54 protein-coding genes and 1 other RNA gene (2 of these 55 only partly in view) are annotated in these 55,087 nt (G+C 68.4%); 24 read left to right on the top strand and 31 right to left on the bottom strand.

Annotation, left to right across the window (positions count from 1 at the left end; all coding sequences use genetic code 11):
• Positions 1-619, bottom strand: the 5' portion of a protein-coding gene (locus tag BMZ25_RS03570; protein ID WP_092688554.1) for an alpha/beta hydrolase. 161 nt of this gene lie to the left of the window's left edge; 619 of the gene's 780 nt are visible here — the first part of the coding sequence; the start codon lies at positions 617-619; the stop codon falls past the left edge of the window.
• Between the two features lie 89 nt (positions 620-708).
• Between BMZ25_RS03570 and BMZ25_RS03565 the strand changes: the two genes are divergently transcribed.
• Both BMZ25_RS03565 and BMZ25_RS03560 read left to right on the top strand, forming a co-directional pair.
• Positions 709-2,187, top strand: coding sequence for an NAD-dependent succinate-semialdehyde dehydrogenase (locus BMZ25_RS03565; protein WP_092688552.1), 1,479 nt, complete (start codon positions 709-711; stop codon positions 2,185-2,187).
• 237 nt (positions 2,188-2,424) lie between these two features.
• A complete protein-coding gene (locus tag BMZ25_RS03560) occupies positions 2,425-4,182 on the top strand; it encodes a PRC-barrel domain-containing protein (protein WP_177190370.1) in 1,758 nt (585 codons plus the stop codon).
• 80 nt (positions 4,183-4,262) lie between these two features.
• Here BMZ25_RS03560 and BMZ25_RS03555 read toward each other — a convergent pair whose 3' ends face one another.
• From BMZ25_RS03555 to BMZ25_RS03530, 6 genes are all read right to left on the bottom strand, one after another.
• On the bottom strand, positions 4,263-4,499 hold the full coding sequence (locus BMZ25_RS03555) for an Lrp/AsnC ligand binding domain-containing protein (protein WP_092688547.1): 237 nt from the start codon (positions 4,497-4,499) through the stop codon (positions 4,263-4,265).
• 119 nt (positions 4,500-4,618) lie between these two features.
• Positions 4,619-5,083, bottom strand: a complete 465-nt coding sequence (locus tag BMZ25_RS03550; protein WP_092688544.1) for an Hsp20 family protein — start codon at positions 5,081-5,083, stop codon at positions 4,619-4,621.
• Between the two features lie 175 nt (positions 5,084-5,258).
• A complete protein-coding gene (locus tag BMZ25_RS03545) occupies positions 5,259-6,083 on the bottom strand; it encodes a trypsin-like serine peptidase (protein WP_235859766.1) in 825 nt (274 codons plus the stop codon).
• A gap of 70 nt (positions 6,084-6,153) precedes the next feature.
• Positions 6,154-7,551 (bottom strand): glycolate oxidase subunit GlcF, encoded by a 1,398-nt coding sequence (glcF, locus tag BMZ25_RS03540; RefSeq protein WP_092688541.1) that lies wholly within the window; start codon positions 7,549-7,551, stop codon positions 6,154-6,156.
• A 9-nt stretch (positions 7,552-7,560) separates the two neighbouring features.
• Entirely contained in the window at positions 7,561-8,679 is a 1,119-nt protein-coding gene (locus BMZ25_RS03535) for an FAD-binding protein (RefSeq protein WP_092689458.1), read from the bottom strand.
• Positions 8,680-8,752: 73 nt separating this feature from the next.
• Positions 8,753-10,192 (bottom strand): FAD-linked oxidase C-terminal domain-containing protein, encoded by a 1,440-nt coding sequence (locus BMZ25_RS03530; protein WP_092688538.1) that lies wholly within the window; start codon positions 10,190-10,192, stop codon positions 8,753-8,755.
• Positions 10,193-10,281: 89 nt separating this feature from the next.
• Between BMZ25_RS03530 and BMZ25_RS03525 the strand changes: the two genes are divergently transcribed.
• Positions 10,282-10,986 carry a DUF599 domain-containing protein gene (locus tag BMZ25_RS03525; RefSeq protein ID WP_177190369.1) on the top strand — a complete coding sequence of 235 codons (705 nt, stop codon included), beginning with the start codon at positions 10,282-10,284 and terminating at the stop codon, positions 10,984-10,986.
• Positions 10,987-11,028: 42 nt separating this feature from the next.
• Here the strand turns inward: BMZ25_RS03525 and hemC are convergent, their stop codons facing one another.
• Positions 11,029-11,973 (bottom strand): hydroxymethylbilane synthase, encoded by a 945-nt coding sequence (gene hemC / locus BMZ25_RS03520; protein WP_092688535.1) that lies wholly within the window; start codon positions 11,971-11,973, stop codon positions 11,029-11,031.
• 94 nt (positions 11,974-12,067) lie between these two features.
• Between hemC and hemE the strand changes: the two genes are divergently transcribed.
• Entirely contained in the window at positions 12,068-13,093 is a 1,026-nt protein-coding gene (hemE, locus tag BMZ25_RS03515; protein WP_092688532.1) for a uroporphyrinogen decarboxylase, read from the top strand.
• Between the two features lie 29 nt (positions 13,094-13,122).
• Positions 13,123-13,548 carry a PPC domain-containing DNA-binding protein gene (locus tag BMZ25_RS03510; RefSeq protein WP_092688529.1) on the top strand — a complete coding sequence of 142 codons (426 nt, stop codon included), beginning with the start codon at positions 13,123-13,125 and terminating at the stop codon, positions 13,546-13,548.
• Positions 13,549-13,564: 16 nt separating this feature from the next.
• Here BMZ25_RS03510 and hemF read toward each other — a convergent pair whose 3' ends face one another.
• The 4 genes from hemF to clpS all read right to left on the bottom strand — a co-directional run bounded on the left by hemF (position 13,565) and on the right by clpS (position 16,710).
• Positions 13,565-14,458 carry an oxygen-dependent coproporphyrinogen oxidase gene (gene hemF, locus BMZ25_RS03505; RefSeq protein ID WP_092688526.1) on the bottom strand — a complete coding sequence of 298 codons (894 nt, stop codon included), beginning with the start codon at positions 14,456-14,458 and terminating at the stop codon, positions 13,565-13,567.
• A 91-nt stretch (positions 14,459-14,549) separates the two neighbouring features.
• Positions 14,550-15,356, bottom strand: coding sequence for an SDR family NAD(P)-dependent oxidoreductase (locus tag BMZ25_RS03500; protein WP_092688523.1), 807 nt, complete (start codon positions 15,354-15,356; stop codon positions 14,550-14,552).
• A 25-nt stretch (positions 15,357-15,381) separates the two neighbouring features.
• Positions 15,382-16,365 (bottom strand): class I SAM-dependent methyltransferase, encoded by a 984-nt coding sequence (locus tag BMZ25_RS03495; RefSeq protein ID WP_092688520.1) that lies wholly within the window; start codon positions 16,363-16,365, stop codon positions 15,382-15,384.
• A 24-nt stretch (positions 16,366-16,389) separates the two neighbouring features.
• Positions 16,390-16,710 carry an ATP-dependent Clp protease adapter ClpS gene (clpS, locus tag BMZ25_RS03490; protein ID WP_092688517.1) on the bottom strand — a complete coding sequence of 107 codons (321 nt, stop codon included), beginning with the start codon at positions 16,708-16,710 and terminating at the stop codon, positions 16,390-16,392.
• Positions 16,711-16,850: 140 nt separating this feature from the next.
• Here clpS and BMZ25_RS03485 point away from each other — a divergent pair, with 140 nt between their 5' ends.
• Together BMZ25_RS03485 and BMZ25_RS03480 are read left to right on the top strand one after the other, a co-directional pair.
• On the top strand, positions 16,851-17,549 hold the full coding sequence (locus BMZ25_RS03485) for an HAD family hydrolase (protein WP_092688514.1): 699 nt from the start codon (positions 16,851-16,853) through the stop codon (positions 17,547-17,549).
• Positions 17,550-17,809: 260 nt separating this feature from the next.
• Positions 17,810-19,192, top strand: coding sequence for a D-alanyl-D-alanine carboxypeptidase family protein (locus BMZ25_RS03480; RefSeq protein WP_092689450.1), 1,383 nt, complete (start codon positions 17,810-17,812; stop codon positions 19,190-19,192).
• Positions 19,193-19,294: 102 nt separating this feature from the next.
• Here BMZ25_RS03480 and BMZ25_RS03475 read toward each other — a convergent pair whose 3' ends face one another.
• From BMZ25_RS03475 to BMZ25_RS03455, 5 genes are all read right to left on the bottom strand, one after another.
• Positions 19,295-20,902, bottom strand: a complete 1,608-nt coding sequence (locus tag BMZ25_RS03475; protein ID WP_092688511.1) for an ABC transporter ATP-binding protein — start codon at positions 20,900-20,902, stop codon at positions 19,295-19,297.
• Between the two features lie 22 nt (positions 20,903-20,924).
• On the bottom strand, positions 20,925-22,112 hold the full coding sequence (locus BMZ25_RS03470; RefSeq protein WP_092688508.1) for an ABC transporter permease: 1,188 nt from the start codon (positions 22,110-22,112) through the stop codon (positions 20,925-20,927).
• Positions 22,113-22,115: 3 nt separating this feature from the next.
• Positions 22,116-23,195 (bottom strand): microcin C ABC transporter permease YejB, encoded by a 1,080-nt coding sequence (locus BMZ25_RS03465; protein ID WP_092688505.1) that lies wholly within the window; start codon positions 23,193-23,195, stop codon positions 22,116-22,118.
• 6 nt (positions 23,196-23,201) lie between these two features.
• Positions 23,202-25,097: an extracellular solute-binding protein gene (locus BMZ25_RS03460; protein ID WP_092688502.1), complete on the bottom strand. Its 1,896-nt coding sequence runs from the start codon at positions 25,095-25,097 to the stop codon at positions 23,202-23,204.
• A gap of 175 nt (positions 25,098-25,272) precedes the next feature.
• The gene (locus BMZ25_RS03455; protein WP_092688499.1) at positions 25,273-25,788 is read right to left on the bottom strand and encodes a c-type cytochrome; all 516 of its coding nucleotides are present in this window, start codon (positions 25,786-25,788) and stop codon (positions 25,273-25,275) included.
• 139 nt (positions 25,789-25,927) lie between these two features.
• Between BMZ25_RS03455 and BMZ25_RS03450 the strand changes: the two genes are divergently transcribed.
• Complete coding sequence (locus BMZ25_RS03450; RefSeq protein WP_092688496.1) at positions 25,928-26,761, top strand: prephenate dehydratase; 834 nt, start codon at positions 25,928-25,930, stop codon at positions 26,759-26,761.
• 7 nt (positions 26,762-26,768) lie between these two features.
• Here BMZ25_RS03450 and BMZ25_RS03445 read toward each other — a convergent pair whose 3' ends face one another.
• Entirely contained in the window at positions 26,769-27,239 is a 471-nt protein-coding gene (locus BMZ25_RS03445; protein ID WP_092688493.1) for an SRPBCC family protein, read from the bottom strand.
• 34 nt (positions 27,240-27,273) lie between these two features.
• Positions 27,274-28,227: an NAD(+) diphosphatase gene (gene nudC, locus BMZ25_RS03440; RefSeq protein ID WP_092688490.1), complete on the bottom strand. Its 954-nt coding sequence runs from the start codon at positions 28,225-28,227 to the stop codon at positions 27,274-27,276.
• Between the two features lie 161 nt (positions 28,228-28,388).
• On the opposite strand from nudC, the gene BMZ25_RS03435 reads away from it, so the two are divergent.
• From BMZ25_RS03435 to BMZ25_RS03420, 4 genes are all read left to right on the top strand, one after another.
• Entirely contained in the window at positions 28,389-30,368 is a 1,980-nt protein-coding gene (locus tag BMZ25_RS03435) for a bifunctional 2',3'-cyclic-nucleotide 2'-phosphodiesterase/3'-nucleotidase (protein WP_092688487.1), read from the top strand.
• A gap of 253 nt (positions 30,369-30,621) precedes the next feature.
• Positions 30,622-31,629, top strand: coding sequence for an ABC transporter substrate-binding protein (locus tag BMZ25_RS03430; protein WP_235859765.1), 1,008 nt, complete (start codon positions 30,622-30,624; stop codon positions 31,627-31,629).
• Between the two features lie 62 nt (positions 31,630-31,691).
• Complete coding sequence (locus BMZ25_RS03425) at positions 31,692-32,531, top strand: ABC transporter ATP-binding protein (protein ID WP_092688484.1); 840 nt, start codon at positions 31,692-31,694, stop codon at positions 32,529-32,531.
• 10 nt (positions 32,532-32,541) lie between these two features.
• Positions 32,542-33,378 carry an ABC transporter permease gene (locus tag BMZ25_RS03420; protein ID WP_092688481.1) on the top strand — a complete coding sequence of 279 codons (837 nt, stop codon included), beginning with the start codon at positions 32,542-32,544 and terminating at the stop codon, positions 33,376-33,378.
• Here BMZ25_RS03420 and BMZ25_RS03415 read toward each other — a convergent pair.
• Entirely contained in the window at positions 33,375-33,920 is a 546-nt protein-coding gene (locus tag BMZ25_RS03415; RefSeq protein WP_092688478.1) for an NADPH-dependent FMN reductase, read from the bottom strand. The genes BMZ25_RS03420 and BMZ25_RS03415 overlap by 4 nt on opposite strands.
• 143 nt (positions 33,921-34,063) lie before the next feature.
• On the opposite strand from BMZ25_RS03415, the gene ffs reads away from it, so the two are divergent.
• Positions 34,064-34,160, top strand: an RNA gene (gene ffs, locus BMZ25_RS03410) — signal recognition particle sRNA small type.
• Positions 34,161-34,257: 97 nt separating this feature from the next.
• Positions 34,258-36,006, top strand: coding sequence for a DNA polymerase III subunit gamma/tau (locus tag BMZ25_RS03405; protein WP_092688475.1), 1,749 nt, complete (start codon positions 34,258-34,260; stop codon positions 36,004-36,006).
• A 2-nt stretch (positions 36,007-36,008) separates the two neighbouring features.
• Here BMZ25_RS03405 and BMZ25_RS03400 read toward each other — a convergent pair whose 3' ends face one another.
• Entirely contained in the window at positions 36,009-36,365 is a 357-nt protein-coding gene (locus BMZ25_RS03400; RefSeq protein ID WP_143071490.1) for a hypothetical protein, read from the bottom strand.
• Between the two features lie 206 nt (positions 36,366-36,571).
• Here BMZ25_RS03400 and BMZ25_RS03395 point away from each other — a divergent pair, with 206 nt between their 5' ends.
• Together BMZ25_RS03395 and recR are read left to right on the top strand one after the other, a co-directional pair.
• Complete coding sequence (locus tag BMZ25_RS03395) at positions 36,572-36,916, top strand: YbaB/EbfC family nucleoid-associated protein (RefSeq protein ID WP_092688469.1); 345 nt, start codon at positions 36,572-36,574, stop codon at positions 36,914-36,916.
• A 4-nt stretch (positions 36,917-36,920) separates the two neighbouring features.
• On the top strand, positions 36,921-37,514 hold the full coding sequence (gene recR / locus BMZ25_RS03390; protein ID WP_092688466.1) for a recombination mediator RecR: 594 nt from the start codon (positions 36,921-36,923) through the stop codon (positions 37,512-37,514).
• 36 nt (positions 37,515-37,550) lie between these two features.
• On the opposite strand, the gene polA is transcribed toward recR, so the two are convergent.
• The 3 genes from polA to BMZ25_RS03375 all read right to left on the bottom strand — a co-directional run bounded on the left by polA (position 37,551) and on the right by BMZ25_RS03375 (position 41,913).
• Positions 37,551-40,355, bottom strand: a complete 2,805-nt coding sequence (gene polA / locus BMZ25_RS03385; RefSeq protein ID WP_092688463.1) for a DNA polymerase I — start codon at positions 40,353-40,355, stop codon at positions 37,551-37,553.
• A gap of 80 nt (positions 40,356-40,435) precedes the next feature.
• The gene (locus tag BMZ25_RS03380) at positions 40,436-41,023 is read right to left on the bottom strand and encodes a hypothetical protein (RefSeq protein ID WP_092688460.1); all 588 of its coding nucleotides are present in this window, start codon (positions 41,021-41,023) and stop codon (positions 40,436-40,438) included.
• Entirely contained in the window at positions 41,020-41,913 is an 894-nt protein-coding gene (locus BMZ25_RS03375) for an AraC family transcriptional regulator (protein ID WP_092689444.1), read from the bottom strand. Before BMZ25_RS03375 ends, BMZ25_RS03380 begins: the two co-directional genes overlap by 4 nt.
• Positions 41,914-42,080: 167 nt before the next feature.
• Between BMZ25_RS03375 and BMZ25_RS03370 the strand changes: the two genes are divergently transcribed.
• Positions 42,081-43,100, top strand: a complete 1,020-nt coding sequence (locus BMZ25_RS03370; protein ID WP_092688457.1) for an aldo/keto reductase — start codon at positions 42,081-42,083, stop codon at positions 43,098-43,100.
• A 30-nt stretch (positions 43,101-43,130) separates the two neighbouring features.
• On the opposite strand, the gene BMZ25_RS03365 is transcribed toward BMZ25_RS03370, so the two are convergent.
• On the bottom strand, positions 43,131-43,361 hold the full coding sequence (locus BMZ25_RS03365; RefSeq protein WP_092688454.1) for a zinc-finger domain-containing protein: 231 nt from the start codon (positions 43,359-43,361) through the stop codon (positions 43,131-43,133).
• A 109-nt stretch (positions 43,362-43,470) separates the two neighbouring features.
• Between BMZ25_RS03365 and BMZ25_RS03360 the strand changes: the two genes are divergently transcribed.
• Complete coding sequence (locus BMZ25_RS03360) at positions 43,471-44,415, top strand: ABC transporter ATP-binding protein (protein ID WP_092688451.1); 945 nt, start codon at positions 43,471-43,473, stop codon at positions 44,413-44,415.
• Positions 44,416-44,571: 156 nt separating this feature from the next.
• Here BMZ25_RS03360 and BMZ25_RS03355 read toward each other — a convergent pair whose 3' ends face one another.
• Together BMZ25_RS03355 and BMZ25_RS03350 are read right to left on the bottom strand one after the other, a co-directional pair.
• Entirely contained in the window at positions 44,572-44,952 is a 381-nt protein-coding gene (locus BMZ25_RS03355; RefSeq protein WP_092688448.1) for an HIT domain-containing protein, read from the bottom strand.
• Between the two features lie 16 nt (positions 44,953-44,968).
• Positions 44,969-46,546 (bottom strand): DUF5928 domain-containing protein, encoded by a 1,578-nt coding sequence (locus tag BMZ25_RS03350; RefSeq protein ID WP_092688445.1) that lies wholly within the window; start codon positions 46,544-46,546, stop codon positions 44,969-44,971.
• A gap of 142 nt (positions 46,547-46,688) precedes the next feature.
• Between BMZ25_RS03350 and BMZ25_RS03345 the strand changes: the two genes are divergently transcribed.
• A complete protein-coding gene (locus BMZ25_RS03345; RefSeq protein WP_092689441.1) occupies positions 46,689-47,507 on the top strand; it encodes a sulfotransferase family protein in 819 nt (272 codons plus the stop codon).
• A gap of 263 nt (positions 47,508-47,770) precedes the next feature.
• Entirely contained in the window at positions 47,771-48,694 is a 924-nt protein-coding gene (locus BMZ25_RS03340; protein ID WP_092688443.1) for an HNH endonuclease, read from the top strand.
• 400 nt (positions 48,695-49,094) lie between these two features.
• Here BMZ25_RS03340 and BMZ25_RS03335 read toward each other — a convergent pair whose 3' ends face one another.
• Complete coding sequence (locus tag BMZ25_RS03335; RefSeq protein ID WP_092688441.1) at positions 49,095-49,988, bottom strand: DMT family transporter; 894 nt, start codon at positions 49,986-49,988, stop codon at positions 49,095-49,097.
• A gap of 204 nt (positions 49,989-50,192) precedes the next feature.
• Here BMZ25_RS03335 and BMZ25_RS03330 point away from each other — a divergent pair, with 204 nt between their 5' ends.
• Positions 50,193-50,606, top strand: a complete 414-nt coding sequence (locus BMZ25_RS03330; protein ID WP_092688438.1) for a DUF7282 domain-containing protein — start codon at positions 50,193-50,195, stop codon at positions 50,604-50,606.
• A gap of 422 nt (positions 50,607-51,028) precedes the next feature.
• On the opposite strand, the gene nth is transcribed toward BMZ25_RS03330, so the two are convergent.
• A complete protein-coding gene (gene nth, locus BMZ25_RS03325; protein WP_092688435.1) occupies positions 51,029-51,673 on the bottom strand; it encodes an endonuclease III in 645 nt (214 codons plus the stop codon).
• A 120-nt stretch (positions 51,674-51,793) separates the two neighbouring features.
• On the opposite strand from nth, the gene BMZ25_RS03320 reads away from it, so the two are divergent.
• The 3 genes from BMZ25_RS03320 to BMZ25_RS03310 all read left to right on the top strand — a co-directional run bounded on the left by BMZ25_RS03320 (position 51,794) and on the right by BMZ25_RS03310 (position 54,300).
• Positions 51,794-52,648, top strand: a complete 855-nt coding sequence (locus tag BMZ25_RS03320; protein WP_092688432.1) for a methylated-DNA--[protein]-cysteine S-methyltransferase — start codon at positions 51,794-51,796, stop codon at positions 52,646-52,648.
• Between the two features lie 111 nt (positions 52,649-52,759).
• The gene (locus BMZ25_RS03315; RefSeq protein ID WP_092688429.1) at positions 52,760-53,416 is read left to right on the top strand and encodes a YiaD family glycine zipper/OmpA-like lipoprotein; all 657 of its coding nucleotides are present in this window, start codon (positions 52,760-52,762) and stop codon (positions 53,414-53,416) included.
• A 119-nt stretch (positions 53,417-53,535) separates the two neighbouring features.
• Positions 53,536-54,300, top strand: coding sequence for a FadR/GntR family transcriptional regulator (locus BMZ25_RS03310; RefSeq protein ID WP_092688427.1), 765 nt, complete (start codon positions 53,536-53,538; stop codon positions 54,298-54,300).
• Positions 54,301-54,367: 67 nt separating this feature from the next.
• Here the strand turns inward: BMZ25_RS03310 and BMZ25_RS03305 are convergent, their stop codons facing one another.
• Both BMZ25_RS03305 and BMZ25_RS03300 read right to left on the bottom strand, forming a co-directional pair.
• Positions 54,368-54,931, bottom strand: a complete 564-nt coding sequence (locus tag BMZ25_RS03305; protein WP_092688424.1) for a F0F1 ATP synthase subunit B — start codon at positions 54,929-54,931, stop codon at positions 54,368-54,370.
• A protein-coding gene (locus BMZ25_RS03300; protein ID WP_092688421.1) for a F0F1 ATP synthase subunit B' crosses the window boundary here: on the bottom strand, positions 54,928-55,087 show its final stretch. The gene runs 461 nt beyond the window's last position; the window shows 160 of its 621 coding nt (coding positions 462-621); its start codon lies off the right edge, out of view — the gene reads right to left on this strand; it ends in the stop codon at positions 54,928-54,930. The genes BMZ25_RS03305 and BMZ25_RS03300 overlap by 4 nt, the downstream gene beginning before the upstream one ends.

The following is a 55,087-nucleotide window of genomic DNA, read 5'->3' as shown; positions in this document are numbered from 1 at the left end:
AGACCGTCACCCGCGCCGCGCCCTCGCGCGGCAGCAGCGCGGGGCTCTCCGCCTCGGCCGTTTCGGTATCGAGCCGGAAGTCGGCGTTCATCTCGGTGTCGATCAGCGGGCGGAGATCGGCCACGGGCGAGATCGGCACGCAGGCCTCCACCCTTTCGAGCACCGGCGGCGGCAGGACGCCGGGGCACAGCATCCGCGCCACCAGGTGCCCACCGGCCGAGTGACCCGCCAAACGCAGCGGCCCGGGGCGCTCGTCGGCCAGGTGGGTCAGGAAGGCGGCGATCTCGGACGTGATCTCGGGGATGCGGGCCGCCGGCGCCAGCGTGTAGGACGGCATCGCCACGGCCCAGCCCCGCGCCAGAGGGCCCGCGGCGAGGTGCGACCAGACCGACTTGTCGAGCGTGCGCCAGTAGCCGCCATGCACGAAGACCGCCGTGCCGTGCGCCTCCCCCTCGGGCAGGAACAGGTCATAGCGCTGGCGGCGGGCGCTGCCGTAACGCCGGTGCACCTCGCCCGCCGTCGCCGCCCGCAGAGAGGCGGCGGCCTCCTGCCAACGGCGCGGATACGCCTCTGCCCCGTCGATATGGGCGGCGTTGGCATAGGCGTCGTCATTGGACATGCGGCGGAACCTTTCCTCTGCGGCCACGCGTTTCCGGTGCGATACATTTCCCGGCACGCGGCGTGCCGTGCAACCCCGGAGACCCAACCATGCTCGATTCCGCAACGAACCTCGCCGACCTGCTGAAGGACCCCGACCTTCTGGTCACCAAGGCGTATCTCGGGGGCGACTGGACCGATGCCGAGGGCGGCAAGACCTTCGAGGTCACGAACCCCGCCCGCGGCGACGTGATCGCGAAGGTCGCCGATCTGGACCGGGCGCAATGCGCCAAGGCGATCGACCTGGCCCATGCCGCACAGAAGGACTGGGCCAAAAAGACCGCCAAGGAGCGCAGCCAGATCCTGCGCAAGTGGTTCGACCTGATGATCGAGCACGCCGACGACCTCGCCACCATCCTCACCGCGGAAGAGGGCAAGCCCCATGCCGAGGCCAAGGGCGAGATCATGTACGGCGCCTCGTTCGTCGAGTGGTTCGCCGAAGAGGCCAAGCGCGTCTACGGCGACACGATCCCCGGCAATGCCGAGAACAAGCGCATCTCGGTCATCCGTCAGCCCGTGGGCGTCGCCGCCGCGATCACGCCGTGGAACTTTCCCAACGCGATGATCACGCGCAAGGCGGGCCCGGCGCTGGCTGCCGGCTGTTCGTTCGTGGTGCGCCCGCCCTCGCAGACGCCGCTTTCGGCGCTCGCGCTCGGCGTGCTGGCCGACCGGGCCGGGCTGCCCAAGGGCATCCTGTCGATCGTGCCGTCGTCGTCGTCCTCCGAGATCGGCAAGGAGTTCTGCGAGAATGAGAAGGTCCGCAAGCTGACCTTCACCGGCTCGACCGAGGTGGGCCGCATCCTTCTGAGCCAGGCCGCCGACCAGGTGAAGAAATGCTCGATGGAGCTGGGCGGCAACGCGCCCTTCATCGTGTTCGACGACGCCGACCTCGACGCGGCGGTCGAGGGCGCCATCGCCTGCAAGTTCCGCAACAACGGCCAGACCTGCGTCTGCGCGAACCGCATTTACGTCCAGTCCGGCATCTACGACGCCTTCGCCGAGAAGCTGGCGCAAAAGCTGCAGGACAAGACCGTGGGCGACGGCCTGGAAGAAGGCACCGATTACGGGCCGCTGATCGACCGGGACGCGGTCGAGAAGGTCAAGGCGCATATCGCCGACGCGCAGGAGAAGGGCGGCAAGGTGATCGCCGGCGGCAAAGAGCACGCGCTCGGCGGCACGTTCTTCCAGCCGACGGTCATCACCGGGGCGACACAGGACATGGCCTTTGCCACCGAAGAGACGTTCGGCCCCCTCGCCCCGCTGTTCCGCTTCGAGACCGAGGAAGAGGCGATCGAAAAGGCGAACGACACGATCTTCGGCCTCGCCTCGTATTTCTTCTCGCGCGACATCAGCCGCGTGACCCGCGTACAGGAGGCGCTGGAATACGGCATCGTCGGTGTGAACACCGGCCTGATCTCGACCGAAGTCGCGCCGTTCGGCGGGGTGAAGCAATCCGGCCTCGGACGCGAGGGCTCGAAATACGGAATCGATGAATTCACCGAGATGAAATACATCAACACCGCGATCTGAGACACGGCACAATGTGAAAAGACATTGGAAATCGGAATGAATTGGCGCGGATTCGGCAAGGATCCGCGCCAATTTTTTGCGCGGTTCGTGAATGCCATAAATCCCTTTATTTCATAACTTTACGATCACGGGCACCGGACACTTTCCACCCGGTTCCAATAATCCCGCAAAAAAATGCGCGGAACATCGCCTGTCACGACGGGTTCGCGACACTGTGATCGTATTGAGGAGATAACGATGAAACTGAGCGTTACGCACCTTCTGGTGACCACCGCGCTGACATTCCCGGCGACGGTCGGTCTTGCCCAGGCGCAACAATCCGACGAGCCCTGCCAGGAGCTCGCCAGCATGATCGAGGACGGCGCCCCCGAAGGCGCGTCGCTCAGCGAGGACGAACTGCAGAATATCGTCGACGAGGGCGATACCGAAGCCTGCTCGACGCAGCTGTCCGAGATCGAGAACACCCAGTCCGACAACGACACCGCCTCCGACCAGAGCTCGGACAGCGATACCGCGGAGGCCGAGGCTGACGCCGAGGCCACCGTGGCCGAGCGCGAGCAGACCACCGTCGAACTCGATGCCGAGCGCGTGGTCGAAGGTGTCGTCACGCTCAGCCGCAATGCCCCGCAAGTCGATGTCGAGGAAGGCCAGACCGAGGTCATGGTCAACCGCGCCAATCCCGAGGTGACGGTGCAGCAGCGCCAGCCCGAGATCACCGTGCGCCAGCCGCAGTCGAACGTCACCGTCGAGATGGCCCAGCCCACCGTGACGATCGAGCAGCCCGCGCCCGAGATCATCGTCACCATGCCCGACCCGGACGTCAGCGTCGCCAACGCCGAGCCCGAGATCGAGGTGCGCCAGGCCGAACCGACCGTGTCGGTCAGCCAGTCGCCGCCGGCGGTGAACCTCGACCTTCAGGTCGTCGAAGCCGACCAGGCGTCCGGCGATGGCGTGCAGGTGCAGGACGAGCAGTCCGGCACGACCTATGGCCAGGGCGAAGAGCAGGACGCGCAAGAGGTCGGCGACGCCGAGGTCTCGGTCACGCAAAGCGAGCCGCAGGTGACGTACCAGACCGCGTCGAACGAGTCGGGCGACAGCCAGTCGGACGGCTCGGACAGCGAAGGCCAGTCGGGTGAGGGCGACAGCGGCTCCAGCGCCGCGAACGTCACCGTCGAAAGCGATGGCCAGCCGACCGTGAACTACGAAGCGTCCGAGCCGCAGATCGACTTCTCGATGCAGGGCGAGCCGCAGGTCAACTTCGAGCAGACCGGCGAGCCGACCGTGACGATGCAGACCGCCTCGAACGAGAGCGGCGAGTCGGGCGATCAGCAGATGTCGAGCGACCAGGAGTCGCAGTCGGACGACAGCAGCGACCAGCAGATGTCGGACGATCAGGCCTCGCAGTCGGGCGACGGCAGCGACCAGCAGATGTCGGACGACCAGGCCTCGCAGTCGGGCGACAACAGTGATCAGCAGATGTCGGACGACCAGGCCTCGCAGTCGGGCGACAACAGTGATCAGCAGATGTCGGACGACCAGGCCTCGCAGTCGGGCGACAGCAGCGACCAGCAGATGTCGGATGATCAGGCCTCGCAGTCGGGCGACAGCAGCGACCAGCAGCAGTCGGATGATCAGGCCTCGCAGTCGGGCGACGGCGGCAACGAGCAGGCCAGCAACAGCGAAAGCGACGTCCAGCGCGACGGCTTCCAGCCGGTCGAGCCGGACCAGGTCGAAGTCGACGCGCTGACCTCCAGCTCGCTCTTCAACCAGAACGACGAGCGCATCGGCGACATCAGCGACGCGGTCCTCGGCGACGGCGAAGCCGTGCAGCAGATCATCGTCGGCGTCGGCGGTTTCCTGGGCCTGGGCGAGCGCAACGTCGCCCTGCCAATGGAAGAGCTGACCATCCTGCGCGCCGAGGACGGCGACGAGCTGCGCGTCTACACCGACCGCACCCGCGACGAGCTCGAGAACATGGAAGAATACGAGGGCTAAGCCTCTCGTTCAAAAACGGCGCCTCCGTGCGGGGCGCCACGGAAAAGGCCGGCCCGCGCCGGCCTTTTTTCGTGCGGCCCTCAGAAGGCCCGGAACGTCAGCGTCGTCAGCGTCCGCTCGATGTTGGGCACCGTCAGCAGGTTGTCGTTGATGTATTTCCCGACATCCGCCTCTTCGGGAATGTAGAGCTTCAGCAGAAGGTCGTATTCGCCGCTCGTGGAATACAGCTCCGAGTGGATTTCCCGCAGCACGATCTCGTCGGCGACCTTGTAGGCCGTGCCGGGCGTGCACCTGATCTGAACGAATACGCAATGCATCTGGCCGCTCCCCTGTCGTGCGACGCCATATCACCAGAGCGCGCCGGGACAGGCCAGCACGAAAAAGGGGCGTGCGAGATGCACGCCCCCGATGCGGGTCACGTCGAAACGCCCAAGGCTTACGCCTCGTGCTGTTCCACCGCCTTGTGATCGACGGTGTCGGTCGAGCCGATCTCGATCTTGCGCGGCTTTAGCGCCTCGGGCACCTCGCGCACGAGGTCGATCAGGAGCATGCCGTTCACATGGGTGGCGCCGGTGACGCGCACGTGGTCGGCAAGGGCAAAGCGGCGCTCGAAGGCGCGGGTCGCGATGCCGCGGTGCAGGTAGCGGCGTTCGCTGTCGTCGGTGGCCTTCTTGGCCGACACGACCAGCGCGTTCTGCCGCGCCTCGATCGACAGTTCCTCGTCGGTGAACCCGGCGACGGCCAGCTCGATCCGCCACGAATCGGTGCCGGTCTTCTCGATGTTGTAGGGGGGGTAGGTCTGGGAGCCGACATTGTCGGTCATCACCCGGTCCATCAGGTCGGCCATCTGGTCAAAGCCGACGGTCGCGCGATAAAGCGGGGCAAGGTCGAACGTACGCATGGATAATCCTCCGTTGAGCGATACCATTATGTGCGGCCCTCCCGTGGGACGGGCCGGTCGTCAGAGCCGGACCCGGTATGGCGTCCGACCCCCGGTATCTGGAAATCGCGCAGGGGGCTTTCAAGACCTCTGCGGCGCATCTTCAGCGTTTTTTAGCAGCGTGATCAGGCCCCTGTCAGGGACGCACGAACTTGGCCGAGCTGTCGGCCTTGGCGGCGTCCTTCGACATCCGGCGCACGGTCGGCTGGATCCGCCGGAACACGCCGTCGCCCTGCGCCATCAGCGCCTTGAGCTCTTCCAGCGCCGGATGCAGCGCGCTGCCCAGCGACACCTTCCGCTCGCCCATCCGCGCCTTGGCCGACACCACGGACACGATCCGCGCCCGCTCGCCCTCGATCACGAAGACCGGCGCTCCCGACGACCCGAAATCGACCGAGCACGACAGCACCAGCACGGCGTCCCGCTCGCCCAGGACGTGACACACCTCCTGCAGCGCCGGCCGGTCGGCCCGGTCCTGCGCATAGCTGACGACGCCCACCTCGGCCCCGTCGCCCGGCCGCATCTCGGTCTCGAACGGCGCAACCCGGCCCAGCCGGATCGGACGGTCGAGCTCCAGCAGCGCAAGGTCGCTCGCCACGCCGTCCAGCACCGAGTCCTCCGAGGCAGGGCGGTAGCCGGGATGCACCACGCTCCGCCGCACCCCGCGATACGCCTCGGCCCGCCCGTCGCGCCAGCCCGCGCGGAACTGGATCATGCCGTCGTCCACGCGGTCGCCGCTGCCTGCCGCGAACAGGCAATGCGCCGCCGTCAGAACCAGCTCCTCCGACACCAGCGCCCCGGTGCAGAAGGCCCCCGGCCCCAGCTCCAGCCGGCCCACGCCCGCCCAGCCGCGGCTGTCGTCGGCCGTGGTCAGCGCCCGCAGCGACGCGTCCTCCTGCGCCGCCGCAGCCCCGGTCAGACACAGCGCGAGCGCCAGCCCGCGCAGAGTTGATGCGATCACGTCAAAGCCCTCGCCTGCCCTCTCGTCGCCCCGCTCTAGGGGCCCGCCGCGGCAGGATTGTGGCTGCCGCCTACTGAAGGTGCGGCACCGCGCCGCCGGTGTCCATCGCCGGGGGCCGCGGCCCGCCCGTCGCCCAGTCGATCAGTTCGACAGTGTGGACAACGGGCACCTCCGCCCCCCCGGCCAGCTGCATCATGCAGCCGATGTTCCCCGCGGCAATCACGTCCGGCGCCTTCGCCTTCAGCGTCTTCAGCTTGCGGTCCTTCAGCTTGGCCGAGATCACGGGCTGCATCAGGTTGTAGGTCCCCGCCGAGCCGCAGCACAGGTGGCTGTCCGCCGGCTCCACCACCTCGAATCCCGCGCGCTTCAGGAGGTCCTTGGGATGGCTCTTGATCTGCTGGCCGTGCTGCAGCGAGCACGCGGCGTGGTAGGCCACCCGCATCGGCCCGTCGCCCTGCGGCGCCACCGGCGCGTACACCCCATGGCCGGCCGGCGCGTCGGTGCCCTCGATCCCCTCCTTCGCCGGCTGTCCCGTCGCGGCGTCGGCGCCCGGCATGAGATCGGCCAGCACCTCGCTCACGTCCTGCGCCAGCGCGCTGACCCGCGCGGCGTCGTCGGCCAGCGGATCGTTGCGGAACATGTGGCCGTAATCCTTGACCGTGGTGCCGCAGCCGCTGGTGTTGATGACGATCGCGTCCAGCGGATCGTGCCGGTCCTCGGCCAGCCAGGCGCGGATGTTTTGCTCCGCCGCCGCGTGGCTCTCCGAGGTGCGGCCCATGTGGTGCACCAGGGCGCCGCAGCAGCCCATCCCCTCGGCCACGACCACCTCGCAGCCCAGCCGCGTCAGCAGCCGGATCGTGGCGTCGTTGATGTCGGTGTTCAGCGCCCGCTGGGCGCAGCCGGTCATCAGCGCCACCCGCTTGCGACGCGCCCCCTCGGCGGGAAACACCTGCGGGTCGTCGTTGCGGCTCACCGGCGGCAGCCGCCGCGGCGCCATCTCCAGCATCGCCCGCAGCCGCGCATCCGGCATCAGCCGGGCGAACGGCCGGCCCAGCTTCGCGGCAGTCAGCGCCGCGCGAAAGCGGCCCGGATAGGGCAGGATGCGCGACAGGGTCCAGCGCAGCACCCGCTCGAAGCGCGGCCGGGTATAGGTCCGCTCGATATGGGCGCGGGCATGGTCGACGAGGTGCATGTAATGCACGCCCGAGGGACAGGTGGTCATGCAGGCCAGGCACGACAGGCAGCGGTCGATGTGCTTGACCGTCTTCTCGTCGGCCGGCCGGTCATTCTCCAGCATGTCCTTGATCAGGTAGATCCGCCCCCGCGGCGAATCGAGCTCGTCGCCCAGGACATGGTAGGTCGGGCAGGTCGCGGTGCAGAACCCGCAATGCACGCAGGCGCGCAGCACCTCGTTCGACCGCGCGGTGTCGGGATCGGCCAGCTGCTCTTCGGTAAAGTTCGTCTGCATCGGCTCCTCTCAGCCCATCAGGCCGGGGTTGAGGATGCCGCGCGGATCGAACCGCGCGCGCAACCCGTGGGAAATCGCGGCCAGCGGCGGCGCCTCGGGGGCGAAGGTGCCCAGTGCCGCATGGGTTTCGGGCGCCGCCCGCACCAGCGTGGCATGCCCCGCCACGCCCGCCAGCGCGGCGCGCAGGTCGAGGCCGGGATCCGTCGCCGCCCAGATCAGACCGCCGCCCCAGTCGAACAGCAGCCGCGCCGCCTCCAGCCGCCGGGCGGCCTCCGGCGCGTCGGACGGGCGCACGGACACGCGCCACACGTCCTCCTCCGCGGCCGCCAGGCCGCTGACGTCCCGGATCTCCCGCCACAGCGCATCGCCGGCCGCGCCGTCGTCCTCCACCTCGACCGCGCCGTACGGCGCCATCAGCTCCGACAGCGCCGCCCGCCGATGGGCGATCTGGCTCTCGAACCCTTCCAGCCGCAGCAGTGTCTCCGCCGCGGCGCCCTGCCCGCGATGCGCCGCGCCCGTCACCTCGTAGGGCGAGCCCAGCGCCGCCGACATCGCCTGCACCGCGCGGCCGGCGTCCAGCCCGCGCAACCGCAGGGTCACCTGCGCCGCCGGGCGCGGCAGCACCTTGACGGCGACCTCGCTCAGGACGCCCAGCGTCCCCCGCGCCCCCGCCATCAGCTTCACCAGGTCATAGCCGGTGACGTTCTTCATCACCCGCCCGCCATTCTTTACCACTGCGCCGGTGCCGTCGACGAACCGCACCCCGATCAGCGAATCGCGGCACGCCCCGGCCTGGATGCGCCGCGGCCCGCTGGCATTGGCCGCGGCCATGCCGCCCATGGTCGGCGCGCCGCCGGTCCCCATCAGCGCCCGGTGATCCATCGGCTCGAAGGGCAGCCGCTGCCCCTCCGCGGCCAGCGCCGCCTCGACCTCCGCCACCGGCGTGCCGGCCCGCGCCACCAGGGTCAGCGCCCCCGGCTCGTACAGCGTGATCCCCGACAGCCCCGCCGTCGACAGCACCTCGCCCGTGGTCACGCCCACGGGGCGCGTCCCGCCGCCCTCGATCCGCAGCGGCCCGGCCGCGCCGCGCACCATCTCGGCCAGCTCGTCCTCGTTTTCGGGTCTCAGCATGCGCCCTGCTTCTTCTGTCCTTGAAATATCCCGGGGGAGTCGCCGCAGGCGACGGGGGCAGCGCCCCCGCTCACGCCGCCATCCCGCGCCGTCCCCGCGACGACTCGAGCGGGAACACCTTGGCGGGGTTCAGCAGCCACGCGGGGTCGAACACGTCCTTCACCCGCATCTGCGCCTCCAGGTCCTCCGCGGTGAACTGGTGGCTCATCAGGTCGCGCTTCTCGACGCCGACGCCGTGCTCGCCGGTCAGGCAGCCGCCCACCTCGACGCAGAGCCGCAGGATGTCCGCGCCCAGCGCCTCCGCCGTCTCCAGCTGGCCCGGGGTGTTGGCGTCGAACAGGATCAGCGGATGCATGTTGCCGTCGCCGGCATGGAACACGTTCGCCACCCTTAGCCCGTAGGACTCTGCCAGCGCGCCGATCCGGTTCAGCACCGTCGGCAGCTCGCTGACGGGGATCGTCCCGTCGAGGCAGATATAGTCGCCCAGCTGTCCCATGGCGCCGAAGGCGGACTTGCGCCCCAGCCAGATCCGCCCCGCCTCGTCGGCATCGGCGGCCTCGCGCAGCTCGACCGGGTCGTGGCGCCGGGCGATCTGGCTGATCAGGCCGATCTGCTCGTCGATCTCGCCGTCCGAGCCCTCGACCTCGACGATCAGCAGCGCCTCGCAATCGGGATAGCCCGCGCCCGAGAAGTCGTCCGTCGCGCGGATGCAGGGGCGGTCCATGAACTCGATCGCCACGGGCAGCACGCCCGCCTTGATGATGTCGCTGACGCAGGCGCCCGCCACCTCGGACGACGCGAAGCCCATCAGCACCGGCCGCGCGCCCTCTGGCTTGCGCAGGATGCGCAGCGTCGCCTCGGTCACCACGCCCAGCTGCCCTTCCGAGCCGCAGATCACGCCCAGCAGGTCGTATCCCGCCGCATCCAGGTGCGCGCCGCCGATCTCGACGACCGTGCCGTCCATCTGCACCATTGTGACGCCCAGAAGGTTGTTGGTGGTGACGCCGTATTTCAGGCAATGCGCCCCGCCCGAATTCATCGCGATGTTGCCGGCGATGGCGCAGGCCAGCTGCGACGACGGGTCGGGCGCGTAGAAGAAGTCGTCCTCCTCGACGGCGCCGGTGACGCTCAGGTTGGTGCGCCCGGTCTGCACCCGGATGTAGCGGTCGGGATAGTTCGTCTCGATCACCTCGTTCAGACGCGCCACGCCCAGGATCACGCTGTCCGCCGTCGGCAACGCGCCCCCCGCCAGCGACGTGCCCGACCCGCGCGGCACAACCGGCACCCGCTCCTCGTGGCAGATTCGCAGCGCCGCGGCGACCTCCTCGGTCGATCCCGGCAGGATCGCGGCCAGGGGCGGGCAGGCATAGGCCGTCAGCGCGTCGCATTCATAGGCCTTCAACTCGTGATCCTCGTGGATCACCGCGTCTTCCGGCAGCACGGCGGACAGCCGCTCCACCACCCGCGCCTTGCGCGAGAGGATGTCGGCGTTTGGCTCTGGCATCTGCATCGCGGCGCCTCCCTCGGCTCGATTGGTAAAAAGATATAACCAATTTCCCCCACTGGCAACCGTAGCGGACGCGACCTAGGATGCGGGCCATGACGGCGATGGACCTGCCCGCCTTTCTGACCATGCTCGACCTGGCGGCTCTGGCGCTGCTGGGCGGCGCGTGGCTGGCGATCGGCTGGTGGATCGAACATCCCGATTCCGCACGCCCCTCGGTCACGGTGCTGATGGCCGATTACCGCCGCGCCTGGATGCACGAGCTCGTCACCCGCCAGCCGCGGATCTTCGACGCCACGATCCTGTCGTCGCTGCGCCAGGGCACCTCGTTCTTCGCCTCGACCTGCGTGATCTGCATCGGCGGCGTGCTGGCGCTGATGGGCAACGCCGAGCGGCTTTCGGGCGTCGCCGAGGGGCTGCATGCCGGCGACCGGCCCGACCTGCTCTACCAGCTGCGCCTGGCGCCGGTGGTGCTGTTCCTGGCCAACGGCTTTCTCAAGTTCGTCTGGGCCAACAGGCTGTTCGGCTATTGCGCGGTGCTGATGGCGTCGGTGCCGAACGACATCTCGGACAAGCGGGTCTATCCCCGCGCCGCCCAGGCGGCCGAGATCAACATCCGCGCCGCCCGCGCCTTCAACCGGGGGCTGCGGTCGATGTACTTCTCTCTGGGCGCGCTGGCCTGGCTGCTGGGACCGGTGCCGCTGATGGTGGCGGCGGCGCTGGTGGTCCTGCTGCTGTGGTGGCGCGACTTCGCCTCGGGCGCGCGCACGGTCCTGCTGGACCCGCCGGAAGGGCACTGACTCCCGCCCCGGACCGGGACACGACGCCGCACCCCGGCTCCGTCAGGTCCAGTCGAAAAAGCCCTCGCCCGCACGCGCCAGCAGCCCCTGCGCCAGCACGCGGCCGATCTCGGGGCCGTCCTCGACCGGCCCCTCCATCGCGTCCGACAGCGCCTCGGTCCCGTCGGTGCGCAGGATTTCCCCGCGCAGGCGAATCGTCCCGCCGTCCAGCTCCGACAGCCCCGCGATCGGCGTCTCGCACGAGCCGTCCAGCGCGGCGAGGAACGCGCGCTCGGCCGCCAGCCGCGTGCCCGTCTCGGCATCGTGGATCGCGGCCAGCATCTCGGCCAGGTCCGAATCGTCGCTGCGCCGCTCGACCCCGATGGCGCCCTGCGCCACGGCGGGCAGCATCTCGGTGTCGGGCACGGCGGTGCGCGGCACGTCGGGCATGTCCAGCCGGTTCAGCCCGGCCATTGCCAGGAACGTCGCCTCGGCCACGCCGTCGGCCAGCTTCTTCAGCCGGGTCTGCACGTTGCCCCGGAACTCCACCACCTGCAGGTCGGGCCGCCGGTTCAGCAGCTGCGCCTTGCGCCGCAGGCTCGACGTGCCCACGACCGCGCCCTCGCCAAGCGCCGGGATGCCCGAGACCCCGAGCGAGATGAAGGCGTCGCGCGGATCCTCGCGCGGCAGGTAGGTGTCCAGCACCAGCCCCTCGGGCTGCTCGGTCGGCATGTCCTTCATCGAGTGGACGGCCATGTCGATCTCGCCCTGCCGCAGGGCTTCCTCGATCTCGCGCGTGAACAGGCCCTTGCCGCCGATCTCGCGCAGCGGGCGGTCGATCACGCGGTCGCCGGTGGTCTTGATGACGACGATCGTGAATGCCTCGAACGGCAGGTCCCAGGCGGTCGCCAGGCGGTCGCGGGTCTCGTTCGCCTGCGCCAGCGCCAGGGGCGAGCCGCGGGTGCCGATGTTGAGGGGCGCGTCGGGGGTGGGGGTACGGGGTGCCATGTCCCCCGATTATCTCCGCCCGCCGCGGCTGACAACCGCGCTTGACATTCACCCCGACGGCCCCGACCACCGTCCAAACGTCAAGGGAGCGGACATGACCAAGACATTGCTGCGCGCGCTCGCGGGCGAAACGCTGGAGACGCCGCCGGTCTGGATGATGCGGCAGGCGGGCCGCTACCTGCCCGAGTACAAGCAGGTGCGCGAGAAGGCGGGCGATTTCCTGACGCTCTGCTACACGCCCGAGCTCGCGGCCGAGGTCACGCTTCAGCCGATCCGGCGCTACGGTTTCGACGGGGCGATCCTGTTCGCCGACATCCTGCTGGTGCCCGACGCGCTCGGCGCCGACCTGTGGTTCGTCAAGGGCGAGGGACCGCGTCTCTCGACCGTGCAGGGCGAAAAGGACTTCGAGGCGCTGAAACCGGCCGCCGACGTGCACGAGCGTCTCTCGCCGGTCTACGAGACGATCCGCATCCTGCGCGGCGAACTGCCCGCCGACACCACGCTCATCGGCTTCGCCGGGGCGCCGTGGACGGTGGCCACCTACATGATCGCCGGGCGCGGCACGCCCGACCAGGGGCCGGCCCACACGCTCAAGAACTGCGATCGGCAGGTCTTCGACCGGCTGATGCAGCGGATCACCGACGCCACGATCGAATACCTCTCGGCCCAGGCCGACGCCGGCGCCGAGGCGGTCAAGCTGTTCGACAGCTGGGCCGGCTCGCTCGAAGGACCTGATTTCGAGCAATACGCCGTGCAGCCCGCCCGCCGCATCATCTCGGCGCTCAAGGAGCGCCACCCCGGCCTGCCCGTCATCGCCTTCCCGCGTGAGGCGCGGGCGGCCTACGAGGGCTTTCACGCCGCCACCGGTGCGGATTGCGTCGCGCTGGATCAGTCGGTCTCTGCCGAGTGGGCGGCCGAGGTGGTGCAGCCCGCGGGCTGCGTGCAGGGCAACCTCGACCCCTCGCTCCTGGTGACCGGGGGGCCGCCGCTGATCTCCGAGACCAAGCGCATCCGCGACGCCTTCTCCGGCGGGCCACACATCTTCAATCTTGGCCACGGCATCACGCCCGACGCCGATCCCGACAACGTCACGAAAATGCTCGAAGAGCTTCGCGGCTGACCGGCACGGGGAACGCAGGGGGTCTGTCCATGCACCGCACCCACTGGCCCGCCACGCACACCCGCCACGTCGCCCTGCGGCTGACGCCGGGGGCCGACCTGCGCGGCGCCCTCGACGACGCGTTCCGCCGGTCCGGCGCAAGCGCCGGGTTCATCGTGGCGCAGGTCGGCAGCCTGACCCATGCCCGCCTGCGCCCCGCCGGGCGCGACGACGCCGTCGAGTTTCCCGGTCCGCTGGAAATCGTGTCGCTGTCGGGCACGCTCTCGCCGGACGGGCCGCATCTGCACCTCGCCGTGTCCGATGCCGGCTGTGCGGTGTATGGCGGTCACTTGCTGACGGGCTGCCCCGTCCGCACCACCGCCGAGCTGATTCTCGGCGTCACCGACGCCGCGCGCTTCTCGCGCGAGAGGGATGTCGAAACCGGCTATGCCGAACTGGTGATCCGCCCGGCCTGAGGGCCGCCGCCCGGCCTCAGATCCACTTCGCCAGCGGCGGCAGGCTCATCAGCACCGCGTCCGGATCGTGCCCCGTCTCCAGCCCGAATTTCGTGCCCCGGTCATAGACCAGGTTGTATTCGGCATAGAGCCCGCGATGGACAAGCTGCGCGTCGCGGTCGGCGTCGGTCCACCCGGTCCCGCGCCGGGCCTCGACCAGCGGTAGGAAGGCCGGCAGGAATGCCCGCCCGACATCCTGGGTCAGCGCGAAATCCGCCTCCCAGTCGCCGGTATTGTGATCGTCGTAGAACACGCCGCCGACCCCGCGCGCCCGTTTGCGGTGCGGGATGTAGAAATACTCGTCGGCCCAGGCCTTGTAGCGCGGATAGATCTCCTCGCCGTGCCGGGCGCAATGCCGCTCCAGCTCGGCGTGGAAATGCGCGGTGTCCTCGGCGTATTCCCGGCAGGGATTCAGGTCGGCGCCGCCGCCGAACCACCAGGCATTGGGCGTCCAGAACATGCGCGTGTTCATGTGGACGGCGGGGACATGCGGGTTCTGCATGTGCGCGACAAGGCTGATCCCCGAGGCCCAGAACCGCGGGTCGGACGCCATGCCCGGAATCCCCTTGCGCGCCGCCATCGCGGCCTGCGCCTTCTCGCCCAGCACGCCATAGACGGTCGAGACGTTGACGCCGACCTTCTCGAACACCCGGCCGCCACGCATCACGCTCATCAGGCCGCCGCCCGCGTCCGATCCGTCCTCCGAGGTCCGCTTGGTCTCGGACACCTCGAAGCGGCCCGGCTCGTCCCCGGCAAGGGGGCCTTCCACCTGGGTGCTCTCCACGTCCTCGAACGCGGCGACGATCTCGTCCCGCAGTGCCCGGAACCAGGCCGAGGCCCGCGCCTTCTGGTCCAGCATCTCGTCGCTCATCCTGCCCCTCTCAGGTTCGTGTCCCGGTCCGCCGATCGTATGCCGCGTTGTGCACGCCCCGTGCACGTCCGGTGTACGCGCCGTGCATCGCTCAATGGGCGGGCGTGTCGCAGACATCCAGCAGCGTGCGGCCGCCGTCGATGGTCATGATCTGGCCCGTCATGAAGGCCGCCGCGTCCGAGGCGAGGAACTGCACCGCCTCCGCGACCTCGCCCGGACTGGCGATCCGCTTGAGCGGCGTGTTCCCGATAATCTCTTCTCGCGCAACGGAATTATCCCGTATCGCCCCGCGCAGGCTGGCCGACATCACGCTGCCGAACGCCACCGCGTTGACCCGGATCCGGCTCGGCGCCAGCGCCACCGCCAGCGACCGCGTCGCCTGGTCCAGCGCCGCCGCGCTCACCGAATACGCCAGCAATTCCGGCCGCGTCCGCCGCGCCGCAATGGACGACAAATTGATAATCGACCCCGCCGCCCCCCCCGATTCGGCGTCCTCGGACTGCTTGATCATGCGCTTGGCGACGCTCTGGCTCAGCCGGAGCGAGGTCATCAGATTCTGCTGCAACAGCGTCTCGATCGTGTCGTCCTCGGCCGCGAGCGGGTCCGAGACGGCCATCTGCCGCGACGCGTTGACGAGGATGTCGATCCGGTCGAACGCGTCGATCGTCGCCGACAGCAGGTTCGCCACCGTCAGCCGTTCGCGCAGGTCGCCGGCAAAGTACCGGCTCGCGCCCTTCTCGTCCTGCACTTCGCCGATCTCATCGGCCAACCGCTGCTCGTCCATGTCGGCGAACATCACGTTGGCCCCGCGCTCGACGAAATGCCGCGCGATGGCCAGACCGACGCCGTTCGCGGCGCCGGTGACGATCGCCGTCTTGCCCTGGATCGAAAACCCCATGTCCGGTTCCCTTGCCTCGCCGCGCTCAGCGGCTGCGTTTCGGCCGGCGCGCGTGAAGAATCTTGAACCCCGCGTCGCCGCCTGCCTCGTCCACCTCGATGAACAGATCTGCCAACGTCCGCTCATAGGGCAGATGGCGGTTGGCCACCAGCCACACCGAACCCGAGGGCATCAGACACCGCGCCGCCGTTGCGATGAAGGCGCGCCCCAGGTCGGGCTCGGCAGCGCGCCCCGTGTGGAACGGCGGATTGGTCACCACGGTGCCGACCCGCGCCTCCGGCGTGAACGCCGTCGCATCCGCCCAGTGGAGAACGGCCCGGTCATCGGTCACGTTGCGCCGGGCGCACTCCAGCGCCGCGGCGTCCGCCTCGACCAGGTGGCAGCTGCGCACGGCCTCTCGCTCCAGCACGCGCGCGGCGAGATAGCCCCAGCCTGCGCCAAGATCGATCACGTCGCCCGACAGCCGTTCGGGCAGGGCATCAGCCAGCATCCGCGAGGCCCGGTCGATGCCGTCGGCCGAGAACACGCCCGGCACGGTGACGAAACCCTCCGACCCGGTTTGCGGCACCGCACGCCAGTCCGCCACGTCGAGCGCCCGCACCAGGGACATCTTGCCGTGCGCCTTGGCGATGGTCTCGCCGACCTCGGCCCGGCCGCGCAGGCTCTTCAGCAGGGACTCGACCCCGTCGGTCTTCTGCCCGTCGATCAGCACGGGCCCGTCCCCCACCGCCGCGGCCGCCCGCGCCACCAGGTCACGCCCCGCCGCCTTGGAGCGCGGCAGCACCACGAGCGCCATGTCGGCCGGCCCGGGATCGCCCGACCCTACGGTCCAGCCGCCCTGCGCCAGTGCGTCATGCTCGGGGCGGTTCCCCTGCATCACGCGAACCCGGTCGCGCGACCAGACGTCCAGCGCCTCGGGCGAGCGGGCGCCGAACACGGCGACGCGCCCCTCTCCGGGGGCGTCCGTCAGTCCGCGCGCGGCGGCAAGCTCAAGCCTCGTGGACAACATGGCGGACGGCGGCGCAGGGCCGGCCTACTCCTTTTCCATGGTGCATTGCAGCGGATGCTGGTGGCGGCGCGCGAAATCCATCACCTGGGCGACCTTCGTCTCCGCGACCTCGAACGAGAATACGCCGACCACGGCCACGCCCTTCTTGTGGACCGTCAGCATCAATTCGAACGCCTGGGCATGGGTCATGCCGAAGAACCGCTCGAGGACGTGCACGACGAACTCCATCGGCGTGTAATCGTCGTTCAGAAGCATCACCTTGTAGAGCGGCGGACGCTGGGTCTTGCGCCGCGTCTCGAGGATGACCCCAGCGTCGTCGTCGGCCGGATCGTCCTTGTCCGACATGAGATGAGGATCAGCCGTCAAACCGTGTCTCCGAAGGGGCATTTGCGGGTGGGTTGAAGCGACGATATAGGAATCGCAGCCCGCCTGAAAAGGGGTCCGGCCCGCTGAGGGCCCCAATCCGCGACACGAGGATCACGCCGATGACGCGTCTGACAACCATCGGCTTCGATGCCGACGACACGCTCTGGCACAACGAGACATTCTTTCGCCTGACGCAAGAGCGATTCGCCACCATCCTCGGCGATCATGCCGACAAGGCCCATCTCGAAGACCGCCTTCTGGCCGCCGAGAGGCGCAATCTCGGCCGCTACGGCTACGGCATCAAGGGGTTCATCCTGTCGATGGTCGAGACGGCGGTGGAGGTCACCGACGACCGCGTCCCCGGCAGCGTGATCCGGCAGATCATCGAGGCCGGCCACGACATGCTGGAGCATCCGATCGACCTGTTGCCCCATGCCGAGGAAACGGTGCGCGCCGCGGCCGACCGGTTCACCGTGCTGCTGATCACCAAGGGCGACCTCCTGGATCAGGAGCGCAAGCTGGCGCAGTCCGGCTTGGGCGACCTGTTCGACCGGGTCGAGATCGTGTCCGAGAAGACCCCCGATCTCTACGCCCGCATCTTCGACCGCCACGGCGACGGGCCGGAGCGGGCGATGATGGTCGGCAATTCCCTGCGCTCCGACATCCATCCCGCGCTCGAGGCCGGCGGTTGGGGCGTGCATGTGCCGTTCGAACTGGAATGGGCGCTCGAACGCGCAGAGGTACCCCTGGCGCATCCGCGATTCCGGCGGATCGAGTCGCTCGGCGCCCTCCCGGCGCTCTGGGACGGGCTGGACTAGCCCCGCGGACATATCTCGTCGTCCGGCCCCGAGACACCCCCAGATATACCGCGCCCCGGATCAAGGCCGCCGCAAAAGGGCCTGAATTAAGGGGATTTCCGCGATCACGCACCTGTGCTACGCTTTCTCCTATAAATGCCGACCAGAAAACAAAACCGGTCGGCGAGGCAGTGAAAAGGCAGGATTCCGTGGAACCGCGACTGACGCAGTGGATCCGGGCAGGATCGGCGTGTCTTATCGCCCTGTGCATCTTTGCAGCGATGCCGCACCGGGCCGAGGCCGCTCCCTACGCCGCGATGGTGATTGACGCCCGTTCGGGCGAAGTACTTCATTCCAACAACGCCGACACGAGGCTGCACCCGGCCTCGCTGACCAAGATGATGACCCTCTACATCGCCTTCGAGGCGGTGGAGAACGGCGAGGTCTCCCTCGACGAGAAGGTCCGCATCTCCAAGAACGCGGCCGCCGAGCCGCCCTCCAAGCTCGGCCTGCGCGAAGGGCAGAGCATCGCCTTCCGCTACCTGATCCGCGCCGCCTCGGTGAAGTCGGCGAACGACGCCGCAACGGCGATCGGCGAGACGCTCGAAGGGTCCGAGGCCGCCTTCGCCCGCCGCATGACCCGCACTGCCAAGGCGCTCGGGATGACCCGGACCACGTTCAAGAACGCCCACGGACTCACCGAAGAGGGGCACCTCTCCACGGCGCGGGACATGACCCTGCTCGGACGGCGGCTGTTCTTCGATTATCCGCAGTACTACAACCTGTTCTCCCGCCGCACGACGCATGCCGGGATCCGCGAGGTGGCCAACACAAACCGGCGCCTGCTCGGGGCCTACAAGGGCGCTGACGGGATCAAGACGGGATATACCCGCGCGGCGGGCTTCAATCTCGTCGCCTCGGCGGATCGCGGGGGCGAGCGCATCATCGCCACGGTGTTCGGCGGACGCTCCTCCGCCTCGCGCAATGCCAAGGTGGCCGAACTCCTCGATCTCGGCTTCAGCCGGGCACCGACCCGCGTCGCCATCAACCGCCCCGCGCCGGTGCCCTACCCCGCCGCCGGTGCCGCCGGCGTGGGCCGGGCGGCCCCGGCGATTGCGGTGCTCGCCCGCTCGCTCCGGCCGCGATCGCGCCCCGGCGCCCCGGCGACCACGCTCTCGGACGAGGTCGTCGTGGCGCTGAAGGAGGACATCAAGCAGGCCGTGGCCGAAGTGGCCGATACGCCGAAGACGGCCCCTTCCACCCTCGCCGACGCGGCCGCCGCGCCGCAGGCGGTGCGCACGATCTCGGTCACGCCGCAGCCGCGCCCCGCGCGCCAGGTCGCCGAGGCCGCGCCCGCCACACCGGCCGAAGGCGCCGCAGATCCCGACGGAGAGCTCCGCGTGGTCACGCGCCTCTCGACGTCGGGCGGACGGCACTGGGGCATCAATGTCGGCCGCTACGGCTCGCGCTACCATGCCGAGCGGATGCTGCTGAAGACCGCGCTGCTCGAGATCGGCACCCTGAACGACGCCCTGCGCAAGGTCGTCCGCAAGCCCCGCGGCTTCGAGGCGAACTTTGTCGGCATGAGCGCCGAACAGGCCTCCCTGGCCTGCCGCCGCCTCGCCGCACGCGATGTCGAATGCGACACGTTCGGTCCCGGCTGAACCTTCTTCTGTCCCGAAATATCCCGGGGGAGTCCGCCGAAAGGCGGACGGGGGCAGCGCCCCCATCTCCCGGCCCCGCAGGCGCCGCCTCGGCCGGATGGCTCAGGCGGCGCTGTTGGTGCTGGTGAGGTCGAAGGCCGCCGCCATCAGCGCGCGGGTGTAGGCGGTCTCGGGCGCGTCGAACACCCGCTCGGCCGGGCCCGCCTCGACCACGTCGCCGTCCTTCATCACGATGACCTCGTGGCTCAGCGCGCGGACCACCTTCAGGTCGTGGCTGATGAACAGATAGGCCAGCCCGTATTTCTGCTGCAGGTCGCGCAGGAGCTTCACGATCTGCACCTGCACCGTCATGTCCAGCGCGCTCGTCGGCTCGTCCAGCACCACCAGCTTGGGCCGCAGCACCATCGCGCGGGCGATGGCGATGCGCTGACGCTGGCCGCCCGAGAACTCGTGCGGATAGCGGTGCATCGTCGCGGGGTCGAGCCCGACCTCGGCCATGATCTCGGTCACCAGCTCTCGCTGGCTGCGGCCGTCGGGGCGCCCGTGGACGGCCAGGCCCTCGGCGATGATCTCCTCGATCGTCATCCGCGGGCTGAGAGAGCCATAAGGGTCCTGAAAGACGATCTGCATCGCCTTGCGCAACGGCCGGAGGTGCCGGGATTTCCAGCCCTGGATGTCGTCGCCCAGGAACAGCACCTGCCCTTGCGAGGGGATCAGGCGCATGATCGCCAGCGCCAGCGTCGTCTTGCCGGAACCGGATTCGCCGACGATGCCGACGGTCTCTCCGGCACGCACGCTCAGGCTCGCCTGGTTCACCGCCTTCACGTAGCCGACCGTGCGCTTCAGGAAGCCCTTCTGGATCGGAAACCAGATCCGCAGGTCGCGTGTCTCGGCCACCGTCTCGGCCTCTTGCGGCACCGGCTCGGGCGTGCCGGTGGACTGCGCGCCCAGCAGCATCCTGGTATAGGGATGCTCGGGCCGGTCGAAGATCTCGGACGTCCGGCCATGCTCGACGATCTCGCCGTCCTTCATCACGCAGACGCGGTCGGCGAACTTTCGCACGATCGAAAGGTCGTGGGTGATGAACAGCATCGACATGCCCTTCGACCGCTTCAGGCGGTAGAGCAGGTCGAGGATCTGCGCCTGGATCGTCACGTCCAGCGCCGTCGTCGGTTCGTCCGCGATCAGCAGGTCCGGGTCGTTCGCCAGCGCCATGGCGATCATCACCCGCTGGCGCTGTCCGCCCGACAGCTGGTGGGGAAACGCCCCCACGCGGTCGGCCGCGTTGGCGATCCCGACCTCGTCCATCAGCTCGAGGATGCGCGCCTCGGCCGCGGCGCCGGTCAGCCCCTGGTGCAGGGCCAGCGCCTCGCGAAGCTGCTTCTCGATCGTGTGCAGCGGATTGAGAGAGGTCATCGGCTCCTGGAAGATGAAGCTGATGTCGTTGCCCCGCACCTTGCGCAGCCGCTTGTCGCTGGCGCCGACCATGTCCTGCCCGCGATAGGTGATCTGCCCGCCGAGGCGCGCGCTGTCGCCCAGCAGGGACACGGTCGACAGTGCCGTCACCGACTTGCCCGAGCCCGATTCCCCCACCAGCGCGACGGTCTCGCCCTCTTCGATCTGGAAGGACACGCCACGCACCGCGGCGGTTTCGGCCCCGTCCTGGCGGAAATGGACGGTGAGGTCGCGTACGTCGAGAACCGGGCTCATCGGGCGGCACCCCGCGTCTGCGTCATTGGAAGGTCTTTCTGGGGTCGAACGCGTCGCGCACGCCCTCGAAGATGAAGACGAGGAGCGACAGCATGATGGCGAAGGTGAAGAATGCGGTGAAGCCCAGCCACGGCGCCTGGAGGTTCTGTTTGGCCTGCAGCGTCAGCTCGCCCAGCGACGGCGACGAGGATGGCAGGCCGAAGCCGAGGAAGTCGAGCCCGGCCAGCGTGCTGATCGTGCCGGTGATCAGGAACGGCAGCAGCGTCACCGTCGCGACCATGGCGTTCGGCAGCATGTGGCGGAACATGATCGTCAGGTTCGACACGCCGAGCGCCTTGGCCGCCCGCACGTACTCGAAGTTGCGCGCCCGCAGGAACTCGGCCCGGACCACGCCGACCAGCGCCGGCCAGCCGAACAGCACCGTGACGAACACCAGCAGCCAGAAACTTCGGCCCAGGATCGCGAACAGGATGATGATGATGTAGAGCCGTGGCGTCGACACCCAGACCTCGATCACCCGCTGGAAGATCAGGTCGGTCTTGCCCCCGAAAAAGCCCTGAACCGCGCCGGCGGCGATCCCGATGATCGTTGTCAGGACCGTCACGATCAGCGTGAACAGGATCGACAGCCGGAACCCGTAGATCACCCGCGCGGCCACGTCCCTCGCGGTGTCGTCGGTGCCGAGGATGTGGTCGCCGTCGGGCGGCGATGGCGCCGCGCGACCGAGATCCGCGATCGTGTCGTAGGAATACGGGATCGGCGGCCACAGGCTCCACCCCGCTTCGACGGGCTGACCGTCCTCTTCGGCCACCTCGCCGCTCTCGATGATGCCTTCGGGATCGTCGAAGCACTCGACCATGCCGCCCGAGGCGATCAGACACTGGACCTCGATGTCGGTATAGACGGCCTCGGTCCGGAAATCGCCGCCGAACGCGGTCTCGGGGTAGAAGTTGAAGACGGGCGTGAAGATCTCGCCTCGGTAACTGACGAGGATCGGCTTGTCGTTGGCGATGAACTCGGCGAACAGCGACAGGCCGAACAGGATCGCGAAGATGATCAGCGACCAGAAGGCGCGGCCGTTGCGGCGGAAGTTGCGCCAGCGGCGCTGGTTCAACGGGGACAGCACCGGGCGCCGGCGCCGCTCGGGCACCGGGGGCGGCTCCTGCCCCGCGCCGGGGCTGGGCGGAAGCGGGTTCGGTTCGGCTACCATGCCTCAGCCCTCCCGCGCTTCGAAGTCGATCCGGGGATCGATCAGGACGTACATCATGTCGCTGATCAGCCCGACGACCAGACCGACCAGCCCGAAGAAGAACAGCGTGCCGAAGATCACCGGGTAATCCCGCGCGACCGCGGCCTCGAACCCGAGCCGTCCCAGCCCGTCGAGCGAGAAGATCGTCTCGATCAGCAGGCTGCCCTCGAAGAAGATACCGATGAACGCCGCCGGAAAGCCCGCGACGACGATCAGCATGCCATTGCGGAACACGTGCCCGTAGAGCACCCGCCGCTCGGTCAGGCCCTTGGCGCGGGCGGTGATGACGTACTGCTTCTTGATCTCGTCGAGGAACGAGTTCTTCGTCAGCAGTGTCAGCGTGGCGAAGGCGCCGATCGTCGTTGCGATCACCGGCAGCGCGATGTGCCAGATGTAATCGACGATCTTGCCCCAGACCGTGAAGCTCTCGAAGTTGTCCGAGGTCAGCCCCCGCAGCGGGAACCATTGCAGGTACGACCCGCCGGCGAAGACCACCAGCAGCAGGATGGCGAAGAGGAAGCTGGGGATCGCGTAGGCCGCGATGATGATGCCGCTGGTCCAGGTGTCGAAGGGCATGCCGTCCTTCACCGCCTTGCGGATGCCCAGCGGGATCGAGATCAGGTAGGCGATCAGCGTGGACCACAGGCCCAGCGAGATCGACACCGGCATCTTTTCCAGCACAAGATCCACAACGCTGATCGAGCGGAAGTAGCTCTCGCCGAAGTCGAACTGCATGTAGTTCCACATCATCGTCAGGAAGCGTTCGAGCGGCGGCTTGTCGAAGCCGAACTCGCGCTCGAGCTGTTCGATGAATTCGGGTGGCAGGCCGCGGGCGCCGGCGTATTCGCTCTGCGACGCGGCCGAGGCGGCGTCGCCGCCCCCGCCCGAGATCCCGGCAAAGACGTCACCGCCGCCCTCGACCTGGGCGATCACCTGTTCGATCGGCCCGCCGGGGACGAACTGCGTCAGGACGAAGTTGAGGACCATGATCCCCAAGAGCGTCGGGATGATCAGCAGCAATCTGCGAAGGATGTAGGCGCCCATGCCGGATCAGAGCGCCCCCGACGCGCGCAGTTCCTCGGCCTTTTCGGCGTCATGCCACCAGAAGTCCGTTTCACCCAATGCGTAGGGCGGCAGGGGATCGGGATGCTCGTACATGTCGTAGTAGGCGACCCAGTAGCTGTCATTGTAGTAGACCGGCACGATGAACCGCTCGTGCCGCATGATCCGGTCGATGGCGCGCACGGCGGCCTGCATCTCTTCGACCGAGTCGGACTCGATCACTTCGTCGATCAGCTTGTCGACGGCCTCGTTGCAGAACCCCGCCGGGTTGAAGACGCTGTCGGTGGCGTCCTCGCAGCCATAGCGCTGGCTCAGGCCCAGCCCCTCTTCGAGACCGTTGAGGTAATAGTCATAGATGATGTCGAAATCGCCGTCGCGCGTCCGGTCGGTATACTGCGCGTCGTCCACCCGGTTGTAGCGCGCATCCACGCCCAGCCGCTGGAGATTGTCGATATAGGGCGTGAAGACGCGGCTCAGCGCGGGGTTGTTCGCCAGGAACTCGACCTGAAGCGTCTGGCCGTCCTTGCGCCACATGCCGCCATCGCCGATCTCCCAGCCGGCCTCCTGCATCAGACGCGTCGCCTTGCGCAGGTTGCCCCGGTCAAGCTGCCGGTCGCCGCTTTCGTGCGGGGTGACGGCGGGCGTCGTCAGGATCGACGGCTCGATCAGGTCCGAGACATCCTCGAGATACTCCAGTTCCAGCCCCTCGGGCGGACCGCTGGCGGCCAGGTCGCTGTCCTGCCAGAAAGAACTGCGCTGCTCGAACAGGCCGTATTGCAAGGTCTCGTTCGTCCAGGTGAAGTTGTACATCAGCGCCAGTGCCTCGCGCACCCGCGGGTCCTGGAACTTCTCGCGGCGGGTGTTGAACACGATCCCCGTCGCAGCCGGCAGCGTGCCGTCGCGCAGCTCTTCCTTGACGATGGTGCCGTTCTCGATCGCGGGGAAGTCGTACTGCGTCGCCCAGGTGAGTGAGCTCGTCTCCTGCCGGAAGGTATAGGCGCCGGCCTTGAACCCCTCGAGCGCGGCATTGCTGTCGGCGAAGAACTCGACCCGCATCGTGTCGAAGTTCGCGCGGCCCTGCATGATCGGAAGGTCGGCGCCCCAGTAGTCGGGGTTGCGCTCGACCGTGATGCGACGGTTCACCTCGACCTCGTCGACCACGTAGGGGCCCGAGCCGGGCGACTGCGTCAGCCGGCTCTCATCCAGCCGCGCGCCGGTCTCCTCGAACCAGTCCTTCTGCATGACGATCGCCGCGCCGGCCTGCGAGATCAAGCCCTTGCGCGGGACGTCCGGGTTGAAGTGGAACTTGACCCGATGCTCGTCCAGTACCTCGACCTCCGGGATCAGACGCTTCACCGCGGACGAGAAAGAGGGCAGTCCCTGCTCCAGGAAAAGGCGAAAGGTATAGGCGACGTCCTCGGCGGTGAGCGGGGTGCCGTCCGAGAACGTGGCCTCGGGGCGCAGGTTGAAGATCACCCACTCCTGGCTTTCGGGATACTCGATCGTCTCGCACAGCAGGCAGTAGCTGGCATAGGGATCGTCAGCGGTGCTGGTCATCAGCCGCTCGTAGGGCAGCGAAGCGAAGGAATGGGCGCGGCCGCGGCGGGAATATGGGTTCATGCTGTCGAAGGTGCCGCGCGCCCAGACCGACATCTCGCCGCCCTTCGGCGCGTCCGGATTGACGTAGTCGAGATGATCGAAGTCGGGGCCGTATTTCATGTCCCCGAGGTCGGAGAAGCCGTGCGCGGTGATGATGGTCTCGCCGCCCTCTCCCGTGCCTTCGGACGGCTCTTCCTGGGCCGCCGCGGCGCCGGCCAGACCGCAGACAGCGGTCGAGAGCGCCAAGGCTAAGACGGAATGTCTGGGGAATCGGCATTGCGCCATGACGGAGGCTCCTTCGTCGGGCTGGATCGGAGACGGGACTCCGACATCACGGTAGGCTAATTTCGCGTGCCGCGGATGTTCAAGACGAAACTCCGTGACCGCGTGTGAAACGGGCCGAACAAGAAAAAACCGGCCGCCGGGGCCGGTTTTCCATGCGTTCCCGAACCACCGGCGCTCAGCCGCCGGTCGTCTCGAGATAGGCGATCAGGTTCGCGCGGTCCTCGACGCTGGACAGGCCGGCAAAGCCCATCTGCGTGCCCGGTGCATAGTCGCGCGGGCTTTCGAGGAAGCCGTTGAGGTTCTCCGGCGACCAGACGTCGGCCACCTCGACCAGCGCGCCCGAATAGCTGAAGCCCTCGACTGAGGCGACCTCGCGGCCCACGACGCCGTCCAGGTGAGGGCCGGTGGCGTTCGAGCCATCCAGATTGTGACAGGACCGGCACTTGGTGTAGACTCGCTCGCCGGCATCGGCGCTGGCCTGTTCGAACACCGTCGCGAAGTCCTGCTCGGGCTCGGCCTCTTCCTCGCCGCCGCCGCCTTCCTCGACCGGAATCGAATAGGCTTGCTCTTCCCCGTGATGGCCTCCGCCGACATGATACAGGCCTTCAGCCGCCCATTTGCCAAGAAGAAGGATCAGAAGGGCGCCGCAAAAGCTGCCAACGACCTTCACGCCTGTCATTGTGTCGAACATGTCGCGTTCCGTCCCGTGTGGTGTCGGGCGCCATGTATCCGCTTCCGGCCCCGGCTTTCAAGCGATATGCACCGCGACCAAACGCCCGGCGCCCTCTTTTGTCCCGCGCGCCGTGGCCGGCAAGCGACAGAGAGGTGACATGACCGGACGCATCGCGTTCCAGGGAGAGCCCGGCGCATACTCCCACCAGGCCTGCCGCGAGGCCCGCCCCGACCTCGAGCCCATAGCCTGTAAGACCTTCGAGGACGCGATCGAGACGGTGCGCAGCGGCGCGGCGGACTACGCCATGCTGCCGGTCGAGAATTCGACCTACGGCCGGGTCGCCGACATCCACTCGCTGCTGCCCTCCTCGGGGCTGCACATCGTGGGCGAAGCCTTCGTGCGCGTGCACATCAACCTCCTCGCCGTGCCGGGAACCGCGCTGGAAGAGGTGAAGACGGCGATGAGCCACACCGTCCTGCTGGGCCAGTGCCGCGAGTTCCTGCGCGAGCACGGAATCGGGCCCGTGACCGGCGCCGACACCGCCGGATCGGCGGTCGCGGTGGCCGAGGCGGGCGATCCCAGCCAGGCCGCGCTGGCCTCGGAATTGGCCGGAGAGATCAACGGCCTCACCGTGCTGGCCCGCCACATCGAGGATCACGACCGCAACACGACCCGCTTCCTCATCATGGCGCCGACGGCCGACTTCAGCCGCCGGGGCGACGACGGGATGATCACCTCGTTCGTGTTCCGCGTGCGCAACATCCCTGCCGCGCTCTACAAGGCGATGGGCGGCTTCGCGACCAATGGCGTCAACATGACCAAGCTGGAAAGCTACATGGTCGACGGCTCGTTCACCGCGACGCAGTTCTATGCCGATGTCGAGGGACACCCCGACGACGAGAACCTGCAGCTGGCGCTGGCGGAGCTGGACTATTTCACCTCCGAAGTGACGATCCTGGGCGTCTACCCCGCCGACCCGCGCCGGCACTGAGCCGGGCTCAGACCGCCCGCGCGGCGTGGCGGTCGGCCAGCTTCGCACCATACTCCGCCACCCGCGTCTCGAACCGGCGCGACAGGTTGCCCTTCGCCAGCTTCAGCGACTGCACCAGCAGCCGCGCCGACAGGGTCTGCGGGCGCAGGTCGATCGACATCATCAGGCGCGACCGCCTGCGGGACAGCGCGATCACCTCGACGCGGTAGGTGACCTCAAGCCCGCCGGTCGTCCCCTCGATCGTGTAGAAGGTGCCGGGATCGAACTGGGCCACCTGCGCCTCGGCCTCGCGCTGCCGCCCGCGATAGGTGAATTCGCCCGTCCAGGCGACGCCCTGCCCGCGGGCGCCGAACCCGTCGGTCCGCCGCAACTTGACGCCGCGCCGCAGGGCCTGCCGCTCGAAATACTCGAAATCCGAGACCGAAGCGAAGACGAAGTCGTGCGGCGCCTGGACGTCGGTGCGGGTTGAGAACTTCATCTCCGCCGATCCTCCTGATCACGCTCTGGTCGGGTCAATCCAGCCGGTCCGCAAGCCAGTTGGACAACAGGAACTGGGCGATCGCCCCTTCCCGCGCGGCGGCGATGTCGTCCCGGCGTCCGGCAAAGACATCCATAAGCTCTTCGCGGGTCACCCAGCGGGCCGACTCGATCTCGACCGGATCGACCTCGATATCCGTGCTGACGGCGGTGCCGCGGCATCCCAGCATCAGCGACGCCGGAAAGGGCCAGGGCTGCGAGGCGAGATATTCGACCTCTCCGACGCGCACGCCGGTCTCTTCGAACACTTCGCGGCGTACCGCAGCCTCGACCGTCTCGCCCGGCTCCACGAACCCGGCGAGGAGCGAATACATCCGCTCAGGCCAGTGGGGCGAGCGGCCGAGCAGAACGCTGTTGCCTCGCGTGATCAACATGATGACCACCGGGTCGGTGCGCGGGAAATGCCGGCGCGTGCACGACGGACACTCGCGCTGCCAGCCCGCCTGGATCGGGCGGCTGGGGGCGCCGCAACGGGCGCAGTAGCCGTGGGTGTGGTGCCATGTCAGGATGCCCCGCGCGGTCGCGGCCAGCTCGGCCTCGCGCGGGGTGAGGTCGGTCATACGATTGCGCAGCTCGGCGAAGGCATGATCGTCGGGCAGGCCCGGGTGCGTCTGCTCCGAGGGGTCGTGGAAGGCGCCCAGCGTATCGGGCCGCTCTGACGGCTCCCACGCCGAGAGGTCGGCCGCGAACCGGGGCGCGCCGTCGTCGAACCCGAGAAAGACCGACGGCGTCCCTCGCTGCGCGACCGGGTTGTCCGCCGGCAGCCAGGCCAGCCCCGCGCCCCGGAACAGCGGCTTGCCCTTCCACAACAGCAGGACGCCGGCCGCCGGGTCGGCGGCGAGCCGGGCGATGGCGTCGGCATCGGCGCGCAGATGGGCGGCACGGTCCAGTCCGGAACCGCCGAATGTCACCGTTTCGGCAAGCCGCATCGCCCGTTCCTCCGTTTCCCGTCACGCCTTAGCTGCCACGGGCCGGGGAAAAGGACAATGCGCCGGCGCGGCCTGTCGCGGCGTCCCCTGCCCTCACGAAAGCATTGAGAGGCGGTCCCGTTTTCGGATTAACCTGAACCCGCGCAACTCAGGAGTTACCAATGCCCACCGCAACACCACCGCAGATGTCGCGCCGCCGGTTCATGACGACCTCCGCCCTGGGCGGCACGATGATCATGCTGCACCCGTTCTCGGCGCGCGCGGCGGCGGGGCAGGCCCACTTGCGGCTGATGGAGACGACCGATCTGCACGTGCACGTCTATCCCTACGACTACTACGCCGACAAACCCGTCGACACCGTGGGGCTGGCACGGACCGCCGCGCACATCGCCGACATCCGGGCCGAGGCGACGAACTCGATGCTGCTGGACAACGGCGACTTCCTGCAGGGTAACCCGATGGGCGACTACATCGCCTACGAGCGCGGGATGAAGGAGGGCGACATGCACCCCGTCATCACCGCGATGAACACCGTGGGCATCGACGCCTCGACCCTCGGCAACCACGAGTTCAACTACGGGCTCGACTTCCTGATGAAGTCGCTTGACGGCGCGGATTTCCCCGTCGTCTCGGCTAACGTTGTCAAGGAGCAGGGTGGCACCCCGACCGCCGACACCACGCTGATCCGGCCCTACATCATCCTCGACCGCGAGGTGACCGACGGCGCCGGCGAGACGCACCCCATCCGCGTCGGCATCATCGGCTTCGTGCCGCCGCAGATCATGAACTGGGACCGGCAGCACCTTGAAGGCAACGTCACCGCACGCGACATCGTCGACACCGCCCGCGCCTACGTGCCGCAGATGCGCGAGGAAGGCGCAGACATCATCGTGGCGCTCAGTCATTCGGGCATCGGCGCGCCGACCCAGGAAGAGATGATGGAGAACGCCTCGACCGCGCTCGGCCAGATCGACGGCTTCGACGCCATCATGACCGGCCACAGCCATCTCGTGTTCCCCTCGCCCAGCTACGAGGATTTCGCGGGCGTCGACCTTCAGAACGCCACGCTGCACGACACGCCGGCGGTCATGGCCGGGTTCTGGGGCTCACATCTTGGCGTCATCGACCTGATGCTGGAACGGGAGGGCAACGGCTGGCGGGTGCTGAACCACGCGGTCGAGACGCGCCCCATCGTCGAGCGCGGCGACGACGAGGTGACGCCGACCGTCGAAAGCCGCGAGCCGGTACTGGCAGCGGTCGCCGAGGCCCACCAGCAGACGCTGGACTACGTGCGCCGCGCCGTGGGCAAGACCGCCGCGCCGCTGCACTCGTATTTCGCGCTGGTGGCCGACGACCCTTCGGTCCAGATCGTGAGCAACGCGCAACGCTGGTACATCGAGCAAATGCTGGAGGGCACCGAGCACGCCGACCTGCCCGTCCTGTCCGCCGCGGCGCCGTTCAAGGCCGGGGGCCGCGGCGGGCCCGACTATTATACCGACGTGCCGAAGGGCGATGTGGCGATCAAGAACGTCGCCGACCTCTACCTCTACCCGAACACCGTCCGGGCGGTGCGGGTGACGGGCCAGCAGGTGAAGGACTGGCTCGAGCGCTCGGCGGGCATGTTCCAACAGATCGATCCCGGCGCGACGGACGCCACGCTGCTGAACCCCGATTTCCCAAGCTACAATTTCGACGTCATCGACGGGGTGACCTACCAGATCGACCTGAGCGAACCGTCGAAGTACGATTCCGAGGGCAACGTCGCCAACCCCGACGCCAACCGCATCGTGAACCTGCAATACGAGGGCGCCCCTGTCGCGCCGGAGGACGAGTTCGTCATCGCCACCAACAACTACCGTGCGGGCGGCGGCGGCAACTTCCCCGGCGCGGGCGGCGACACGACGATCTTCGAAGCGCCCGACACCAACCGCGACGTAATCGTCCGCTACATCGTGGATCAGGGCACGATCCAGCCGTCGGCGGACGGCAACTGGCGCTTTGCCCCGATGGAGGACACGAGCGTTATCTTCACCACAGGCCCCAGCGCGGCAAAATATGTCGACGATGTCGAGGGCGTCGACATCGAGGACACCGGAGAGGTCACGGCCGAGGGCTTCAAGCGTATGCGCATCACGCTCTGACCGCACAAGTTGCAGACGATACGCATCGGGCGGCCCCGCGGGCCGCCCATTTTTCGTGCGGCACTGGCGCACACTCAAGGCGATGGACCGCAAGGCGCACAAAAAGTAGACGCCCGACGTCGTGCCGATCAATAATTGGTCACTAGAATCAATAATCGGCCACGGTCGACGGCCGCGCCACGGAACGGGCAGACAAGCCGCCGCCGGCTCGGCAGTCTCCCGTGCGACAACGACATATCAGGGGGATGAAAACGTGTTTCACCGCACCATTCTAGCCGCGGCAATCGCTATTGCCGGCACCGGCGCCGCCTTTGCCCAGACCGAGATGCCGTTCGCACTCGACTGGAAGTTCGAGGGACCGGCGGCACCGTATTTCACCGCGATCGACAAGGGCTTCTTCGAGGAAGAGGGCCTGTCGGTCGAGATTTCCGCCGGACAGGGCAGCCTCGACGCGATTCCGAAGGTGGCCACCGGCGCCTTTCCGGTGGGCTTTGCCGACATCAACAGCCTGGTGAAGTTCCTCGACCAGAACCCCGGCGCCCCCGTCACCGCCGTTATGATGGTCTACGACAAGCCGCCCTTCGCGATCGTCGGCCGCGTCAGCCAGGGCGTCGAGGCACCGAAGGACCTTGAGGGCAAGGTGCTGGGCGCCCCGCCGCCGGACGGCGCCTGGGCCCAGTTCCCCGCCTTCGCGCAGGCCAACGACCTGGACATGGACGCGATCACGGTCGAACCGGTCGGCTTCCCCACACGCGAGCCGATGCTGGCCGAGGGCGAGGTCGACGCGGTGACCGGCTTCTCGTTCTCGTCGTTCCTGAACCTCGTGCGCCTCGGCGTGCCCGAGGACGACATCTCGACCATCCTGATGGCCGATCACGGCCTGGCGCTCTACGGCAACGCGATCATCGTCAACACCGACTTCGCCGAAGAGAACCCCGAGGTCGTCACCGGCTTCCTGCGCGCCGTGGCCCGCGGCTGGGCGGACGCCATCTCGGACCCCGAGTCGGCCATCGCATCGCTGAAGGAACGCAACCCAGCCGCAGACGCCGACCTGGAGCAGCGCCGCCTGCAACTGGCGATCGAGGCCAACGTGCTGACCGACTACGTGCAGGAGAACGGGATGGGCGGCATCGACGAAGAGCGCTTCTCGACCGCCATCGACCAGATCGGGCAGAACTACGAGTTCCAGAACGATCCTCAGCCCGACGCCTATTTCACCGGCGAGTATCTGCCGGATGACGGCAGCCTGATGCTGAACTGATCGGACCCTCCAGCGCGGGCGGGCGGTCTCTCCGCGCCGGCCCGCGCCCATCGAAGGCCCCCATGTCCCATCTCATCGACATCCGCGGCGTCACGCACGCCTACCGCACCGAAAGCGGCCCCCTGCCCGTCCTGGACGGCCTGTCGATCGCGGTGCCCGAAGGCGGGTTCACGGCGGTCGTGGGCCCCTCTGGATGCGGCAAGTCGACTCTGACGCGCCTGATCGCCGGCCTGATGATCCCCGACGAGGGAGAGGTGCGCCTGCACGGCGAGCGCGTGACATCGCCCCGCTCGACCGTCGGAATGGCGTTCCAGAACCCCGTGCTGCTGGAATGGCGCACCATCCTCGACAACGTGATCCTGCCGCTCGAAATCGTGCCGACCAAGCTCAAGCGTCGCGAAAAGGAAGAGCGGGCCCGCCGCCTGCTATCTCTCGTCGGCCTCGACGGGTTCGAGGACAAGCGGCCCTCGGAGCTGTCGGGCGGGATGCGGCAGCGCGCGTCGCTGTGCCGCGCGCTGGTGCACAAGCCCGAGGTGCTGATCCTCGACGAGCCCTTCGGCGCGCTCGACGCCTTCACCCGCGAGGACCTTTGGCAGACGATGCACCAGCTCCGCGCTGAAGAGACGTTCACCAGCGTGCTCATCACCCATGACCTGCGCGAGTCGATCTTCCTCGCCGACGAGGTCGTGGTGCTGTCGGGCCGCCCCGCCACCGCGCAGTACAAGCTGCCGGTCCCCGACACCGGGCTGCGCACGCTCGACGAGCTCTACACCGCCGAGGCGGCCGAGCGGCTGAACATCCTGCGGCACCAGATCGAGATCGCGCAGGGCCGCGCCGAGCCCACCGACACCGCGTCGCAGCCGGCCCCGCCGCCGGGTTCGGCGGCGCAGGCACTGACCTGAGGACCGCGTCATGGCCGATATCCCATCTCCCGTCACGCGTCCGCGGCAGGCCCTCGGCCTGGGCGCCGGCCGCGTGAAGGACACCCTGCTGAGTCGGTCGGTCGTGGCGCCGATCGCGGCCGTCATCGTGTTCCTGATCCTGTGGGAACTTCTGGTGTGGGCGAATGGCTGGCCCGACTACGTCATGGCCTCGCCCTCGGACCTGCCGCCCGCGTATGCCAGCTACTGGGATCTGTTCCTGGTGATGGGATGGCAGACGCTGTGGCGCACCGTGGTGGGGCTTGCCGTGGCCGTGGTGTTTGGCGTCGCGGTCGGGATGATCATGGGCTTTTCCCGCACGATGCGCGACGCGCTCTATCCGCTGCTCGTCGGATTCAACGCGGTGCCGAAGGCGACCGTGGTGCCGATCGTCGCGCTGCTGTTCGTGGGCGCGCACGACTTCAACACGGTCCTGATCGCTTTCATGATCTCGTTCTTCCCGATCGCGGTCTCGGTCTCGATCGGCCTTTCGACGCTCGAGCCGGAATACCGCGACATCCTGCGGTCGCTGGGCGCGAGCCAGGCGACGATCTTCTGGAAGATCGCCCTGCCCAAGACCCTGCCCGAGTTCTTCGGCGCGCTGAAGGTCGCCGTGACGCTCGCCTTCATCGGCACCAACCTGATGGAGATCGTCAGCCCGCACGGCCGCGGGCTGGGTGCGCTGTTCGATTCGGGCAAGACGAACTCGGATTACCCGCTGATGTTCGCCGTGCTGATCGCGCTCGCCTTCCTCGGGATCGTTCTCTACTACATCGTCGTCGCGCTGGAGAAGACCTTCGCAGGCTGGGCCGAACGGTCGCCGACCTAGGACATCCGCTCGATCCACGCCGCGAACGAGTCGACCCATCCGGACAGGAACTCGCGGGCGCTCTCGTCCGTGAGGACGCCGTCGGAATCATGCATGTCGTCGCGGTGATTGAAGAACACCGACGGCTGGGCCATCACGGCGCAGCCCACGATGGTCAGTAGCTGCGTCGCCGACAGCACGGCGGACATCGCCCCCAGTTGGCCCGGCGTCGCGCCGATCGCGGCGGCGGGCTTGCCGGTCCAGACGTTCGCGCCCATCGGCTTCGATCCCCAGTCGATCGCGTTCTTGATCACCGGCGGAAAGTAGCGGTTGTATTCGGGCGTCACGAGCAGGATGGCATCGGCGCCGCCGACCTGCTCCTTGAACGCGGTCACCGCCTCGGGCGTGTCGTCCCACAGGTCGTGGTCGTACATCGGAAGATCGCCGAGCGGCACCTGGCGGAGCGTCAGGCGGTCCCCCGCGATCCGGGCGACATTGTCGGCAAGCTGGCGGTTGACCGATCCGGACCGGAGCGATCCGACGAGAACGGCGACATCAGGCATGGAATCTCCTTCGCGATACGCTGGAACGACCCGCGAGATACGCCGATGTGCCGCAGGGGCAACCTGCCGCGGTGCACGGCGGCTGTGCGCACGCCTGCGGCACGGGGTTGCGAATCCGGGACGCGCGGCCTAGATACCCCCTTGAGAGGTTGGTGCGGGCAAGCGCCTCGCCAACCCGGTCAGGTCCGGAAGGAAGCAGCCGTAACGAGCCCCGCTTGGGTCGTTTTCCAACCTCTCACCTTTTCCCCCGCATCGCCCGTTGGAACCGCCCCGCGCGGTGGACCTCGACGCGCCTCCGGCATAGGCTGCGGACCGATCCCGACTCCTTCAGGTGCGCATGTCCGATACCCACGCCTACCAGGTTCTCGCCCGCAAGTACCGGCCCGAGACGTTCGCCGATCTCGTCGGGCAGGACGCGATGGTCCGCACCCTGAAGAACGCCTTCGAATCCGACAGGATCGCGCAGGCCTTCATCATGACGGGCATCCGCGGCACCGGTAAGACCACTACGGCGCGGATCATCGCCAAGGGCATGAACTGCGTCGGCGCCGACGGAGAGGGCGGCCCGACAACCACCCCCTGCGGCCGGTGCGAACATTGCACCGCCATCTCCGAGGGGCGGCACGTCGACGTCTACGAGATGGACGCGGCCTCGAACACGTCGGTCAACGACATCCGCGAGATCATCGACAGCGTACACTACCGGGCGGCCTCGGCACGCTACAAGATCTACATCATCGACGAGGTCCACATGCTCTCGACCAGCGCGTTCAACGCGCTGCTCAAGACGCTGGAGGAACCGCCCGAGCACGTAAAGTTCATCTTCGCCACGACCGAGATCAGGAAGGTTCCGGTCACCGTGCTGTCCCGCTGCCAGCGGTTCGACCTGCGCCGGATCGAGCCCGAGGTGATGCTGACGCTGCTGCGCCGGATCGCCGACTCCGAGACCGCGCAGATCGCGGACGACGCGCTGGCGCTGATCACGCGGGCGGCCGAGGGGTCGGCCCGGGATGCGACCTCGCTTCTGGACCAGGCGATCAGCCACGGCGCGGGCGAGACGACGGCGGAACAGGTCCGCGCCATGTTGGGCCTCGCCGACCGCGGCCGGGTGATGGACCTGTTCGACATGATCATGGGGGGCGACCCCGCCGGCGCGCTCGGCGAGTTGTCGGCGCAATATGCCGACGGCGCCGACCCGATGGCGGTGCTGCGCGACCTGGCCGAGATCACCCACTGGGTCAGCCTTGTGAAGATCACGCCCGAGACGGCCGAGGATCCCACCATTGGCCCCGACGAGCGCAGCCGCGGGCTGGCCATGGCCGAGAAGCTGCCGATGCGAGTGCTGACGCGGATGTGGCAGATGCTGCTGAAGGCGCTGGAAGAGGTCGCCGCCGCGCCGAACGGGATGATGGCGGCCGAGATGGCGATCATCCGCCTCACCCATGTCGCCGACCTTCCCAGCCCCGAGGAACTGGTCCGCAAGGCGCAGGAAGCTCCGGCCCCCACGCCCCCCGGCGGCGGAGGCGGCGCGACACCCGCGCCCCAGAACGGCGGGGGCGGTAGCGCGCGGGGCGGCACAGCCCGCGCCTCCTACGGCTCGGGCGGAGCGGCGCAGGCCACGGCCATCGCCGATGACCCCGAGCACGCGCTGGCCCGCTATGCCAGCTTCGACAGCGTGATCGAGCTGATCCGCAACAACCGCGACGTGAAGCTGCTGGTCGAGATCGAGACCTGCCTGCGCCTCGCCGCCTACACGCCCGGCCGGATCGAGTTCCAGCCGACGGACGACGCCCCCCGCGATCTGGCCGCGCGGCTGTCCGACCGCCTGCAGAACTGGACCGGCGCCCGCTGGGCCGTTTCGGTCGTCTCGGAGGGCGGCGGCGCGACCATCGCCGAAGAGCGGGATGCCGAGAAGCTGGAACTCGAAGGCCGCGCCAAGGCGCACCCGCTGGTGCAGGCCGCCTTCGCCGCCTTTCCCGACGCCAAGATCGTCGAGATCCGCACGCCCGAGGCCATCGCCGCCGAAGCCGAGGCCGAGGCCCTGCCCGAGGTGCCCGACGAATGGGACCCGTTCGAGGAGGACTGATCTCAGCCCGCCGGCAGCCGCTTCTTGATCGCGCCCTCGATGAAATCGGCCCCCGCATAGCCCGCCGCGATCAGCCCGAGGATCTCTTCGCGGTTCACCTTGCCGGCGGCACTTACCGTCACCACGGCGGCCAGCGCACCGGCGGCCGCGCCGATGACGAGACTGAGCATCAGCCGCGCCGGGCTGAGCTTGCGCTCGGCCTCCTGCATGTCGGCGGAGTCGCTCCAGAGCTTCTTCAGGCCGATCACCATGCGCGCGACCTGCCCCGTGAGGCCGCAACCGCCCCCCAGCGCCAGTAGAACCAGCCATTCCTGCGCCGTCATCTCCATCACCGTCCCTCCCGCGTCGGACCCGGTCACGCACCCGGTCCCGCCGGCGGACACAAGATCGGCGCCACGGCGTGATCGCATTGGTCATGAAAGGTCTTTAGGTTTAATCTGAAGGCGAATTACGCAGGACAACCATATCGCAGAGGTAGATTCGGCCGAAGGAAAAACGCCGAATTCTTGCACCGGGCGGGGTGGCCACGTATCTGCGTTCAAAGGGCGAAAAGCAGGAGCATCGGATGTTCAAGGGTATGGGCGGCTTCGGCGACATGTCGAAGATGATGAAGGCCGCGCAGGAGATGCAGGGCAAGATGACCGAGCTGCAGGAGCAGCTCGACCAGATGACCGTCACCGGCGAATCCGGCGCGGGGCTGGTCAAGGCAACCGCGACCGCCAAGGGCGAGCTGACCGGGCTGGACATCGACCCGTCGATCTTCAACGGCGACGACAAGGAAGTCGTCGAGGATCTCATCCTGGCCGCGATCAAGGACGCGCAGACTCGCGCCCAGGAGAAGCACCAGGAAGAGATGTCGAAACTGACAGAGGGCCTGGGCCTGCCGCCGGGCATGAAGCTGCCGTTCTAAGAAGGTGGCCGACAGCGACATCGAATCCCTGATCGAGCTGATGGCGCGTCTCCCCGGCCTGGGTCCCAGGTCGGCCCGGCGCGCCGTTCTGCATCTGATCAAGAAGCGCGGGCAGTTGCTGACGCCGCTTGCCGATGCGATGGCCAAGGTCGGCGCGACCGCCCGCGAATGCGTCAATTGCGGCAATATCGGCACCGAAGAGATCTGCGCGATCTGTACCGACGACCGCCGCGCCACGGGTGAGCTCTGCGTGGTCGAGGACGTGGCGGACCTGTGGGCGATGGAGCGCTCGAAGATCTTCAAGGGCCGGTATCACGTGCTCGGCGGCACGCTCTCGGCGCTGGACCAGGTCGGGCCCGAGGATCTCCGCATCCCCCAGATCGCCGAACGGATCGACCGCGAGGGCATCAGCGAGATCATCCTGGCCCTGGGCGCCACCATCGACGGCCAGACGACGGCCCATGTCATCGCCGACGAGGTCGACGGTCGCGACGTGCGGCTCACCACGCTGGCCCAGGGTGTGCCGGTGGGGGGCGAGCTGGACTATCTCGACGACGGCACGATCACGGCCGCGCTGAACGCCCGGAAAAGCTTCTGATCGGGGCGGGCCGCGGTGGCCCGTCCCCGGCGCGCTTCAGTGGGCGTCGGCCCAGTTCTGCCCCTGCCCGGCCTCGACGATCAGCGGCACCGACAGGTGGACGGCGGGGAGCGAGGCGCCCTCCATCACCTCGCGCGCCCGCTCGATCAGCGCGTCGGCGGCGTCGGCCCGGACCTCGAACAGCAATTCGTCGTGGACCTGCAGCAGCATCTTCGCCGGCATGCCCTCGATGGCGTCGGGCATCCGGATCATCGCGCGGCGGATGACGTCGGCCGCCGTGCCCTGGATCGGCGCGTTGATCGCGGCGCGGCGGGCGAACCCCGCGCCCGGCCCCTTGGCGTTGATCTCGGGCGTGTGGATCTTGCGCCCGAACAGCGTCTGCACGAAGCCCTCGACCTTCGCGAACTTCACCGTGGCGTCCATGTAATCCTTGATGCCGGGAAACCGCTCGAAGTAGCGGTCGATGAAGCCCTGCGCCTCGCCGCGGGGAATCCGCAGGTTGCGCGCCAGCCCGAAGCCCGAGATGCCGTAGATCACGCCGAAATTGATCGCCTTGGCCTGACGCCGCACCTCGGGCGTCATCTCGTCGAGCGGCACGCCGAACATCTCGGAGGCCGTGGCGGCGTGAATGTCCAGCCCGTCGCGGAACGCCTCCTTGAGCGCGTCGATCCCGGCCACATGCGCGAGGATGCGCAGTTCGATCTGGCTGTAGTCGAGCGAGACCAGGACGTTCCCCTCCTCGGGAACGAAGGCGCCGCGGATCCGCCGCCCCTCTTCCGTGCGGACGGGAATGTTCTGAAGGTTCGGATCGGTCGAGGCCAGCCGCCCGGTGTTCGCCCCCGCGATCGAGTACGAGGTGTGGACGCGCCCCGTTTCGGGGTGGATGTGCTCCTGCAGGCTGTCGGTGTAGGTCGATTTCAGCTTGGACAGCTGACGCCAGTCCAGCACCCGCGCGGGCAGGTCGTGGGTCGTCGCCAGGTCCTCCAGCACGTCGGCCGGGGTCGACCATGCACCGGTCTTGCCCTTCTTGCCGCCCTCAAAGCCCATCCGGTCGAACAGGATCTCACCCAACTGCTTGGGCGAGCCGACATTGAAGCTTTCGCCCGCCAGTTCGTGAATCTCGGCCTCGAGCGCCGCCATCTTCTGCGCAAAGGCCGAGGACATGCGGCTCAGCGTGTCGCGGTCGACCTTGACGCCGTTGCGCTCCATCGCGGCTAGCACGGGCACGAGGGGGCGTTCCAGCGTCTCGTAGACGGTGGTGACACGGGCGCGGTGCAGGCCGGGGCGGAAGGTCTGCCACAGGCGCAGGGTGATGTCGGCATCCTCGGCTGCGTATTTGGCCGCCTTGTCCACCGGCACCCTGTCGAAGGTGATCTGGCTCTTGCCGCTACCGATCAGTTCCTTGATGGGCATCGGCTTGTGACCGAGGTAGCGCTCGGCCAGCGTGTCCATGCCATGCCCGTGCAGCCCGCCATGCATCGCATAGGACATCAGCATCGTGTCCTCGATCGGCGCGATGTCGATGCCGACCGAGGCGAAGATCTTGGCGTCGTACTTCATGTTCTGGCCGATCTTGAGAATGCTGTCGTCCTCGAACACCTCGCGCAGCATCGACAGGGCAAGGTCGCGGTCCATCTGCCCCCCGGCCAGCGAGTCGCCGTCGAACAGGCCGCCGGCATTCTCGTCGCGGTGCATCAGCGGGACATAACAGGCCTGCCCGGCCTCGACCGACAGCGAGATGCCCACCAGCAGCGCTCGCATTTCGTTCAGATCGGTCGTCTCGGTATCGACGGCCACGTAGCCGCGGTCGCGGATGCGGTCGATCCAGACCTGCAACGCCTCGGCGTCGCGCACCACCTCGTAGGCCTCGAGATCGAAGGGCTTGGACTCCGGCATCTCGGGCTCGTCCGGCGCGGCGGGCGTGTCGGACGTCTCAACGATCGTCGGCGCCTCGACGCCCAGCGTTTCGGACACCCGGCGGACGATGGTGCGGAACTCCATCTTCGTCAGGAATTCCAGCAGGGCCTCTGGGTCGGGGTCCTTCACCTCGAGCGTGTCGAGTCCGTAGTCGAGTGGCATGTGATCGTCCAGCTGCACGAGCTGCTTGGACAGCCGGATCTGCTCGGCATGCTCGATCAGGGTCTGCCGCCGCTTGGGCTGCTTGATCTCCTCCGCGCGCTCCAGAAGCTCGTCGAGCGAGCCGTACTCGTTGATCAGCATCGCCGCGGTCTTGATCCCGATGCCCGGCGCCCCCGGCACGTTGTCGACCGAGTCGCCGGCCAGCGCCTGCACGTCCACGACCCGGTCCGGCCCGACACCGAACTTCTGCTCGACGCCCTCGGAATCGATGCGCAGGTTCTTCATCGCGTCCAGCATCTCGACGCCGCCGCCGACCAGCTGCATCAGGTCCTTGTCGGACGAGATGATCGTCACCCGCCCGCCGGCCTCGCGGGCCTGGCGCGCCAGCGTGGCGATGATGTCGTCGGCCTCGAATCCCTCCTGCTCGAGACAGGCGAGGTTGAAGGCCCGCGTCGCCTCCCGCGTCAGCGGGATCTGCGGGCGCAGATCCTCTGGCATCTCCTCGCGGTTGGCCTTGTAGAGATCGTACAGATCGTTGCGGAACGTGTGGCTGCCCTTGTCGAACACCACCGCCGCATGGGTGGGCGCATCGGGGCCCTTGTTGTCCTCGATCATCTTCCAGACCATGTTCACGAAGCCCGACACCGCCCCCACGGGCAGCCCGTCTGACTTCCGCGTCAGCGGCGGCAGCGCGTGATACGCCCGGAAGATGAAGGCCGATCCGTCGACCAGATGCAGGTGATGGCCCTTGCCGAATGCCATGTCTCGAAGCCTTCCCGCGCCGTTTCGATCCGCTGCCGGTCTAGCGCAGCACGGCCCCGTTGACGAGCGGATTGGACCGCTCAGCAATACCGCGCGGCGACGTCGGCCCGAAAGCGCGGAAAGAGCGGCCGCTCGACCTCGCGCTCGACGAAGCGGAACGGGTCGAAGGGCCGCCCCTCGCGCATGTCCTCGCGGTCGGCCAGCAGGATCGGCCCGTCGGGCACCCGGTCGAGCCGCCGGTCCTGGCAGATCACCTGCCGCCGGGCCGAGGCCGCGGCCATCTCGTCCTCGCCCCGCAGGTCGACGATATGGCCGGCCTTCCGCCCGACGCCGCGCACCTCGAAGGTCAGCGGGCGGTCGAAGTCGAACGACCGGCTCGGCCCGTCGGGACCGAAACCTTCGCCCGTCCAGTGCGGGCCGGCCTCGAAGTGCAGCACGTAAGTCCCCGGCGGCACCAGCACCCGGAAGAACGCGCCGCCCTCGAAATGCGCGGCCAGCGCCGGCTCTTCGGTGTCGGCATCGCGCAGCGTCACCCGCCAGTGCAGGCCCGGATCGCTCTGCACCTGCAGCGGAAAGGTCGCCGGCAGACCGCTGCGGTTCCACAACAACTCGGCCGTCGCCGGGCCGCCCGCGGCGAACATAAGGAGGGCCAGCAGAACCGCCTTCATCCCGCCCCCGCCGCAAGCGCCGCCCCGCGCGCATCGCGCCCCGGCGGAGTGCCATAGAGGCGGCGGTATTCCCGGCTGAACTGCGAGACGCTCTCGTAACCCACAGCGAAGGCCACCCGTGCCACGTCCCCCGCCCCGGTCCCGAGCAGGCGCCGTGCCTCCTGCAGGCGCAGCTGCTTCTGGAACTGGATCGGCGTCATCGCGGTCACGGCCTTGAAATGCCGGTGGAAGGTCGCGGCGCTGGTCCCGGCCTCGGCCGCCAGCGCGTCGATCCGGAGCGGCCGGTCGAACTCGGCCCGGATACGCGCGACCGCGGCGCCGATTCCCGCCATGCGCCCCTCGCCGGGACCGATCTGCGCCAGCGCCGCGCCCAGGGGACCGTTCAGGACATGCCAGGCGATCTCGCGGCGGATGAGCGGCGCCAGAACCGGCGCATCCCCCGGGCGGTCCGCCAGCGCCAGCAACCGGCCGATCGCGTCCGCCACGTCGGCCCCCAGGGCGGCGACGCCGAAACCGGGGCGCGGCGCGGCAAAGCTCCGGCGCCGGTCCGGCGGCAGGGCGCCGATCAGCTCGGCCACCGTAACCCGGTCCAGCGCCAGGCTCATCGCGACATACGGAGCGTCGGGCCGCGCCTCGACGATGTCCGCCCGCACCGGCACATCCACCGCCGCGATCAGGCACTCTCCCGCCCCGTAGCGCAGGACCCGGCTCCCCGCCCGGCTGACCTTGGCGCCCTGCAGCACGACGCACAGCGAAGGGTCCAGCACCGTGTGGATCGGCCCCGTGGGCACCGAATGGCAGGTCAGGCGCACCCCGCCCGGCGGCGGATGCGCGCCGTGGCGGGACCAGACGTTCAGCGTCGCGGGGACAAGGTCGGCAAGTGCGGTCATGGGGCGACGATACACGCCCCCGGCCCGCACGCCACACCGCTCGCGCCGATTTGAGAGGATCGGGCAGGACTCCGACAGGATCGGCGTGGCTGCCATCCGCGTTCCGGCCCCAGATCATCCGGGGACGGCGGCCCCGCCGTCCGGACATTTCCCAGGGGAGAAAACCCATGCGCTACAGGCAACTCGGCCCCAGCGGCCTCTTCGTCTCCGAACTCTGCCTCGGCACCATGACCTTCGGCGGGTCCGACGACATGTGGGGCAAGATCGGCCAGCTCGACCAGGACGCGGCCGACGGGCTGGTCCGGACCGCGTTCGACGCAGGCATCAACTTCATCGACACCGCCAACGTGTATGCCGGCGGCGCGTCCGAGAGGATTACCGGGCAGGCGCTGAAGAACCTCGGCATCCCCCGCGACGAGGTCGTGGTGGCCACCAAGGTGCTCGGCCCCATGGGCGAGGGCGTGAACGCCCGCGGCGCCTCGCGCTATCACATCATGGACCAGTGCCGGCAGAGCCTCGAGCGGCTGCAGCTGGACCATATCGACCTCTACCAGATCCACGGATTCGACCCGGCCACGCCCATCGTGGAAACACTGGAGGCGCTGAGCACGCTCGTTTCGCACAACCACGTCCGCTATATCGGCCTGTCGAACTGGGCCGCGTGGCAGGTCGTCAAGGCGATCGGCATCGCCGAGGCTCGCAAGCTCGCCCCGATCCTTTCGCTGCAGGCCTATTACACCCTGGTCGGCCGGGACCTGGAACGCGAGATCGTGCCGATGCTGAAATCCGAGGGGCTGGGCCTGATGGTCTGGAGCCCGCTCGCCGGCGGCTTCCTGTCGGGCAAGTACGGCCGTGACGACGAACAGGCCGGCAACGGCCGCCGCACCGGGTTCGACTTCCCGCCCGTCGACCGCGAGCGTGGCGACGCGGCCATCGACGTGATGCGGGACATCGCCGCCGACCACGACGCCAGCGTCGCGCAGATCGCGCTGGCCTGGCTTTTGCACCAGGACGTCGTCACCAGCGTCATCGTCGGCGCCAGGCGGGTCGACCAGCTGACCGACAACATCGCCGCGGCGGGCGTGGCCCTGTCCGGGGACGAGCTCGACCGCCTGAACGCGGTGACCGAGCTGCCGGCGGAATATCCCGGCTGGATGCTCGAGCGTCAGGGCGGCTACCGCGCCTGAGACACCGGCGCGGGCGCTCCGGCGCCCGCGTCAGCCCGCCTTGTCCTCGTGCCCCTTGAGGACGAACCGTTTGTCGCAATAGCCGCACTCGACCCAGCCCAGGGCGGGGTCGATCTCCAGCCAGACGCGCGGATGGCCCAGGCTGGGCTCGCTGCCGTCGCAGGACACGCGGGTCTTGCTGACCACCTCGGTTTCGGGCTGGTCGTAGACGGAGGTCGGCGGCAGGTCGCCGTCGAGGTCGGTCGGCTTCTCGGAGGGCATCGAATATCCTTCGGCTTGTCGCTGCGGCCCCGTGGGCCTAAGTCGCGGTGGCATGATAATGATCCCCGCGGCCCCGGCAAGGGGCCGGCAGGAACGGAGAACGGCGCAGATGACGAACAACGCGATCGAGATCGAGGGCCTGCGAAAGACCTATGCCGGTTCCAACGGCGAGCCCGACAAGGAGGCGCTCAAGGGGATCGACCTGACGATCCCCCAGGGATCGATCTTCGGCCTGCTCGGCCCCAACGGCGCGGGCAAGTCGACGCTGATCAACATTCTTGCCGGACTGGTGGTCAAGACGGACGGCGCCGTGCGGATCTGGGGCTTCGACCAGGACGTGAACCCGCGTCAGTCGCGCGCCTCGATTGGTGTCATGCCCCAGGAACTGAACATGGACCCGTTCTTTACCCCGCGCGGCGCGCTCGACGTGCAGGCCGGGCTCTACGGCGTGCCCAGGGCACAGCGCCGCACGATGGACATCCTGCGCATGGTCGGCCTCGACGACAAGGCCGACGCCTATGCCCGCTCGCTCTCGGGCGGCATGCGCCGCCGGCTGCTGCTGGGCAAGGCGCTGGTCCACAACCCGCACATCCTCGTCCTCGACGAGCCCACCGCCGGCGTCGACATCGAGCTGCGGCAGATGCTCTGGCAGAACGTGCGCCGCCTGAACGACCAGGGCATGACCATCATCCTGACGACCCACTACCTCGAAGAGGCGCAGGAGATGTGCGACGAGATCGCGATCATCAACCACGGCGAGGTGGTGATCCGCGACGAGACCCAGAACCTGATCCGCCGGATCGACGCCAAGACCCTGGTGATCCAGCCCGACGGCCCCGCCCCCTCGGACATCGCCCTGCCCGAGGGCGTCGAGCTCGAGCGGCGCCGCGACGGCAGCCTCGCCTTCACCTATTCCCGCGCGCGCCACGCGCCGGGCGACCTGCTCGAAGCCGTGCGCGACGCCGGGATCCGCATCCGCGACGTCTTCACCGAAGAGGCCAATCTCGAGGACGTCTTCCTCGATCTCACCCGCGCGCCGCGCCCCGCCGCCTGACGCGGGCGGGCGCCCCCTTCTTCTGCCCCAAATATCCCCGCCGGAGGCTCCAACGGCCCGATACCCGCTCGATCCGGCCGGGATCGGCGCGGCGGGCCCCGTCGCCGGCGCCAGCCGGGGACGGGGGACATCGCGTGGCGCGCACGCGCCGCCGCGTCAGGCCGGTTCGAGCATCCGGCCCAGGGGCCGGCCGCCGAGGATGTGCAGGTGATAATGCGGCACCTCCTGGATGCCGTGCTGCCCCGCGTTCGAGATCGTGCGGTAGCCCTGCCCGCCCTCGCTCGGCTGCACGCCCAGCTCGGCGCAGATTCGCCCCGAGACGCGGATGAAGTCGACGATCTCGGCGTCGCTGGCTTCCAGCGCGAAATGGTCGTGGCTGACATACTTCCCCTTCGGGATCACCAGCACATGCTCGGGCGCCTGCGGGCGGATGTCGCGGAAGGCGAGCGTGTGCTCGGTCTCCGTCACCGTGTCGTTCGGAATCTCGCCGCGCAGGATCTTGGCGAAGATGTTGTCGTCGTCATAGTCGTAGGCCATCGGCGGACAGGTCTCCTCAATCGACAAACAGGTTTTCCGTGGCGGCGATCTCGCGCCCGGTCTCGTGCGGCACCGACAGGAACCCGCTCAGCGCCGCGGCGTTCCGCGCGGGATCCGCGCCCTCGCGCATCACGTGGACATGCTCGAACCCCGCGTCGCGGATCGTGTCGGCCTCGTGATGGACATCCGCGCGGATCGTCGGAAGCAGCGTGTCCACCGTCTCCTGCGGGGTCTGCGCGCCCGCCAGACCGACTCGGCGGGCATGGCCCAGCAGGTAGGCGTCGGAAAAGGCGCACTCGACCTGCAGGATCCGCGTGACCGAGCGGTCGGTGTGAAAGTCCCGCAGGAGGTCCACGTTGCCGGTGTCGAGGCAGATGACCATGCGGTCGGTGCCGTGATACTCGAACAGCATCCGCATCAGCGCGCGGCGGTGGCGCGAGCGCTTTTCCATCGAGGTCTGGATCCCGCCCAGGTCGGGCAGCTCGGCGCTGTCCTCGTCGAACAGGTATTCCATCGCCAGCAGGCCCGTCTCGTCCCGGATGCGCGCGACGAGCCGCTTGGCCACGTGCCATTTCTTGCAGACCACGATCATCAGTTCCCGGTCGCGGCCCAGGGTCGACTCCGTCTCCCAGAAGCGGGGCGCGAAGCGACGGCCGACACGCCCCCGGCCGGTGATGAAATCGTAGAGCCGCCGTCCCTCGTTCGAGATGCGGAACTCCGCGCCCCGGCTGGCATAGAGGTCGCCCAGCCGTCGCTTGAGGTTCGTCGCCTCGGGGCTGATCTTGCGCGCGAAAAGGTAATCCTGGCTCAGCAGCAGGTCGTAATGGTCGTCGTAGAACGACACCGGCATCCCGTAATCGGAAAAGATCAGGAAGGTGAGCGTGCGCGACCGGATCTCGGTGCCGGGCACGAGATGGCGCACGAGGGTCTGGAAGAACGTCTCGTCGGGAATCCACGTCGTGCGGAAGAAGCGCAGAACGTCCGGCCGGGCCCGGCAGAACGCCAGCACGGCCTCGAGCGTGCGGCGGCGCAGGCACCACCACTGGCTGCCGACCATGACGCGCAGGTCGGCCGGGACGGCGCGGGTCAGGCCCAGCCGGCGCTGCATCTCGAACGAGGCATAGAACAGCCCCTTCTGGGTGCGCTCGTTGAACAGGTGACGATAGATCAGCCGCTCTTCCTTGAAGCCGGTCTTGATCCAGTCGCTCTCGAAATAGTCGAAGCTCTCGATGTGATCGGCATCGTCGGCATCGAGGCACGCATGGGCGTATTCCGCCGACTTGATCGCCATGCAGTCGCCCGAAAGCATGTAGAAATGCGTCGCCCGCGGGAACGCGTCGAGCGCGGCCTCGACCGCCTGCAGCGTCGCGGCGACGAGACTCCACTCGCCCCAGCCGCAGCGCAGGCGCCGGCGCGCGAAGGTCACGTTCGGGTTGTCGGCAAGCGCGGCGCGGATGCGGGCAAAGTCCGCCTTCGGCGCGCGGGCGTCGAAATGGATCGCCATGCAGTCGCCCACAGCCGTCAGCCGCCGCGCCTGCGCGATGATCGCCTCGGGGTCCTTGTGGCAGAGCAGTATGAAGGCGATCTTTGCCATTGCGGGAACGATCCGGGCGACGGGCGGTGACTGGGACGTGTCCCAGCCGGCCACGGCACCGGGGGACGATGAAATGATTGGCTTTCCAGCAGTTTGCGCTTAGGGCAGTGTGATCCGGCCGCGCGAGGGAGGCAAGCCGACGATGGGTTTTCCCGGCACATGGATGACCGAAAGCGAGACGCTGGTCTACCGCGTCGTGCCCAAATGCGCCTGCTCGACCATCGGCCAGATCATGTACTACGGCGATCACGGCCGGTTCTACGACGGCGACATCCACGACGCGACCGAGGGCCTGCACAAATGGGCGTTCGAGCGCTCGCAGCCCCGCATCGCCGCGGTCGCGACAGGCCGGCGGGCGCCGGCCTTCACTTGCGTGCGCAATCCCTATACCCGGATCCTGTCGTCGTTCTTCGACAAGATCTGCGGCATCCAGCGCAACGGGCGCCGCTACCGCGGCAACCTCGTGCCGCTGCTGATCCAGAAATACGGGATCGAGGTCGGCGGCCCCGACGGCAGGGAGGAATTCGACCAGATCCGCTCGTTCCGGCGCTTCCTGCTGTTCGTCCGCGACACGATCCGCTGGCGCAAGCCGATGGACCCCGACATCCACTGGTCGGCCATGTCGGGCCACGTCTCGACCTTCATCGCCAACGGCGGCCGCTACGACGGGATCGTCTGGACCGAGGCGTTCGACGAGGGCATGCAGGGCGTCCTGGACGCCGCCGACCTGCCCCATGACGTCGACCTCTCGGCGATCCCGCGGTTCAACGAGAGCGAGGGGCACGGACCCAAGCGGGCCCACCCGGTCGAGGCGTATTTCGACGACCTGTCGATGCACCTGATGTTCGAGGTCTTTCACCGCGACTTCCAGCTGTTCCGCTACGACTTCGAGAACCCCGCGAACAAGATGCCGACGGGCGAGATCGACCTCGACGAGGTGCACGCCAAGCTGGGCGACTGACACCGCGGCCCGGTTCGGTCGAAGACTCCAGATGAACCGATAAGTGCAGTGCCCCCTCTCGCCAGGAATGGTCGCGGTCGGACCGGGCCGTTCCAGGATCGTCCAGGGAGCAGGGAATGCTGCCCGGTCAATAATCGCAGCGTCCCAGCCCTTTTGATCCATTGCGGCGCGATGGCGTGCGCCCAATATCCGTATCGCGCCATGCAGGCAGTCCCTGAGCAGAAAACCTTTGCGTTTCCGTCAATTACGGCTTTCCTGGGGGCATGGCGAAGCTGGTCCTCCTGCACAAGGCCGACTCGATCTACGAGGATGAGCCGGACGTCGTCTATGACTTCCCGCGCGCCTACCTGAAGGCGGTCGAAGAGGCCGTGGGCGACTGGATCGTCTACTACGAGCCGATCAAGGCCGGGCCGCGCGGCTATTTCGCGGTGGCGAAGATCGAACGGGTGATCCCGAAGCCGGGCGTCGAGGGGCGGTTCCTCGCCATGATCGAACCCGGGAGCTTCCTTCCGTTCGACCGTGAGGTGCCGCGGTTGGTGGAGGGTCGGCCGATGGAGGCGTCCCTGACCGAACCGGACGGAACGCCGAAGAAGGGTGGCGCCGTGCAGCTGGCCGTGAGGCGGTTGCCGGAAGCGGACTTCGCCCGCATCGTCGATTTCGGTCTGCCACAGGAGTTGGAGCGGATCGAGGCGACGCGCTACGACCCGCACCCGGCCGAGCTTGCCGAGGGGGCCGAACGCTTCGAGCGCCCGGTGCTCGAGCGGCTCACCCGAAGGCCCTACCGCGATGTCGCCTTCCGCCGGAAAGTGCGCGCGGCCTATGGCTACCGCTGCGCCATGTCCGGCCTGATGCTGCGCAACGGCGGCGGGCGGCCCGAAGTGCAGGCGGCACACATCCGGCCCGTCGAGAGCCAGGGGAGCGACTCGGTGCGCAACGGTCTGGCGCTGTCGGGCACATTGCACTGGATGTTCGACCGGGGCCTGATCTCCGTGGCCGACGACTGCGAGACGATCCTCGTGTCGCACAACAAGGTGCCCGGCGACGTCGTGGGGCGGCTTCTGGCGCCCGACGGCAAGCTGGTCAGCCCCGAGGACGCACGGAACGCGCCGCACCCGGAGAACCTGCGCTGGCACCGCGAGAACGTATTTGGTCGGGCCATGCCGGACGACCCCGCGCCTTGGGGATAGCGCCGTTTTGTCGAGCGGGAGGCGCCGACGACGTTCAGTGAGGGGGGGAAACGCGAAGGGGCGCAGCTCCCGCTGCACCCCCCGACAGATCGTGATGGCGTTTGGGTCAGACGCAAGGCCGGTAGGTCTCGGCCAAATAAGACGGGCAGAGCGCGTGCTCGGCGCGCAGGAAGCTGGAGCTTGGACCGCCGATGTCTGTCGCCGGCACGGGATCATTGGCGCGACGTTCTAGTCGTGGAAGCGCCACCATGGCGGCATTGAGGAATCCGCCGTGACGAGGCGCGTGCCTCACGGGCAGTGTAGTTGCTTGATCGCCGTGCCCTTAACCGCGGAGCGTTTCCGCGTTTGGCAGATGCGCATGTAGCGCCGGCTGGCACGTGCGGTCGGAACCAGAGAAGTTCTACCGTGGGGTGTCCCCGTCGCTTCTTCGCTCGCGCCAGATGACGTAGAGGCCGCTGGCGATGATCACGGAAGCGCCGACAACGGCCGGCCTGTCTGGCACCTCGTTCCAGATCAGCCATCCCAGGGCGGTGGCCCAGACCAGCCCGGTATAGTCCAGCGGCGCGACGATCGCGGGCGGTGCGAGGCGGAAGGCCTGCGTCATCATCGTCATGCCGGCGGTGCCGAACAGGGCGATGGCGGCGAAGAGCCAGAGATCGTCGAGACGGATCGGTGTCCAGACGACCGGGACGACAACCGCGCTCAGAAGCGCGCTGGACCCTGTCAGGTAGAGGAGCATCGTCCAGACGCTCTCGCGCGGATCGAGCCATCGCGCGCTCAGCATGAGCAGGGCATAGAGGAACGCGGTCGACACCGGCAGCAAGGAGACCGGCTGGAACGCGGCCGTCCCCGGGCGAATGACGATGAGCACGCCGATGAAACCGGCCAGGACCGCAAGCCAGCGCCGCGGGCCCACCTGTTCGTGCAGCAGCGCCGCGGAGAGTGCGGTGATGAAAAGGGGGGCGACGAAGATGAGCGCCGTCGCCTCGGCCAGGCCGAGATGCATGAAGCTGGTGAAGAACAGAATGGTTGCGGCGATCCAGAGCCCGCCCCTCACGAGATGCGCCGCCGGCCGGTGGGAGCGCAGGGCGGCGGGCCCGCCCATCGTCAAGGCGAGGCCGATGGCAACGGGCAGGGCGATCAGGTTGCGCAGGAAGAGGATCTGAAGGGGAGAATACGTGGTGACGAGGAGCTTCGCGAGCGCATCGTTGACGCTGAGGCACGCCACCCCTGCGCACATCATCGCGACACCCGCCGCCGTTCCGTCGCGTGGCGCCGCCATGTCGCCTTGCATGCCTCCTCCTCCTCCCCGCCTCGGCCTGGTCCCGACGGGCGAGGCGGTCCGCTTTCCCTGGATGCGTGCTTCCGAGACAATCGTGCGGTCCGGCCCGGCACAAGAGGCCTCGGGCCGTCCGGGGCCGATGTCATCCGATTTCTGAAACCTTTTGGGGGCGGGGCCGCGTACCCGGAGATGTCGCGAGTAAAAAGGAGTGACACCATGAAGTCCCTTATCGTTTCCGCCGGTGCGCTGGTTCTTGGCGCCGGCATTGCCACCGCTCAGGAAGAGATGACGCCGGGCATCGAGGCCATGGACCAATCCGTCGAGAACGGCGTGGTGAGCGCCGAGACGGTCACCGCACCGGAGACCGGCTGGCTGGTGGTGCACCGCACCGACGCGGAGATGGCGCCGGGGCCGGTCGTCGGCCATGCGCCGCTACGGGCGGGGGAGACCGCCGATGTGGCGGCGATCCTGACCGAGGAGGTGGAGCCGGGCGATATGCTGATGCTGATGGTGCACTCGGAAGCGGGCGGCTCGGAGACCGGTGTCTTCGAATACACGCTCGGGGCCACGGAAGACGGCCCCATCCGGGTCGACGAGGCGCTGGTGACCACCACGATCACCGCCCAGTGATCCGGTTCCCGGCGGGGTCGGCGAGGTGGCTGACCCCGCCCGGCGGGCGCAGGGCACCTCCCTCGGGCCCTGCGCCCGTCTTTTCGGGTAGGGCCACGCCGGGGCGGCACCGCGCGCAGACCGGTGACATGATGCCCTGCCACTGCGTCTTGTCGATCTTCCCCCGACGGCCAGTGAACTGCCCCGGCACTCGAATACGATCGGCATGAGAGCGTTTGAGCAGGGCTTGTTCCGGGCCTTCGCCGCGCGCCACCCGAACGATTGCCTCGGATATCTACGAGAATGGCAAGACTCGGTGAGGTGCCGACGACACCGGTGGCTCGGAAGAGCAGATACTGGCCGCGCAGGGGGCGCTGCCCCCGTCGCCTGCGGCGACTCCCCCGGGATATTTGGGGGCAGAAGAAGGAGGCGCCGGGGCGGTGTCAGGCGGTCTTGTCCTCGAAGAGGCAGAGGTCGCGGATCAGGCAGGCGGGGCATTTCGGTTTGCGCGCGACGCACACGTAGCGGCCGTGCAGGATCAGCCAGTGATGGGCGTGGCGCTGGAACTCCACCGGCACGTTGTCCTCGATCGCGCGCTCGACCGCGGCCACGTCCTTGCCCGGCGCGAGGCCGGTCCGGTTGGCGACGCGGAAGATATGCGTGTCGACGGCCTGCGCGGGAAAGCCCCACCACATGTTCAGGACGACGTTCGCCGTCTTGCGACCGACCCCCGGCAGGGACTGCAGCGCGGCGCGGGACGAGGGCACCTCTCCGCCGTATTCGTCTACGAGGATGCGGCTGAGCTTGATGACGTTCTTCGCCTTGTTGCGGTAGAGGCCGATCGACTTGATGTGTCCGACGAGCCCTTCCTCGCCCAGGGCCAGCATCCGCTCCGGCGTGTCGGCGACCTGGAACAGCTCTTTCGTGGCCCGGTTCACACCTGCATCTGTGGCCTGCGCGCTGAGCGCGACCGCCACGAGCAGGGTGTAGGCGTTGGTGTGGGACAACTCACCCCTCGGTTCGGGCTCGGCCGTCTCGAAGCGCTCGAACGCGGTGCGCACGGTTCTGTAGGGGAGCTGCTTTGCCATCGGGGCCGTGTATGCCCGCCCGCGCGGGCCGCGGCAAGCGGGCGGCGGCGCGATGCGCAACATACGGGTCGCGTGGCGGGCCGCCGGGCACTACCTTCACGGCAGATGGAGGACAGGACGATGACCGTGCACCACCCCCCCGCGGACACCGAGGACGGGTATCACTGGCAGCTGATGCGCCGCGCGATCGACCGGCTGGACGCTCCGGACGGCCGAGACATGACTCTGGAGCAGATCGCCGCCGAGATGAACCTGTCGCCCGCGCATTTCCAGCGCCTGTTCAGCCGCTATGCCGGGGTGTCGCCGAAGCGATTTCAGCAATACCTGCGTCTGGGCCACGCCAAGGCGCTGCTGGCCGAGCGGCACACCACGCTGGAGACGGCACTCGGCACCGGGATGAGCGGCACCGGGCGGCTGCACGACCTGTTCCTGCGCTGGGAGGCGATGAGCCCCGGCGACTATGCGAGCGGCGGGGCGGGGCTGACGATCCGCCACGGGTGGCATGCGGGCCCGTTCGGCCCGATGCTGGCGATGGCGACCGAGCGCGGGCTCTGCGGACTGGCCTTCACCGCCGAGACGGGAGAGACCGCCGCGATGGACGACCTGCGCGCGCGCTGGCCCGCGGCGGACCATCGCCACGATCCTGCGGCGACCGCGCCCCATGTCGAGGCCGCCCTGGCGGGGCGCGGCGAGGCGCGGCTGCACCTGATCGGCGCCCCGTTCCAGATCAAGGTCTGGGAGGCGCTCCTGTTGGTGCCCGAGGGCCATGTCACGACCTATGGCGAGATCGCCCGTGCCATCGGCCGGCCCCGCGCCGTGCGTGCGGTGGGCACCGCCGTGGGCCGCAACCCGGTGAGCTGGCTGATCCCCTGCCACCGCGCCCTGCGCAAGAGCGGCGGGTTGGGCGGATACCACTGGGGGCTGCCGGTCAAGCGTGCGCTACTTGCCGCCGAATCCGCGGAAACCGGCGCATAACAGCGGCATAGCGATGTTCCGCCAGAAATCGGTAATACCTCGTGCTTCCCGCCCGGCCATCGCGTATAGACCGACTTGGAGATGTGTCATTCCATCACGGGGAGGTATCCCATGACCAAGAAACCAGTTCTTTTCGCAGCCGTTGCCGGGGCCCTCGTCCTGTCCGGCTGCGCCGACCCGCGGTTCCAGCAGGGCGGCGATCTCGAGCGGACCGGCCAGGGCGCCCTCGCCGGCGCCGTGACGGGCGGCATCCTGGGCGCTGCCACCGCCGGTGACGACCGCGGCAAGAGCGCGGCGATCGGCGCCGCCCTCGGCGCGGCCGGCGGCGCGGCCATCGGCAACGTGCTCGACCGGCAGGCGCGCGAGCTGCGCAACGACTTCGACAACAGCGCCATAGATGTGGTCAACAATGGCGATCAGCTGCTCGTGCGGATGCCGCAGGACATCCTGTTCGCCACCGATAGCGCATCGGTCAACTCGACCCTGCGCTCGGACCTCGGCGTTCTGGCGGGCAGCCTGAACCGGTACCCGAACTCGGTGGTGCAGGTCGTCGGCCATACCGACAACACCGGCAGCGCCGCCTACAACCAGACGCTGTCCGAGCGCCGCGCGCAGTCGGTCGTGTCGATCCTGAACCAGAACGGCGTGTCGGCCGGACGTCTGCAGGCCATCGGCCGCGGCGAGGACGAGCCCATCGCCTCGAACCTGACCGACAGCGGGCGGGCGCAGAACCGCCGGGTGGACATCATCATCCGCCCGACGACCTGACCCGCCAAGCGTGTCCGACGGACAGGGCCGGTCCCCCGAGGGGGCCGGCCCTTTTTCGTGGCCGGTTGCCCGCGCGCGGCGGTGGTCATATCACTTGACCAGACGCCGCGGAGACGCCGATGCCCTTTCGACAGGTCCAGCCCGAACGCCTTTCCCATGCCGTCGTGCGGCAGATCGAGGAGCTGATCCTGCGCGGCCTGCTGCGCCCCGGCGAGCGGCTGCCCTCGGAGCGGGACCTGAGCGAACGGCTGGGCGTCTCGCGCCCCTCGCTGCGCGAGGCGGTTGCCGACCTGCAGGCGCGCGGGCTTCTCAGCAGCCGGGCGGGGGCGGGCATCTTCGTGTCGGAGGCGCTGGCCGCGACCTTCCCCCCTGCCCTGACCGAGCTCTTCGGCAGCCATGCCGAGGCGGTGGTCGACTACATCGCCTTCCGCCGCGACATGGAGGGGCTGGCGGCCGAGCGGGCGGTGCGCAACGGGACGGATACCGACCTTGCCGTCATCGACGCCGTGTTCCGGCGGATGGAGGCCGCGCATCGGGATCCCGACGCGGCGCGCGAGGCGCAACTCGACGCCGAGTTTCACCTCTCAATCATCGAATCCTGCCACAACGTCGTCATGCTGCACATGATGCGGGCGATGTTCCGGCTGCTGCGCGAAGGCGTGTTCTACAACCGGCAGGTCATGTTCGGGCGCAGCGTCACGCGCGACTCGCTGCTGGATCAGCACCGCGCGATCAACGACGCCATCCAGTCACGCGACGCCGACGCCGCGCGGGCAGCGACCGAGGCGCATCTGGGCTATGTCGAAGAGGCGCTGCTAGCACAGCAGAAGGTGGACGCGCAGGACGCGCTCGCGCGGCAGCGGCTGGCGCGGGAGAGACGCTGACACCCTGAAACGACAACGGCCCGGTTCGCGGGGAACCGGGCCGTCGTGACTGCCGATCGGGCCAGCCTCAGTGAAGCTTGGCCTCGACCGTCTTGATCGAGTCCTCGATCATCGCGTTGGCCTTCTGCGCCGTCATCTCCTTGGAGACGACGTCCCGCGCCGCGGCCACGGCGACGTCGATCGCCCGGTTGCGGATATCGCGGATCGCGGCCGCCTCGGCCGAGGCGATCTGGTCCTCGGCTGCCTGGATACGACGCTCGACCGAGCGGTCGATGTCGTCCTTCGCGGCGCGGGCGTTGGCCTCGGCGTCGGCCTTGGCCTTTGCGACGATGCGGTCGGCCTGGGCCTGGACCTCTTTCTGCTTGCGCTCGTAAGAGGCCAGCAGGGTCTGCGCCTCTTCACGCAGCTCGCGCGCTTCGTCGAGGTCCTTCTTGATGCCCGCGGCGCGGGTGTCCAGCATGCCCATCAGGCGCTCAGGCACTTGGAAGAATGCCAGCACGCCGATGAACAGCACGAAGGCCACCAGCACCACGAAGTCCGTGTTGCTGAGGACGAAGAACGAGTCGCCGGCGGCCAGAGCGGGCGTCGCCGTCACGCTCGCCGCGGTCAGGGTGAGGATCGCTCTGGTCATCGCGCTTGCCCCTTCATGCGGTTCTGGACCGCTTCGTTCACGGTCGCGTCGTCGGCGGACCAGCCAAGCGCGGAGACCAGGGCCTGCGCGGTATCGCGGGCGACCTCCTCGACGCTCTGCATCGCGCCCTCGCGGATGTCCGCGATGCGCTTTTCC

This window comes from Tranquillimonas rosea, from assembly GCF_900111315.1.
GTDB classification, from domain to species: domain Bacteria; phylum Pseudomonadota; class Alphaproteobacteria; order Rhodobacterales; family Rhodobacteraceae; genus Tranquillimonas; species Tranquillimonas rosea.
Note: the sequence above shows the minus strand (reverse complement) of the source record. Positions and strands in the feature narration are given on the sequence as shown.

Excerpts from the sequence above, each read along its gene's own strand:
- BMZ25_RS03565 (WP_092688552.1), top strand. The coding sequence starts at position 709 with ATGCTCGATTCCGCAACGAACCTCGCCGACCTGCTGAAGGACCCCGAC.
- BMZ25_RS03560 (WP_177190370.1), top strand. The coding sequence starts at position 2,425 with ATGAAACTGAGCGTTACGCACCTTCTGGTGACCACCGCGCTGACATTC.
- BMZ25_RS03555 (WP_092688547.1), bottom strand. The coding sequence starts at position 4,499 with ATGCATTGCGTATTCGTTCAGATCAGGTGCACGCCCGGCACGGCCTAC.
- BMZ25_RS03550 (WP_092688544.1), bottom strand. The coding sequence starts at position 5,083 with ATGCGTACGTTCGACCTTGCCCCGCTTTATCGCGCGACCGTCGGCTTT.
- glcF (WP_092688541.1), bottom strand. The coding sequence starts at position 7,551 with ATGCAGACGAACTTTACCGAAGAGCAGCTGGCCGATCCCGACACCGCG.
- BMZ25_RS03530 (WP_092688538.1), bottom strand. The coding sequence starts at position 10,192 with ATGCAGATGCCAGAGCCAAACGCCGACATCCTCTCGCGCAAGGCGCGG.
- BMZ25_RS03525 (WP_177190369.1), top strand. The coding sequence starts at position 10,282 with ATGACGGCGATGGACCTGCCCGCCTTTCTGACCATGCTCGACCTGGCG.
- hemC (WP_092688535.1), bottom strand. The coding sequence starts at position 11,973 with ATGGCACCCCGTACCCCCACCCCCGACGCGCCCCTCAACATCGGCACC.
- hemE (WP_092688532.1), top strand. The coding sequence starts at position 12,068 with ATGACCAAGACATTGCTGCGCGCGCTCGCGGGCGAAACGCTGGAGACG.
- BMZ25_RS03510 (WP_092688529.1), top strand. The coding sequence starts at position 13,123 with ATGCACCGCACCCACTGGCCCGCCACGCACACCCGCCACGTCGCCCTG.
- hemF (WP_092688526.1), bottom strand. The coding sequence starts at position 14,458 with ATGAGCGACGAGATGCTGGACCAGAAGGCGCGGGCCTCGGCCTGGTTC.
- BMZ25_RS03500 (WP_092688523.1), bottom strand. The coding sequence starts at position 15,356 with ATGGGGTTTTCGATCCAGGGCAAGACGGCGATCGTCACCGGCGCCGCG.
- BMZ25_RS03495 (WP_092688520.1), bottom strand. The coding sequence starts at position 16,365 with ATGTTGTCCACGAGGCTTGAGCTTGCCGCCGCGCGCGGACTGACGGAC.
- clpS (WP_092688517.1), bottom strand. The coding sequence starts at position 16,710 with ATGTCGGACAAGGACGATCCGGCCGACGACGACGCTGGGGTCATCCTC.
- BMZ25_RS03485 (WP_092688514.1), top strand. The coding sequence starts at position 16,851 with ATGACGCGTCTGACAACCATCGGCTTCGATGCCGACGACACGCTCTGG.
- BMZ25_RS03480 (WP_092689450.1), top strand. The coding sequence starts at position 17,810 with ATGCCGCACCGGGCCGAGGCCGCTCCCTACGCCGCGATGGTGATTGAC.
- BMZ25_RS03475 (WP_092688511.1), bottom strand. The coding sequence starts at position 20,902 with ATGAGCCCGGTTCTCGACGTACGCGACCTCACCGTCCATTTCCGCCAG.
- BMZ25_RS03470 (WP_092688508.1), bottom strand. The coding sequence starts at position 22,112 with ATGGTAGCCGAACCGAACCCGCTTCCGCCCAGCCCCGGCGCGGGGCAG.
- BMZ25_RS03465 (WP_092688505.1), bottom strand. The coding sequence starts at position 23,195 with ATGGGCGCCTACATCCTTCGCAGATTGCTGCTGATCATCCCGACGCTC.
- BMZ25_RS03460 (WP_092688502.1), bottom strand. The coding sequence starts at position 25,097 with ATGGCGCAATGCCGATTCCCCAGACATTCCGTCTTAGCCTTGGCGCTC.
- BMZ25_RS03455 (WP_092688499.1), bottom strand. The coding sequence starts at position 25,788 with ATGTTCGACACAATGACAGGCGTGAAGGTCGTTGGCAGCTTTTGCGGC.
- BMZ25_RS03450 (WP_092688496.1), top strand. The coding sequence starts at position 25,928 with ATGACCGGACGCATCGCGTTCCAGGGAGAGCCCGGCGCATACTCCCAC.
- BMZ25_RS03445 (WP_092688493.1), bottom strand. The coding sequence starts at position 27,239 with ATGAAGTTCTCAACCCGCACCGACGTCCAGGCGCCGCACGACTTCGTC.
- nudC (WP_092688490.1), bottom strand. The coding sequence starts at position 28,227 with ATGCGGCTTGCCGAAACGGTGACATTCGGCGGTTCCGGACTGGACCGT.
- BMZ25_RS03435 (WP_092688487.1), top strand. The coding sequence starts at position 28,389 with ATGCCCACCGCAACACCACCGCAGATGTCGCGCCGCCGGTTCATGACG.
- BMZ25_RS03425 (WP_092688484.1), top strand. The coding sequence starts at position 31,692 with ATGTCCCATCTCATCGACATCCGCGGCGTCACGCACGCCTACCGCACC.
- BMZ25_RS03420 (WP_092688481.1), top strand. The coding sequence starts at position 32,542 with ATGGCCGATATCCCATCTCCCGTCACGCGTCCGCGGCAGGCCCTCGGC.
- BMZ25_RS03415 (WP_092688478.1), bottom strand. The coding sequence starts at position 33,920 with ATGCCTGATGTCGCCGTTCTCGTCGGATCGCTCCGGTCCGGATCGGTC.
- BMZ25_RS03405 (WP_092688475.1), top strand. The coding sequence starts at position 34,258 with ATGTCCGATACCCACGCCTACCAGGTTCTCGCCCGCAAGTACCGGCCC.
- BMZ25_RS03395 (WP_092688469.1), top strand. The coding sequence starts at position 36,572 with ATGTTCAAGGGTATGGGCGGCTTCGGCGACATGTCGAAGATGATGAAG.
- polA (WP_092688463.1), bottom strand. The coding sequence starts at position 40,355 with ATGGCATTCGGCAAGGGCCATCACCTGCATCTGGTCGACGGATCGGCC.
- BMZ25_RS03380 (WP_092688460.1), bottom strand. The coding sequence starts at position 41,023 with ATGAAGGCGGTTCTGCTGGCCCTCCTTATGTTCGCCGCGGGCGGCCCG.
- BMZ25_RS03375 (WP_092689444.1), bottom strand. The coding sequence starts at position 41,913 with ATGACCGCACTTGCCGACCTTGTCCCCGCGACGCTGAACGTCTGGTCC.
- BMZ25_RS03370 (WP_092688457.1), top strand. The coding sequence starts at position 42,081 with ATGCGCTACAGGCAACTCGGCCCCAGCGGCCTCTTCGTCTCCGAACTC.
- BMZ25_RS03365 (WP_092688454.1), bottom strand. The coding sequence starts at position 43,361 with ATGCCCTCCGAGAAGCCGACCGACCTCGACGGCGACCTGCCGCCGACC.
- BMZ25_RS03360 (WP_092688451.1), top strand. The coding sequence starts at position 43,471 with ATGACGAACAACGCGATCGAGATCGAGGGCCTGCGAAAGACCTATGCC.
- BMZ25_RS03355 (WP_092688448.1), bottom strand. The coding sequence starts at position 44,952 with ATGGCCTACGACTATGACGACGACAACATCTTCGCCAAGATCCTGCGC.
- BMZ25_RS03350 (WP_092688445.1), bottom strand. The coding sequence starts at position 46,546 with ATGGCAAAGATCGCCTTCATACTGCTCTGCCACAAGGACCCCGAGGCG.
- BMZ25_RS03345 (WP_092689441.1), top strand. The coding sequence starts at position 46,689 with ATGGGTTTTCCCGGCACATGGATGACCGAAAGCGAGACGCTGGTCTAC.
- BMZ25_RS03340 (WP_092688443.1), top strand. The coding sequence starts at position 47,771 with ATGGCGAAGCTGGTCCTCCTGCACAAGGCCGACTCGATCTACGAGGAT.
- BMZ25_RS03335 (WP_092688441.1), bottom strand. The coding sequence starts at position 49,988 with ATGCAAGGCGACATGGCGGCGCCACGCGACGGAACGGCGGCGGGTGTC.
- BMZ25_RS03330 (WP_092688438.1), top strand. The coding sequence starts at position 50,193 with ATGAAGTCCCTTATCGTTTCCGCCGGTGCGCTGGTTCTTGGCGCCGGC.
- nth (WP_092688435.1), bottom strand. The coding sequence starts at position 51,673 with ATGGCAAAGCAGCTCCCCTACAGAACCGTGCGCACCGCGTTCGAGCGC.
- BMZ25_RS03320 (WP_092688432.1), top strand. The coding sequence starts at position 51,794 with ATGACCGTGCACCACCCCCCCGCGGACACCGAGGACGGGTATCACTGG.
- BMZ25_RS03315 (WP_092688429.1), top strand. The coding sequence starts at position 52,760 with ATGACCAAGAAACCAGTTCTTTTCGCAGCCGTTGCCGGGGCCCTCGTC.
- BMZ25_RS03310 (WP_092688427.1), top strand. The coding sequence starts at position 53,536 with ATGCCCTTTCGACAGGTCCAGCCCGAACGCCTTTCCCATGCCGTCGTG.
- BMZ25_RS03305 (WP_092688424.1), bottom strand. The coding sequence starts at position 54,931 with ATGACCAGAGCGATCCTCACCCTGACCGCGGCGAGCGTGACGGCGACG.